The sequence below is a fragment of the Pseudomonas sp. No.21 genome, from assembly GCF_054558415.1.
In genome coordinates this window covers 110542-166742 of sequence record NZ_BAAJNO010000007.1, presented here as the reverse complement: position 1 = coordinate 166742, position 56201 = coordinate 110542, and the positions used below count along the sequence as shown (strand labels likewise).

General features: G+C 66.6%; 51 protein-coding genes and 1 pseudogene (2 of these 52 only partly in view). 29 read left to right on the top strand and 23 right to left on the bottom strand.

What is annotated here, in order from left to right:
* The 6 genes from ACYJSS_RS16040 to ACYJSS_RS16015 form a co-directional block, all read right to left on the bottom strand.
* Window positions 1-798 carry the 5' portion of a flagellinolysin gene (locus tag ACYJSS_RS16040; protein ID WP_111263288.1) on the bottom strand. 873 nt of this gene lie to the left of the window's left edge, so only the first 798 of its 1671 coding nucleotides appear in the window; the start codon lies at window positions 796-798; its stop codon lies off the left edge, out of view.
* 83 nt (window positions 799-881) lie between these two features.
* Window positions 882-2165 carry a mechanosensitive ion channel family protein gene (locus ACYJSS_RS16035; protein WP_111263289.1) on the bottom strand — a complete coding sequence of 428 codons (1284 nt, stop codon included), beginning with the start codon at window positions 2163-2165 and terminating at the stop codon, window positions 882-884.
* A 153-nt stretch (window positions 2166-2318) separates the two neighbouring features.
* Window positions 2319-3140 carry a peptidoglycan DD-metalloendopeptidase family protein gene (locus ACYJSS_RS16030; protein WP_111263290.1) on the bottom strand — a complete coding sequence of 274 codons (822 nt, stop codon included), beginning with the start codon at window positions 3138-3140 and terminating at the stop codon, window positions 2319-2321.
* A 3-nt stretch (window positions 3141-3143) separates the two neighbouring features.
* On the bottom strand, window positions 3144-4523 hold the full coding sequence (gene xseA, locus ACYJSS_RS16025) for an exodeoxyribonuclease VII large subunit (protein WP_236205456.1): 1380 nt from the start codon (window positions 4521-4523) through the stop codon (window positions 3144-3146).
* A gap of 47 nt (window positions 4524-4570) precedes the next feature.
* Complete coding sequence (locus ACYJSS_RS16020; protein ID WP_111263292.1) at window positions 4571-5122, bottom strand: sugar ABC transporter ATPase; 552 nt, start codon at window positions 5120-5122, stop codon at window positions 4571-4573.
* A 571-nt stretch (window positions 5123-5693) separates the two neighbouring features.
* On the bottom strand, window positions 5694-6593 hold the full coding sequence (locus tag ACYJSS_RS16015; protein ID WP_111263293.1) for a LysR family transcriptional regulator: 900 nt from the start codon (window positions 6591-6593) through the stop codon (window positions 5694-5696).
* A 109-nt stretch (window positions 6594-6702) separates the two neighbouring features.
* On the opposite strand from ACYJSS_RS16015, the gene ACYJSS_RS16010 reads away from it, so the two are divergent.
* Window positions 6703-7482, top strand: coding sequence for a sulfite exporter TauE/SafE family protein (locus tag ACYJSS_RS16010; protein ID WP_111263294.1), 780 nt, complete (start codon window positions 6703-6705; stop codon window positions 7480-7482).
* Between the two features lie 43 nt (window positions 7483-7525).
* Here the strand turns inward: ACYJSS_RS16010 and ACYJSS_RS16005 are convergent, their stop codons facing one another.
* Window positions 7526-8881: an OprD family outer membrane porin gene (locus ACYJSS_RS16005; RefSeq protein ID WP_236205457.1), complete on the bottom strand. Its 1356-nt coding sequence runs from the start codon at window positions 8879-8881 to the stop codon at window positions 7526-7528.
* A 95-nt stretch (window positions 8882-8976) separates the two neighbouring features.
* Window positions 8977-9690: an acid phosphatase gene (locus ACYJSS_RS16000; RefSeq protein WP_111263296.1), complete on the bottom strand. Its 714-nt coding sequence runs from the start codon at window positions 9688-9690 to the stop codon at window positions 8977-8979.
* A 521-nt stretch (window positions 9691-10211) separates the two neighbouring features.
* Between ACYJSS_RS16000 and guaB the strand changes: the two genes are divergently transcribed.
* The 6 genes from guaB (at window position 10212) to tadA (ending at window position 18174) form a co-directional block, all read left to right on the top strand.
* Entirely contained in the window at window positions 10212-11681 is a 1470-nt protein-coding gene (guaB, locus tag ACYJSS_RS15995; RefSeq protein WP_111263549.1) for an IMP dehydrogenase, read from the top strand.
* Window positions 11682-11793: 112 nt separating this feature from the next.
* Window positions 11794-13374 (top strand): glutamine-hydrolyzing GMP synthase, encoded by a 1581-nt coding sequence (guaA, locus tag ACYJSS_RS15990; protein ID WP_236205458.1) that lies wholly within the window; start codon window positions 11794-11796, stop codon window positions 13372-13374.
* A gap of 180 nt (window positions 13375-13554) precedes the next feature.
* Window positions 13555-14574 (top strand): extracellular solute-binding protein, encoded by a 1020-nt coding sequence (locus ACYJSS_RS15985; protein WP_111263551.1) that lies wholly within the window; start codon window positions 13555-13557, stop codon window positions 14572-14574.
* Window positions 14574-16154, top strand: coding sequence for an ABC transporter permease (locus ACYJSS_RS15980; RefSeq protein ID WP_236205459.1), 1581 nt, complete (start codon window positions 14574-14576; stop codon window positions 16152-16154). The genes ACYJSS_RS15985 and ACYJSS_RS15980 overlap by 1 nt, the downstream gene beginning before the upstream one ends.
* Window positions 16155-16322: 168 nt before the next feature.
* Window positions 16323-17687 (top strand): multicopper oxidase family protein, encoded by a 1365-nt coding sequence (locus ACYJSS_RS15975; protein ID WP_111263553.1) that lies wholly within the window; start codon window positions 16323-16325, stop codon window positions 17685-17687.
* Window position 17688: 1 nt separating this feature from the next.
* Complete coding sequence (tadA, locus tag ACYJSS_RS15970; protein ID WP_111263554.1) at window positions 17689-18174, top strand: tRNA adenosine(34) deaminase TadA; 486 nt, start codon at window positions 17689-17691, stop codon at window positions 18172-18174.
* Between the two features lie 18 nt (window positions 18175-18192).
* Here the strand turns inward: tadA and mltF are convergent, their stop codons facing one another.
* Window positions 18193-19650 (bottom strand): membrane-bound lytic murein transglycosylase MltF, encoded by a 1458-nt coding sequence (gene mltF, locus ACYJSS_RS15965; protein WP_111263555.1) that lies wholly within the window; start codon window positions 19648-19650, stop codon window positions 18193-18195.
* Window positions 19651-19873: 223 nt separating this feature from the next.
* Between mltF and purL the strand changes: the two genes are divergently transcribed.
* The 3 genes from purL to ACYJSS_RS15950 all read left to right on the top strand — a co-directional run bounded on the left by purL (window position 19874) and on the right by ACYJSS_RS15950 (window position 24604).
* Window positions 19874-23770: a phosphoribosylformylglycinamidine synthase gene (purL, locus tag ACYJSS_RS15960; RefSeq protein ID WP_236205460.1), complete on the top strand. Its 3897-nt coding sequence runs from the start codon at window positions 19874-19876 to the stop codon at window positions 23768-23770.
* The gene (locus ACYJSS_RS15955; RefSeq protein ID WP_111263557.1) at window positions 23748-24062 is read left to right on the top strand and encodes a CDGSH iron-sulfur domain-containing protein; all 315 of its coding nucleotides are present in this window, start codon (window positions 23748-23750) and stop codon (window positions 24060-24062) included. Before purL ends, ACYJSS_RS15955 begins: the two co-directional genes overlap by 23 nt.
* A 224-nt stretch (window positions 24063-24286) precedes the next feature.
* The gene (locus ACYJSS_RS15950; protein ID WP_111263558.1) at window positions 24287-24604 is read left to right on the top strand and encodes a YqfO family protein; all 318 of its coding nucleotides are present in this window, start codon (window positions 24287-24289) and stop codon (window positions 24602-24604) included.
* An 83-nt stretch (window positions 24605-24687) separates the two neighbouring features.
* On the opposite strand, the gene ACYJSS_RS15945 is transcribed toward ACYJSS_RS15950, so the two are convergent.
* Together ACYJSS_RS15945 and ACYJSS_RS15940 are read right to left on the bottom strand one after the other, a co-directional pair.
* On the bottom strand, window positions 24688-25191 hold the full coding sequence (locus ACYJSS_RS15945) for a L,D-transpeptidase family protein (RefSeq protein WP_111263559.1): 504 nt from the start codon (window positions 25189-25191) through the stop codon (window positions 24688-24690).
* 40 nt (window positions 25192-25231) lie between these two features.
* Entirely contained in the window at window positions 25232-25786 is a 555-nt protein-coding gene (locus ACYJSS_RS15940; RefSeq protein WP_173172942.1) for an NUDIX hydrolase, read from the bottom strand.
* Between the two features lie 156 nt (window positions 25787-25942).
* On the opposite strand from ACYJSS_RS15940, the gene ACYJSS_RS15935 reads away from it, so the two are divergent.
* The 5 genes from ACYJSS_RS15935 to ACYJSS_RS15915 all read left to right on the top strand — a co-directional run bounded on the left by ACYJSS_RS15935 (window position 25943) and on the right by ACYJSS_RS15915 (window position 29309).
* Window positions 25943-26545, top strand: coding sequence for a CoA pyrophosphatase (locus ACYJSS_RS15935; RefSeq protein WP_236205461.1), 603 nt, complete (start codon window positions 25943-25945; stop codon window positions 26543-26545).
* 22 nt (window positions 26546-26567) lie between these two features.
* Window positions 26568-27092 (top strand): gamma carbonic anhydrase family protein, encoded by a 525-nt coding sequence (locus ACYJSS_RS15930; RefSeq protein WP_111263562.1) that lies wholly within the window; start codon window positions 26568-26570, stop codon window positions 27090-27092.
* Window positions 27092-27292, top strand: coding sequence for a DUF1289 domain-containing protein (locus ACYJSS_RS15925; RefSeq protein ID WP_178083005.1), 201 nt, complete (start codon window positions 27092-27094; stop codon window positions 27290-27292). Before ACYJSS_RS15930 ends, ACYJSS_RS15925 begins: the two co-directional genes overlap by 1 nt.
* Window positions 27293-27354: 62 nt before the next feature.
* Window positions 27355-28536 (top strand): formate-dependent phosphoribosylglycinamide formyltransferase, encoded by a 1182-nt coding sequence (purT, locus tag ACYJSS_RS15920; protein WP_111263564.1) that lies wholly within the window; start codon window positions 27355-27357, stop codon window positions 28534-28536.
* On the top strand, window positions 28533-29309 hold the full coding sequence (locus tag ACYJSS_RS15915) for an SGNH/GDSL hydrolase family protein (protein WP_236205462.1): 777 nt from the start codon (window positions 28533-28535) through the stop codon (window positions 29307-29309). The genes purT and ACYJSS_RS15915 overlap by 4 nt, the downstream gene beginning before the upstream one ends.
* A gap of 18 nt (window positions 29310-29327) precedes the next feature.
* Here ACYJSS_RS15915 and ACYJSS_RS15910 read toward each other — a convergent pair whose 3' ends face one another.
* The 3 genes and pseudogenes from ACYJSS_RS15910 to ACYJSS_RS15900 all read right to left on the bottom strand — a co-directional run bounded on the left by ACYJSS_RS15910 (window position 29328) and on the right by ACYJSS_RS15900 (window position 32552).
* A complete protein-coding gene (locus ACYJSS_RS15910; RefSeq protein WP_236205463.1) occupies window positions 29328-30641 on the bottom strand; it encodes an MFS transporter in 1314 nt (437 codons plus the stop codon).
* Window positions 30642-30928: 287 nt separating this feature from the next.
* Window positions 30929-31591 (bottom strand): annotated as a pseudogene (locus ACYJSS_RS15905) (transporter associated domain-containing protein); the annotation flags it as partial.
* Between the two features lie 160 nt (window positions 31592-31751).
* Entirely contained in the window at window positions 31752-32552 is an 801-nt protein-coding gene (locus ACYJSS_RS15900; RefSeq protein ID WP_111263567.1) for a cytochrome C assembly family protein, read from the bottom strand.
* Between the two features lie 157 nt (window positions 32553-32709).
* Here ACYJSS_RS15900 and ffh point away from each other — a divergent pair, with 157 nt between their 5' ends.
* The 5 genes from ffh to rplS all read left to right on the top strand — a co-directional run bounded on the left by ffh (window position 32710) and on the right by rplS (window position 36243).
* Entirely contained in the window at window positions 32710-34086 is a 1377-nt protein-coding gene (gene ffh, locus ACYJSS_RS15895; RefSeq protein ID WP_111263568.1) for a signal recognition particle protein, read from the top strand.
* A 204-nt stretch (window positions 34087-34290) separates the two neighbouring features.
* A complete protein-coding gene (rpsP, locus tag ACYJSS_RS15890; RefSeq protein WP_111263569.1) occupies window positions 34291-34542 on the top strand; it encodes a 30S ribosomal protein S16 in 252 nt (83 codons plus the stop codon).
* An 8-nt stretch (window positions 34543-34550) separates the two neighbouring features.
* The gene (rimM, locus tag ACYJSS_RS15885) at window positions 34551-35087 is read left to right on the top strand and encodes a ribosome maturation factor RimM (protein ID WP_111263570.1); all 537 of its coding nucleotides are present in this window, start codon (window positions 34551-34553) and stop codon (window positions 35085-35087) included.
* A 10-nt stretch (window positions 35088-35097) separates the two neighbouring features.
* The gene (trmD, locus tag ACYJSS_RS15880) at window positions 35098-35850 is read left to right on the top strand and encodes a tRNA (guanosine(37)-N1)-methyltransferase TrmD (protein WP_043240177.1); all 753 of its coding nucleotides are present in this window, start codon (window positions 35098-35100) and stop codon (window positions 35848-35850) included.
* Between the two features lie 42 nt (window positions 35851-35892).
* Entirely contained in the window at window positions 35893-36243 is a 351-nt protein-coding gene (gene rplS / locus ACYJSS_RS15875) for a 50S ribosomal protein L19 (RefSeq protein WP_111263571.1), read from the top strand.
* A gap of 169 nt (window positions 36244-36412) precedes the next feature.
* Here the strand turns inward: rplS and ACYJSS_RS15870 are convergent, their stop codons facing one another.
* Window positions 36413-40042, bottom strand: coding sequence for a transporter substrate-binding domain-containing protein (locus ACYJSS_RS15870; protein WP_236205465.1), 3630 nt, complete (start codon window positions 40040-40042; stop codon window positions 36413-36415).
* 459 nt (window positions 40043-40501) lie between these two features.
* Here ACYJSS_RS15870 and ACYJSS_RS15865 point away from each other — a divergent pair, with 459 nt between their 5' ends.
* Entirely contained in the window at window positions 40502-40924 is a 423-nt protein-coding gene (locus tag ACYJSS_RS15865; protein WP_236205466.1) for an acyl-CoA thioesterase, read from the top strand.
* A 51-nt stretch (window positions 40925-40975) separates the two neighbouring features.
* Here the strand turns inward: ACYJSS_RS15865 and ACYJSS_RS15860 are convergent, their stop codons facing one another.
* Window positions 40976-41650 (bottom strand): hypothetical protein, encoded by a 675-nt coding sequence (locus ACYJSS_RS15860; RefSeq protein WP_111263574.1) that lies wholly within the window; start codon window positions 41648-41650, stop codon window positions 40976-40978.
* A 101-nt stretch (window positions 41651-41751) separates the two neighbouring features.
* Window positions 41752-43584 (bottom strand): cation:proton antiporter, encoded by a 1833-nt coding sequence (locus tag ACYJSS_RS15855; RefSeq protein ID WP_236205467.1) that lies wholly within the window; start codon window positions 43582-43584, stop codon window positions 41752-41754.
* A gap of 76 nt (window positions 43585-43660) precedes the next feature.
* Between ACYJSS_RS15855 and xerD the strand changes: the two genes are divergently transcribed.
* From xerD to thrC, 4 genes are all read left to right on the top strand, one after another.
* Complete coding sequence (xerD, locus tag ACYJSS_RS15850) at window positions 43661-44557, top strand: site-specific tyrosine recombinase XerD (protein ID WP_111263576.1); 897 nt, start codon at window positions 43661-43663, stop codon at window positions 44555-44557.
* A gap of 141 nt (window positions 44558-44698) precedes the next feature.
* Window positions 44699-45427, top strand: a complete 729-nt coding sequence (locus ACYJSS_RS15845) for a thioredoxin fold domain-containing protein (protein WP_111263577.1) — start codon at window positions 44699-44701, stop codon at window positions 45425-45427.
* Between the two features lie 122 nt (window positions 45428-45549).
* Window positions 45550-46854 (top strand): homoserine dehydrogenase, encoded by a 1305-nt coding sequence (locus tag ACYJSS_RS15840; protein ID WP_111263578.1) that lies wholly within the window; start codon window positions 45550-45552, stop codon window positions 46852-46854.
* 96 nt (window positions 46855-46950) lie between these two features.
* On the top strand, window positions 46951-48360 hold the full coding sequence (gene thrC, locus ACYJSS_RS15835; protein ID WP_111263579.1) for a threonine synthase: 1410 nt from the start codon (window positions 46951-46953) through the stop codon (window positions 48358-48360).
* Between the two features lie 66 nt (window positions 48361-48426).
* On the opposite strand, the gene ACYJSS_RS15830 is transcribed toward thrC, so the two are convergent.
* From ACYJSS_RS15830 to ACYJSS_RS15820, 3 genes are all read right to left on the bottom strand, one after another.
* Window positions 48427-48729 carry a hypothetical protein gene (locus ACYJSS_RS15830; protein WP_111263580.1) on the bottom strand — a complete coding sequence of 101 codons (303 nt, stop codon included), beginning with the start codon at window positions 48727-48729 and terminating at the stop codon, window positions 48427-48429.
* Between the two features lie 125 nt (window positions 48730-48854).
* Complete coding sequence (locus ACYJSS_RS15825; protein ID WP_111263581.1) at window positions 48855-49481, bottom strand: hypothetical protein; 627 nt, start codon at window positions 49479-49481, stop codon at window positions 48855-48857.
* A gap of 224 nt (window positions 49482-49705) precedes the next feature.
* A complete protein-coding gene (locus tag ACYJSS_RS15820) occupies window positions 49706-50329 on the bottom strand; it encodes a hypothetical protein (RefSeq protein WP_111263582.1) in 624 nt (207 codons plus the stop codon).
* A 190-nt stretch (window positions 50330-50519) separates the two neighbouring features.
* Here ACYJSS_RS15820 and ACYJSS_RS15815 point away from each other — a divergent pair, with 190 nt between their 5' ends.
* Window positions 50520-51188 carry an EndoU domain-containing protein gene (locus tag ACYJSS_RS15815; protein WP_111263583.1) on the top strand — a complete coding sequence of 223 codons (669 nt, stop codon included), beginning with the start codon at window positions 50520-50522 and terminating at the stop codon, window positions 51186-51188.
* Between the two features lie 43 nt (window positions 51189-51231).
* On the opposite strand, the gene ACYJSS_RS15810 is transcribed toward ACYJSS_RS15815, so the two are convergent.
* The 3 genes from ACYJSS_RS15810 to ACYJSS_RS15800 form a co-directional block, all read right to left on the bottom strand.
* Window positions 51232-51819: an RNA polymerase sigma factor gene (locus tag ACYJSS_RS15810; protein WP_111263584.1), complete on the bottom strand. Its 588-nt coding sequence runs from the start codon at window positions 51817-51819 to the stop codon at window positions 51232-51234.
* Window positions 51820-52573: 754 nt separating this feature from the next.
* Window positions 52574-52735 carry a hypothetical protein gene (locus ACYJSS_RS15805; RefSeq protein ID WP_236205468.1) on the bottom strand — a complete coding sequence of 54 codons (162 nt, stop codon included), beginning with the start codon at window positions 52733-52735 and terminating at the stop codon, window positions 52574-52576.
* Window positions 52732-53199, bottom strand: a complete 468-nt coding sequence (locus ACYJSS_RS15800; protein WP_111264890.1) for a BRO-N domain-containing protein — start codon at window positions 53197-53199, stop codon at window positions 52732-52734. The genes ACYJSS_RS15805 and ACYJSS_RS15800 overlap by 4 nt, the downstream gene beginning before the upstream one ends.
* 665 nt (window positions 53200-53864) lie before the next feature.
* Here ACYJSS_RS15800 and ACYJSS_RS15795 point away from each other — a divergent pair.
* From ACYJSS_RS15795 to pbpG, 3 genes are all read left to right on the top strand, one after another.
* A complete protein-coding gene (locus ACYJSS_RS15795) occupies window positions 53865-54863 on the top strand; it encodes a hypothetical protein (RefSeq protein WP_111263707.1) in 999 nt (332 codons plus the stop codon).
* A 480-nt stretch (window positions 54864-55343) separates the two neighbouring features.
* Entirely contained in the window at window positions 55344-55688 is a 345-nt protein-coding gene (locus tag ACYJSS_RS15790) for a hypothetical protein (protein WP_236205469.1), read from the top strand.
* Between the two features lie 344 nt (window positions 55689-56032).
* Window positions 56033-56201, top strand: partial view of a D-alanyl-D-alanine endopeptidase gene (pbpG, locus tag ACYJSS_RS15785; protein WP_111263709.1) — the start only. It continues 764 nt past the right edge of the window; the window shows 169 of its 933 coding nt (coding positions 1-169); the start codon lies at window positions 56033-56035; the stop codon falls past the right edge of the window.

Sequence of the window (56201 nt, the reverse complement as noted above, 5' to 3'; positions counted from 1 at the left end):
CGTGCCTTCCTTGAACCAGCCGGGCAGGGCGTTGAAGTTCATCGCCCGGCCCATCACCGCGTGGGTCATCTCGTGGGCGAGGACGCGGTCGGTGTACTGGCCGGGGTTGCTGCCGCCGTTGGGCAGGCTCGACCCATCGAAGTAGGCCATGTTCACGTCGAGCACCTGGTTGTAGTACTTGCCACCGGCGCCGGGGGTACCGGCGACCGAGGCCAGTGTGGTGCTGGACGGGTCGTTGCTCAGGGTTATCTTCAGCGTGGCGCCGTCGGCCTTGATCCCGTAGGCGTCGAAGACGCGCTGCTCGCCCTCGCTGATCCAGAAGCCCTTGAGCGAATTGAGCACCGCGCGTTCGTCGAGCTTGCCCAGCTGCGAGCCGCTGTCCTGGCTGAAGATCTTGCGGCCGCCGAAGGTGGTGGTCTCGTTGACCCGGTTGATCTCCTCCAGGAGTTTCTGGGCCTCCTGGTTCAGTGCGGCGCGGTCGGTCTCGGAGTTGGAGCCGTTCATGGCCTGCAGGCCGAGCGTGCGGATGCGCTGCAGCGCGGAAGTCACGCTTTGCAGCGCACCTTCTCCCACCTGCAGCATCGACATGCCGTCATTCGCGTTCCGCGTGGCGACGTTGAGCCCGCGCACCTGGGATGTCAGGGCATTGGAGATCTGCAGGCCGGCGGCATCGTCCTTGGCGCTGTTGATGCGCTGGCCGGTCGACAGGCGCTGCAAGGTCTTGCCCAGTGCATTGTCCGTGGTGCTCAACTGTCTTCGCGTGAACGAGGAGGCGATGTTGGTGTTGACCGTCAGCATCCTGTCTCTCGCTCGCACTACCGGAAATTCCGGTATCGACACTGCATCGGCGGGCGTACTGGCTTCTTGATGCCGCTCCGGTTTCAGCCCGACGAGTGGTCCAGGGCTGCGGCGGGCGTGGCCTGTGGCGGTTGCGCGGGCAGCCGCAGCTCGCGCATGTCGGCTCCGCTGGGGTGCTGGAACACGCGCAGGCCGAACTCCGGGAGGATCGCCAGCAGGTGGTCGAAGATGTCCGACTGGATGGCCTCGTAGCGCGCCCAGGCGGTGGTGGCGGTGAAGCAGTAGAGCTCCAGCGGCAGGCCGTCGGCGGTGGGCGCCATCTGCCGCACCAGCAGGGTCATGTCCTGGCGGATGTCGCCGCTGTGGCGCAGGTAGTTCTCCACGTAGGCGCGGAAGGTGCCGATGTTGGTCAACTGACGGCTGTTGATCGGCAGACGGCTGGATTCGTCCAGTTGCGCGTTCCAGCTGAGCAGCTCGCTCTCCTTGGCCTTGAGGTAGCCGTCGAGCAGGCGGAAGCGGTGCAGCCGGGCCAGGTCGTCGGCATCGAGGAAATGCACGCTGTTCTGGTCCAGGAACAGGCTGCGCTTGATGCGTCGGCCGCCGGATTCCTGCATGCCGCGCCAGTTCTTGAACGAGTCGGTGATGAAGCGCTTGGTGGGGATGGTGGTGATGGTCTTGTCCCAGTTCTGCACCTTCACCGTGTGCAGGGCGATGTCGATCACGTCACCGTCGGCGTTGAGCTGGGGCATCTCCACCCAGTCGCCGACGCGGATGATGTCGTTGGAGGTGATCTGCACGCTGGCCACCAGCGACAGCAGGGTGTCCTGGAAGATCAGCATCAGCACCGCGGCCATGGCGCCGAGGCCGGAGAGCAGGATCAGCGGCGAGCGGTCGATCAGGCTGGCCACCATGAGGATGGCGGCGATGGCGAACACGGCGATCTTCAGCACCTGCAGGTAGCCCTTGATCGGCCGCAGGTGGGCGTCGGGGCGGCGCTGGTAGAGGCCGTTGACGATATCCAGCACCGCGCTCAGGGCCAGCGCGAGGGTGAGGATGATGAAGGCGGCGCAGACATTGGTGACCACCGTCACCAGGGACGTCGGCAGGCCCGGGATGACCTTGACCCCGCTGGCCAGCACCAGGGCCGGTACCACGTTGGCCAGGCGCTTGATCAGGCCGTGGTCCTGCAGCTTGGCACCGCCGTTGAGGCCGGTGGCGACCAGGCGATAGAGCCCGCGCACGAGGATGCGCTTGACCATCCAGTTGGCCAGCCAGGCACCGAGCACCAGCAGGGTGGATGCGCAGAGGGTGAGGAGTTCGGGGTGGCCCTTCAGCCAGTCCATCCAGGTTGCCAGCTCGTGGGGCATATGCGGCTCCATGTCAGCGGTGGGATCGGGCCGGCCGTTGCGGCGGGCCTCCGGAGCTGGCGGACCTTAGCAAAAATGCGCCGCACGGCCCAGGCGACGTCTGTAAGGGGAGTTGTACGGCGGCGCCGGACTCGGGCGACCCCGTGCCCGTCGTCAGGGCTTGAAGGCGCCGATGAAGATGGCCGGGTCGACGCGCGTGTCGTTGAGGCTGACGTTCCAGTGCATGTGCGGCCCGGTGGCCCGGCCGGTGGCGCCGACACGCCCGACCACGGCGCCGCGCGGCAGCTGCTGGCCGAGTTTCACGTCCACCTTCGACATGTGGCAGAACATGCTGATCAGCCCCTGGCCATGGTCGACGAACACCGTCTTGCCGTTGAAGAAATAGTCGCCGATGAGCACCACCTTGCCCGCCGCCGGGGCCTTGATCGGCGTGCCGGCACCCACGGCGAAGTCCAGGCCCGAATGCGGGTTGCGCTCCTCGCCGTTGAAGAACCGGCGCAGGCCGAAGGGGCTGGATAACGGCCCGTTCACCGGCTTGTCGAACAGCAGGTTGCTCGGCGTGCCCGGGGTGAAGCTGCGGTAGGCGCGGGTCTGCTCGGCCAGTTCGCGATCGATGCGCTTGAGGTCCTCGGGCAGCGGGTTCACCTGGCGGGTGTTCTTCAGGGTGATGCGCTGTTCCTTGTAATGCTTCTTGCCGACGCTGAAGGCCAGGCTGCGGCCATCGCTCACCTGCACCTGCTGGGTGCCGGCGGGGGTACCGAGGGGGATGCCGACGATGGCGATCCAGTCGCGGCCTTCCTCCTTGACCACCAGCACCGGCTTGTCCTGGAAGCGCACCGTCGGTGCCTGGGCGCCCTGGCCCAGCTGCACCACGGCGACGCCGCCGGGCACCGGTTTGTGCAGCAGGCGGCTGATGAAGCCTTCGGCCTGGGCGGGGAGGGTGACGGCGAGGAGCAGGGCGAGCAGCAGGCGCATCTGTCAATCCAGCAGGGAAAGGGTGACCGGGGTGAGGTGGTTGTCTTCGACCCGCACGTCGAGCTCGCCCTCGCCCAGGCGGGCCTTGAGGCGCTGGCCGGGGCGGGTCTGGGCGGCGTTGCGGATGGCCTGGCCGCGCTCGTCGAGGAGGATGCTGTAGCCCCGGCCGAGCGTCGCCAGCGGGCTGACGACATTGAGCGTCTGCACCTGGCTCTGCAATTGCAGGCGGCGCTCCTTGAGGCCTTCCTGCATGGCCCGGGGCAGCCGCGCGGCGAGGCTGTCCAGGCGCTGGCGCAGCAGGCTCAGGGCCCGGCCCGGATGTTGCGCGGCCAGGCGGGTTTCCAGGCGCGCGAAGCGTTCCCGGCGGGTGCTCAGCTGGCGATCGAGGGCGCGTTGCAGGCGCATCTCCAGGTCGTCGAGGCGCTGGGCCTGCTGGCGCAGCCGTTCACCGGGGTGGCGCAGGCGGCGGGTCAGGCCCTCGACGCGCAGGTGGTGATGGGCGATCTGCTGCTGCATGCGCAGCACCAGGCGCCGCTGCAGGCTGTCCAGGCGCTGGCGCAGGCTGCTGGAATCCGGGGCCAGGAGTTCGGCGGCGGCGGAGGGCGTGGGCGCGCGGACGTCGGCGACGAAGTCGGCGATGGACACGTCCGTCTCATGGCCCACGGCGCTGACGATGGGCGTCTGGCAGGCCGCCACGGCGCGGGCCACGGCTTCCTCGTTGAAGCACCAGAGGTCTTCCAGCGAGCCGCCGCCCCGGGCCAGGATCAGCGCGTCGAAGCCCTGGGCATCGGCCCGCTCGATGGCACGGACGATCTGCGCGGTGGCCTCGCGGCCCTGCACGGCGGTGGGCACCAGGGTCAGTTCCACCTGCGGGGCGCGGCGGCGGAACACGCTGATGATGTCGCGGATCACCGCGCCCGTGGGCGAGCTGACGATGCCGATGCGCTGCGGGTGGGCCGGCAGTGGGCGCTTGGATTCGGCGTCGAACAGGCCTTCGGCGGCGAGCTTTTCCTTCAATGCCTCGAAGGCCAGGCGCAGGGCGCCGTCGCCGGCGGGCTCCACGGCGTCGGCGATCAACTGGTAGTCGCCACGGCCCTCGAACAGCGAGACCTTGCCGCGCACCTTCACCGCGAGGCCGTCACGCAGCGCCTGGCGCACCTTGGCGGCGTTCTGCCGGAACAGCGCGCAGCGCACCTGGGCCTGGCTGTCCTTGAGGGTGAAGTAGAGGTGGCCGGAAGCGGGCTTGGCCAGGTTGGAGATCTCGCCCTCCACCCAGACCTGGGGGAACACGTCCTCCAGCAGATGGCGGGCACGCTGGTTGAGCTGGCTGACGGTCAGCACCTCGCGGTCGAGGCCGAGCCGTTGGAAGGGGTCTTTGAACATGGACGGCATGATACGGGCGGCGAAGGTCCGCGCTCAATGCGCGCGGTTCAGTCTTCCACCCGCACCACGCGCACGGGGTAGCCGAGGCGATCGGCAAAGGCGGCGAGGAAGGCGCGATCGAAGCCGGCCTCGGTGCAGCCGTTGAAGATGAACGCCAGGTTGGAGAAGCCACAGGGCTGGAGGAAGAGGAAGCCGTTGATGTCGTCCTCGAAGCCGCATTCTGGGCAGGTGAAGTTGTCGGTCTCGCCCGGCCACCAGTTCTCCAGGCTCTCGAACAGCGGCTCGCCGATCTCGCGGCGGCAGTCCGGGCAGCCGGCCTCGCCGAGAAAGCCGCGTGCGGGGGTATAGATGCAGCGCTTGTCGACGATCTCCAGGCCGGTGCGCGGCTGGCCCAGCGGCACATGCGCGGGGTGTTCGGCGACCTTGCGGGCCCCCGGCGCGAGGGCGTGGACCATGCGGTTGCCGCCGCGGGCGAAGGCACTGGGCAGGGCCTCGACCACGTCCTGGCGGACCAGCCAGCGCAGCATGCGGCCTGCCAGGGCGTGATGGCCGGGCACGCTGGAGATCTGCGGGACGAGGATCAGTTGACGGGTTTCCACACGGGGCTCCGGGGGATCAGGGGCGCGCAGCTTAACCGCCAGTCGGCGGGCGTCAACCGCGAGGCGACGGAGTCGGTACTGTTTGCGTTAAGTGTTGCTAGAGGATTTGAGCCCAGTTGATTGCTGAGCTTTGCTGGTACTTCTGGTTTCGCCCACCCGGGCGAGTCCCTTTTCCAATCGTTGAAAAGGAACCAAAAAACTTGCCCCTCCATACGGGTCTGGCTGAAGCCAGACTTCCCTCGCTCCATCATCGTTCCAGGGGCACGCCGCGAAGGGCCATCCCTGGCCCATCGCGGCTCTCGCGACATCCATGTCGCTCAACCCCCTCCACGACGATTCGCTTGGCCTCCTGGGAAGGGGCGTTTGGCGGCTGCTTCAACGTTCTTCGCTCGAACCTCACATTGATGTGCCCACCAACCCAGCGCGCACGTGGTGGCGGCTTTTGTAGGATGGCGTAGAGCGAAGCGAAACTTATGCGGTGGAGGTGGCACAGGTCCATAAATGCCCGGAAACCACCGTACTTAAGCGTTTGCTTTAGAACCCCAACAGCGACGCAGATAAAGCCGCGGAGTCAGCCTGCGCCCAGTTGCTGGCAGAAGTGCTCCACCAGGCCCTGGCTCAGGGGCGTGCCATCGTGGCGCCAGGCCAGGGCGACCTGGCTGTCGCAGTCGGCATCGGCCAGCGCCAGGAAGCGCACCCCGGCAGGCGCGATGGCGCGCATCGAGGCCGGCACCAGGGCGACGCCGATACCGGCTTCGATCAGCTGCAGCTGGCTGGTCTTGCGCGACACGGCGCGGGCCGCACGGGGAAAGAAGCCCTGGCGAAGGCACAGCTCGGCGGCGCGGTAGCTCAGGCCGCCGCGCTGCATGTGCGGCACCGAGACGAAGGGTTCGTCCGCCAGGCGGGCGAGGGCGACCGGTCGTTCCTCGGCGGCCAGCGGGTGGTCGGCGGCGACGGCGAGCAGCAGGGCTTCACGGTATAGCGGCTGCAGGGCGAGCCCGGGGTACTGGCGCAGCACCGGCAGGCGCAGCAGGCACACATCCAGGCGGCCTTCCTGCAGGTCGGCCAGCTGTTGCTCGGAGGATTGCTGGACGATGTCCAGGTTCACCCCCGGGTGCAGGTCCAGGTAGCTGCGCAGGGGCGCCTGCAGCGGCGCGGCCAGGGGCACCGAGCTGGAATGGCTTAGGCGCAGGGTGCCGTGCTGGCCCTGGCCGACCTGGCGGGCCAGGTCGGCGGCGGCTTCCAGGTCCTGCAGCAGCCGTTGCGCCATTGGGTGGAAGGCGCGCCCTGCCGGTGTCAGCTCGACCTGGCGGGGGCCGCGCTCCAGCAGGGGGGTGGCCAGGTGGGTCTCCAGCTCGCGCATCTGCCGGCTGAGGGCCGACTGGGCGATGAACAGGCGTTCTGCGGCACGGCTGAAGCTGCCGCTCTCGACGATCGCGATGAAGGTGCGCAGTTGTCGTAATGAGATCACGGGGGCTCCTGCCATGCTTTTTGGAGATGGGATGAGGGCGTGGATTGTATTGGTCCCGTGCCCGCCGCGCTCGCTAGATTGGAGGCCTTCCCCTGCCGAGCGCCGTTCCATGAGTGTCGAAAGCCTGTTCGCCCTGCTGTCGTTTTCGCCCACCGACTGGTTGCTCATCGCCGGCGCCATCGCCCTGGCCTATGTGGTGTTCGGCATCGCCGGCTTCGGCACGGCACTGGTGGCCGGGCCGTTGCTGGTGAGCAGCCTGCCCATGGCGCGGATCATTGCGCTGCTGGTGCTGCTGGATTTCGTCGCATCCGCCGGCAGCTGGTTTACGGCGCGCCAGGCGGTGGCTGGGAGCGAGCTGCGCCGGCTGTTGCCCTGCATGGCGCTGGGCTGCGCCGTCGGTGCCTACGGGCTGGTGAACCTGGATGCCGAACTGCTGATGCTGCTGTTCGGCCTGTTCGTCTGCGCCTATGCCATCTGGTCGCTGTTCCTGCAGCCGGTGCGCCAGGCACCGATGAAGCCCCTCTGGGGGGTGCCCTTCGGTGTCTTCGGCGGCACCCTCGGGGCGCTGTTCGGTAGCGGCGGCTTCCTCTATGCGCTGTACCTCAGCGGCCGTCTGCCCGAGAAGGAGCAGATCCGCGCCACCCAGAGCGCGTTGATCGGCTGCAGCACCCTGGTGCGCCTGGGGCTGTTCGTCCTGGCCGGGCTCTACGCCGACTGGCAGATCCTGCTGCTCGCCCTGAGCCTGCTGCCGGCCATGGCGCTGGGGCTGTGGACAGGCCGGCGCCTGACCTTGCGCCTCTCCCGCGAGGCCTTCGTGCGGCTGGTCACCTGGCTGGTGCTGTGCAGCGGCGTGGCGCTGGTGGCGCGCTACCTGGCGCTGCAGCCTTGAGGGGCGCACCGCCCGCTGCGCCACTGAAGCGGGCGGCGCGGGACTAGAACAGCTCCAGCGGGTATTGGATGCGCAGGCGCGTCTGGTCGATGGAGGCGTCCGCGTAGGCGCGGTTGCTGCGGTGCCAGATCTGCGTGGCGCGCAGGTGCAGGTTCTTCAGCGGGCCACGGGAGAAGGTGTAGCCGAGGTCCAGGTCCAGCTCGTGGTGCTTGCCGTCGCGACCGTAGAGCCCGTGGTAGATGCTGTGGCCGGGGGCATGGCTGCCGTCTGCGCCCCAACCCCGCTGGTAGCGCAGGGCCAGGTTCAGCTCGGGCAGGCCCAGCCAGTTCAGGCGCTGGTCATAGCGAAGCTGCCAGGAGCGCTCGCGAGGGCCGTTGAAGTCCGAATACGCAGCGGCGTTGGCCAGGACGATCGACTGGCTGCTCTGCCCATCACCGAAGCCGATGTAGTCGAAGGGCGTGTCCGAGACGTTGCGCTGGTAGGCCAGGGTCAGGCGGTGCGGGCCCTGGCGGTAGGCGATGGCGTGGGAGCCGATCAGGTTGTCGATGGGGCCGAACAGCGAGTCGCCACTGTCGCGGGTGCGGTAGAGGTCGAAGCTGTTGCTCAGGGTGCCTGCGCCCAGCGCCCGTTCATGGCCCAGGTGCAGGTAGTGCTGGGTCCAGACGTCCTCCAGCTGCGCCAGGTAGTAGGAGAGGCTCCAGGGCCCGCCTCGATGACTGGCGCCCAGGTAGCTGGCGCCGTGGATATCGATGCCGTGCCGCTCCGGCCGCCCGTACACCGTTGAGATGGCACCACGGCTCTTGCTCTCGGTGGGGCCGGACAGCGCGGTGAAGCGCGCCGCCTCCAGTTTCAGCCCGGCCCAGTCACCCTGCAGGTGCAGGCCGTGGGCCATGCCGGGAATGATCCGGCTGTTGTCCGCCGCCAGCACGGGCGCCTGGGTGCTGAAGTTGCCGTACTTGAGCTGCGCATCGGCGATTTTCAGCTTGAAGGCGCCGCCGGCCTTGCCGTGGCTGTCTCGCGGGTGGCCCTGGCCGTCCACTGCCAGGGTGCCCGTGCCGGTGCGCCCGCCGCCGCTGTCGAGCTTGAACGCGGCCATGGCGAAGGCATCGACACCCAGGCCGATGAGACCGGGCGTGAAGCCCGAGTGGTAATGCAGTTGTACGGATTGCCCCCATTCCTGGCGGTAGCCGTTGCGTTCGTCGCGGGGTTTGTAGCGGTTGCGCCCGGCGTTGTTCGGGCCGTCGCGAAAGTCGCGGGCAAAGTACTGGTTGTCGAAGAACAGGCGGGCGTCGCCCTGGGCGAGGACGTCGCTCCAGGAGGTCTCCTGCGCCTGGCTGTGGCAGGCGAGGGCAGTCAACAGTGGCAGGCAGAGGGGGAGGGCGAGGCGATTCACGAACATGGTGTCGCTCCTTCTTACCGAGGCTACGGCTCCCTGCGTCGGGGGGTACCTTCCATGGCGGGCCGCGGCGTCACCCACCGCGGCCCGGGTGGGCGTCACTCCAGGGCGAGGTTGCTTCTCACCTCGCGCCGGGCGTGCTCGAAGTCACGCAGGGCGCCGGGGTTCTTCAGCAGTTCGTTGGCGAGTACCGCCGCGGATATGCGCCCGCCTTCCAGGTCGGTGGGGTAGTGCACGCCCGCCACCACGCGGCTTTGCGCGGCTGCTGCGGCCCGGGCGAAGAGTTCGGCGCGGTGCTCCGGCACCATCTTGGCCAGCAGGATGGCGGTGAGGTAGGCGTCCATGGTGTGGCCGCTGGGGTAGGACTCGCCCATGGGGGGCGGCAGTATCGGCTTCACCTCCTGGCTGAGTTCGTAGGGGCGGGGGCGGGCGAAGTGGTGCTTGGCGGGCATCAGCGTCTGCTCCAGGTCCACCAGCACGCGGCGGAAGAAGTGCGCGGTCTGCGGGTGCCGCTCGACGGTGAACGCCGCCCCGAGGATGCCCTGGGCGAAGGGGAAGGCCGCGTCGTCGAGGTGGTCGTCGCGTTTGGCCTGCTCCACCTGCTGCGGGGTGCGCTCGCGCTGGACGAGCAGCACGGTATCGAGGTCGAGCCGGTCGTCGGCGGTGCCGGCGGGTGGCGGCGGTGGCAGATACTCCGCGAGCTCCAGTGTCCGTTGCGGCAGGTAGGGCATGAGTTCCGGCTGCGTGGCCTGGGTGGTCGGACTCAGGATCAGCAGCAGGGTGGCGAAAAGGGGCAAGGGGGAACGGGTCATGGCGATGTCCTTTCCTCGGGGCGAACGGGGGTCGCCGCTTGATGGGCGGTGGTGGTGAGCGGGCGGGAGGTCTGGGGGCGCCTGGGGGCGGTGCGCGCGGGGCGCTCGGTGCTGCGGGGGAGTGGTGCGGGGATGGAGCCTGGCAGGGTGGGGCGGTCGCGGATCGCCGGTGCTGCGCTTGCGGCGGAACCAGGCACGGCCGTTGCGTTGCCCAGGGGGATCGGCCAGCGTCGAGTCGGCGGGTGACGGATGGAGGGCAAGGGGCTGGCGCATGGTTCCCACTCTTTATTCTTGTCGTTATCGGCGTCGGCGAATGCGCCCCGCCTGGGGCGCAGCGTCACGACGGAGTATCGGAAGGCCCGGCGCGGCGCCGCTATCCTGCAGATGCGGGATGGCACTCCATCGGAAAGGGTGGTACGGCAGTGAAGAAGGTGAGGCCGAGGGTAACGGTTTCATTGAGCGCGCCATCACAGCTGAGATATAATGCCGCGCTTCCAATTTTCCCGCCTGGGAGCCCCGCCATGCTGCGCATCAGCCAAGAAGCCCTCACCTTCGACGACGTACTCCTGATCCCGGGGTATTCCGAGGTCCTGCCGAAGGACGTCAGCCTCAAGACCCGCCTGACGCGCGGCATCGAACTGAACATCCCCCTGCTGTCCGCCGCGATGGATACCGTGACCGAAGCCCGCCTGGCCATCGCTATGGCGCAGGAAGGCGGCATCGGCATCATCCACAAGAACATGACCATCGAGCAGCAGGCTGCCGAGGTCCGCAAGGTGAAGAAGTTCGAGGCCGGCGTGGTCAAGGACCCGATCACCATCGAGGCCGACGCCACCGTGCGCGACCTGTTCGAGCTGACCCGCCAGCACAACATCTCCGGTGTACCGGTGCTGTCCAACGGTGATCTGGTGGGCATCGTCACCTCCCGTGACGTGCGCTTCGAGAACCGCCTGGACGCCCGCGTCCGCGAGGTGATGACGCCCAAGGAGCGGCTCGTCACCGTCAAGGAAGGCGCCGACAAGAACACTGTCCGCGAGCTGCTGCACAAGCACCGCATCGAGAAGGTCCTGATCGTCGACGACGCCTTCAGCCTGAAGGGCATGATGACCGTCAAGGACATCGAGAAGGCCAAGGCCTACCCGCTGGCCAGCAAGGACGACCAGGGTCGCCTGCGCGTCGGCGCCGCCGTCGGCACCGGTGCCGATACCGGTGATCGCGTCACCGCGCTGGTCAACGCCGGTGTCGACGTGATCATCGTCGACACCGCCCACGGCCACTCCAAGGGCGTGATCGACCGCGTCCGCTGGGTCAAGCAGACCTTCCCCGAGGTGCAGGTGATCGGCGGCAACATCGCCACCGGCGAGGCGGCCAAGGCCCTGGCCGAAGCCGGCGCCGATGCGGTCAAGGTCGGTATCGGCCCGGGCTCCATCTGCACCACCCGTATCGTCGCGGGCGTCGGCGTGCCGCAGATCTCCGCGGTCGCCAACGTCGCCGCCGCCCTGGCCGGTACCGGCGTCCCGCTGATCGCCGATGGCGGCATCCGCTTCTCCGGTGACCTGTCCAAGGCCATCGTCGCCGGCGCCTCCGCGGTGATGATCGGCTCCATGCTGGCCGGTACCGAAGAGGCGCCGGGCGAGGTCGAGCTGTTCCAGGGCCGTTCCTACAAGGCCTACCGCGGCATGGGTTCGCTGGGTGCGATGGCCCAGGCCCAGGGTTCTTCCGACCGCTACTTCCAGGACTCCTCCGCCGGTGCCGAGAAGCTCGTCCCGGAAGGCATCGAAGGCCGCGTGCCCTACAAGGGCGCCATGTCCGCGATCGTCCACCAGCTGATGGGCGGCCTGCGCGCCTCCATGGGCTACACCGGCTGCGCCACCATCGAGGAGATGCGCACCAAGCCGGAATTCGTGCGCATCACCGGGGCCGGCATGGCCGAGTCCCATGTGCATGACGTGCAGATCACCAAGGAAGCGCCCAACTACCGCGTAGGTTAAGGGGCCGCGTAACAGGTGCCGGAAGCTGGAAGCTGGAGGACGGAAGCATGACTTTCGCCCTGCACTTCCAGCTTCCGGCTTTCCGCTTCAAGCTCTTTCCGAAGGAAAGCTCATGGCTCATCAAGATATCCACGCCCACCGCATCCTGATCCTCGACTTCGGCTCCCAGTACACCCAGCTGATCGCCCGTCGCGTGCGCGAGATCGGCGTGTACTGCGAGATCCACCCGTTCGACATGGAAAACGATGCCATCCGCGCCTTCGCGCCCAAGGGCATCATCCTGGCCGGCGGCCCGGAGTCGGTGCACGAGGCCAACAGCCCGCGCGCCCCGCAGGCGGTGTTCGATCTCGACGTTCCGCTGTTCGGCATCTGCTATGGCATGCAGACCATGGCCGAGCAGCTCGGCGGCAAGGTGCAGGGTTCCGACCTGCGTGAGTTCGGCTATGCCCGTGTCGACGTGGTCGGCAAGGCCCGCCTGCTCGACGGCATCGAGGACCATGTCGACGCGGACGGCTTGCTGGGCCTGGACGTGTGGATGAGCCACGGCGACAAGGTCACCGCCATGCCCGAGGGCTTCCACATCCTCGCCAGCACCCCGAGCTGCCCGATCGCCGCCATGGCCGATGACGCGCGTGCCTACTACGGCGTGCAGTTCCACCCGGAAGTGACCCACACCAAGCAGGGCGGTCGCATCCTCTCCCGTTTCGTGCTGGACATCTGCGGCTGCGAAGCCCTGTGGACCCCTTCCAACATCGTCAACGACGCCATCGCCACCGTGCGCGCCCAGGTGGGCAGCAACAAGGTGCTGCTGGGCCTGTCCGGCGGTGTCGACTCCTCCGTGGTCGCAGCCCTGCTGCACAAGGCCATCGGCGACCAGCTGACCTGTGTCTTCGTCGACAACGGCCTGCTGCGCCTGCACGAGGGTGACCAGGTGATGGCCATGTTCGCCGAGAACATGGGCGTCAAGGTGATCCGCGCCAACGCCGAGGAACTGTTCCTGGGCCGCCTGGCCGGTGTCTCCGACCCGGAAGAGAAGCGCAAGATCATCGGTCGCACCTTCATCCAGGTGTTCGACGAGGAAGCCACCAAGCTCAAGGACGTGAAGTTCCTCGCCCAGGGCACCATCTACCCGGACGTGATCGAGTCGGCCGGCGCGAAGACCGGCAAGGCCCACGTGATCAAGTCCCACCACAACGTCGGTGGCCTGCCGGAAGACATGCAGTTCGAGCTGGTCGAGCCGCTGCGCGAGCTGTTCAAGGACGAGGTGCGCAAGATCGGCCTCGAACTGGGCCTGCCCTACGACATGGTCTACCGCCACCCGTTCCCGGGCCCGGGCCTGGGCGTGCGCATCCTCGGCGAGGTGAAGAAGGAGTACGCCGACCTGCTACGCCGCGCGGACCACATCTTCATCGAGGAGCTGCGTGCCTTCGACTGGTACCACAAGACCAGCCAGGCCTTCGTGGTGTTCCAGCCGGTGAAATCGGTCGGCGTGGTCGGTGACGGCCGTCGCTACGCCTGGGTCGTCGCCCTGCGTGCCGTGGAAACCATCGACTTCATGACCGCGCGCTGGGCGCACCTGCCCTACGAGCTGCTGGAGAAGGTCTCCAACCGCATCATCAACGAGATCGAAGGCATCTCCCGCGTCACCTACGACGTGTCGAGCAAGCCGCCGGCGACCATCGAGTGGGAATGACGGCGCGCGCCTGAAGGCCAGCGTCGGAGGCGCGGACCGCATGCGGTCCGCGCCTTTTTCATATCTGCCCCGGCTTCCTCTCATCTGCCGCAGCAACCTGTCGCAGCCTTTTCTTGAGAATGAAGCGCAGTTGGTCCGTATAATCGTTTCCGATTATTGCTGAGTTGATAGGAGTGGCTTATGTCGGCACGTCTCGTAACTGCGTTGGCCCGCGCCTGCGGCGCGGGTGTTCTGTCCCTCGGCCTGCTGCTGCCCCTGGCGGCTCGGGCCGACGACGCAGTGACCCTGACTCTGTACAACGGGCAGCACGAAGCGACCGGCAAGGCCGTCGCCGAGGCCTTCACCAAAGCCACCGGCATCCAGGTGCGCATCCGCAAGGGCGGTGGTGGCCAGTTGGCCAACCAGATCGCCGAGGAGGGCGAGCGCTCGCCCGCCGACATCATCTACACCGAAGAGGCACCACCGCTGATCAAGCTGGCCGGCCAGGGCCTGCTGGCCAAGGTGGACGACAGTGCCCTGAAGCAGGTCGAGCCGCAGTTCGCCGACCCCGCCGGCAACTGGATCGGCGTCACCTCGCGCGTGCGCGTGCTGGCCTACAACCCCGAGGAGCTGGGCGACCAGCCCCTGCCGCAGAGCGTGCTCGAGGTGGCCGACCCGGAGTGGAGCGGCAAGATCGCCTTCGTGCCCAGCAGCGGTGAGTTCCTCGGCCAGGTGGCCGCCATCATCAAGCTCCAGGGCCGCGAGAAGGCCGAGGAGTGGTTGACCGGCCTCAAGGCCTTCGGCTCCACCTACACCAACAACGTCATCGCCATGAAGGCGGTGGAGAACGGCGAAGTCGCCGCCGCACTGATCAACAGCTACTACTGGATGGCCCTGAAGAAGGAGAAGGGCGAGCTCAAGAGCAAGCTGCACTACTTCGCCGACGGCGATGCCGGCGGCCTGGCCAGCGTGTCCGGCGTGGCGGTGGTGAAGGCCAGCAAGCACCCGAAGGAGGCCCAGCAGTTCGTCGCCTTCATGCTCAGCGAAGAGGGCCAGAAGGCCATCCTCAGCCAGTCCGCCGAGTACCCGGTGAACCAGAAGGTGCCGGCCGACCCGCTGCTCAAGCCCTATGACCAGCTGCGCCCGCCCAAGCTCACCGCCGCCGACATCGGCCTGGCGGAAGACGCCCTTGAGCTGGAGCGCGAGGTCGGGCTGAACTGATGCAATCCGAAGTCCTGGACCCGGCCCTGGCGGCCTCGGCGTCGAAACCCCTCGGCCGCCGTCGCCGCACCCCGCCCATCTGGCTGCAGGTGCCGGTCCTGGCATTGCTGCTGGTCGCCGCGCTGCCCCTGTTCTACGTCGCCGTGCGCAGCTGGGAGTCCGGCTGGCACACCGCCTGGCAACTGCTGTGGCGCCCTTTCGTGTTCCACCTGCTGGCCAACACCATGAAGCTGATGGTGCTGGTGACCGCCGGTTGCGTGCTGCTCGGCCTGGCGCTGGCCTGGTTGGTGGAACGCAGCGACCTGCGCTGGCGCCGCCAGTGGAACGTGCTGCTGTGCCTGCCGTTCGCGATCCCGGCCTTCGTCGCCGGCTTCTCGTGGATTTCCATCAGCCCGGTGTTCGAAGGCCTCGGCGGCACGGCGCTGGTGATGATCCTGTCCAAGTACCCGCTGATCTACCTGCCGGTGGTGGCGACCCTGCGCAACCTCGACCCGGCGCTGGAAGAGTCCGCGCGCATGCTCGGCTACACCCGGCGCCAGGTGTTCTGGCGGGTGACCCTGCCGCTGCTGCGGCCGACCCTGATGGGCACCGGGCTGCTGGTGGCGCTGCACATGCTGGTGGAGTTCGGCGCGCCGTCGATCATGCGCTACCAGACCTTCACCACCGCCATCTACCAGCAGTTCGAGCTGGAATTCAGCAACGCCAACGCGGCGATGCTCTCGGCGCTGCTGCTGGCCCTGTGCATGCTGATGATGGGCATGGAGCTGCGCCTGCGCGGGCGCGGCTTCGCCCGTACCGGGCAAGGCGTGGCGCGGCGTACCGCGCCGGTGCGCCTGGGGCTGTGGGACTGGCCGATCCAGGCGCTGCTGGTGGCACTGGTGGTGGTCGGCTCGGGCACGCCGTTGGCCATGCTCGGCTTCTGGATCCACGAGGGCAGCTCGGCCGCCTTCCCGCTGATGGACATCCTGCGCACCCTGGGGGCGTCGCTGTACCTGTCCTTCGGCGGCGCGCTGATCAGTTGCCTGCTGGCATTGCCGGTGGGGCTGGTGGTGGTGCGCTACCACGGGCGCCTGGCGCGCCTGGCCGAGCGCCTGCCTTTCCTGCTGCACGCGTTGCCGGGGCTGGTGATCGCGCTGTCCCTGGTGTTCTTCGCCCTGGGGTATGCGCCGGCGCTCTACCAGACCACGCTGCTGCTGCTGGTGGCCTATGCCTTGCTGTTCATGCCGATGGCCCAGTCGCCCATCCGCGTGGCGCTGGAAAAGGCCTCGCCGCAGCTGGAGGAGGCCGCGCGCACCCTCGGCCAGACGCCGTTCCGGGCCTTCCTGCGGGTGACCCTGCCGATCATCTTCCCGGCCATAGGCGCCGGCTTCGTGCTGGTGTTCCTCGATTGCATGAAGGAGCTGACGGCCACGCTGATCCTCGGCCCGACCGGCCTGGACACCCTGGCCACCGCCGTCTGGTCGCACACTGCCAACCTGGAGTACGCCGCCGCCGCGCCCTATGCCGCGCTGATCGTGCTGGTGTCCGGGCTGCCGGTGTACCTGCTGACCACCCGTGCCTACCTGGGGCGCAACCGCTAGGCGGCTGTGGCATCTGGCCACGGCCCGGCGCTGCCCTGATGCAAGGGGGCTGTGCCAGAATGTGCCACCCGTGAGCCGGCCCATGCAGGCCGGCCTTCCTGTCGCCGCAGAGCGACAACGCACCGCCTGATGGCCCCGCGAAGCATTACTCACAGGAGCCTGGATTCCGTGTCATTCACCCGCAGACAGATTCTCGGCGGCCTGGTCGGCCTCGGCGTGGTCGGCCTGGGCGCCGGCGGCACCCGCTATTGGCTGGGCCGCAACCTCGATGCCAAGACCCACGACTACGAGCTGATCGCAGCGCCCCTGGACCTGGAACTGGTGTCCGGCCACGTCACCCCGGCCTGGGCCTATGGCGGCCAGGCGCCGGGCGTGGAGCTGCGTTCACGCCAGGGCGACTGGCTGCGCGTGCGCTTCATCAACAAGCTCGACGAGCCCACCACCGTCCACTGGCACGGCATCCGCCTGCCTCTGGAGATGGACGGCGTGCCCTACGTCTCGCAGCTGCCGGTGCTGCCGGGCGAATACTTCGACTACCGCTTCCGCACCGATGACGCCGGCAGCTTCTGGTACCACCCGCACCTGTCCAGCGCCGAGCAGCTGGGGCGCGGCCTGGTCGGCCCGCTGATAGTCGAGGAGCGCGAGCCCAGCGGCTTTCGTCACGAGCGCGTGCTCAGCCTGAAGACCTGGCACGTGGACGAGGAGGGCGCCTTCACCCAGTTCAGCGTGCCCCGCGAGGCGGCCCGCGAAGGCACCCGTGGGCGCCTGACCACCATCAACGGCACGCCGGCACCGACCCTGGAGCTGCCCGCCGGGCAGGTGGTGCGCCTGCGCCTGCTGAACCTCGACAGCACCATCACCTACCGCCTCAACATGCCGGGCGCGGAGGTGCGCATCTATTCGCTGGACGGCCACCCCATCGCACCGCGCGAGCTGGGCAAGGAGTATTGGCTTGGCCCGGGCATGCGCATCGAGCTGGCGCTCAAGGTGCCCGCCGCCGGCCAGGAACTGCCGCTGCGCAACGGGCCGCTGCGCCTGGCGACGCTGAAAAGCATCGCCACCGAGGAGGCCGCCGGCGACTGGCCGCCCGCGCTGCCGGCCAACCCGGTGCCGGAGCCGGACCTGGAAAAGGCCGAGACCCTCAGCTTCAAGTTCGAATGGGCCGCGACCCTGACCAGCGCCGCCGGCCGGCCGAGCAACTACTGGCAGATCAACGGCAAGGCCTGGGACATCCAGGACAAGACCTGCGCCGACCGCCCCATCGCCACATTGAAGAAGGGCGGCCACTACATCTTCGAGCTGCGCAACATGGCCCAGTACCTGCACCCGATCCACCTGCACGGCATGGCTTTCAAGGTGATCGGCTCGGACCGCAAGGACATCATTCCCTACTTCACCGACACCTACCTGCTGGGCAAGAACGAGACCGCGCGCATCGCCCTGGTGGCCGATAACCCCGGCGTGTGGATGTTCCATTGCCACGTCATCGACCACATGGAGACCGGCCTGATGGCCGCGATCGAGGTGGCCTGAGATGCGCCAGCCGATGATCGTCGACCGCAGCCGTGACGAGGACTTCATGCGTGAGGCCCTGGCCCTCGCCGCACAAGGCGCGGCCCTAGGCGAGGTGCCGGTCGGCGCCGTGCTGGTGCAGGACGGCCAGGTGATCGGGCGCGGCTTCAATTGCCCGATTTCCCGGCACGATCCCAGTGCCCACGCCGAGATGGTCGCCATCCGCGATGCGGCGCTGGCGCTGGAAAACTATCGCCTGGTGGGCAGTACGCTGTACGTGACCCTGGAGCCCTGCAGCATGTGCGCCGGGCTCATCGTCCATTCACGCGTGGCGCGCGTGGTCTATGGCGCCACCGAGCCCAAGGCGGGGGTGGCGATCAGCCGTGGCCAGTTCTTCACCCAGGACTTCCTCAACCACCGGGTGCTGGTGGAGGGCGGGGTACTGGCGGGGGAGTGCGGCGCGATCCTCAGCGAGTTCTTCAAGGCGCGGCGTTCGCCGAAGGGCTGAACGCCGCGCCGTACGCTGTCAGAGCGGCGGGGTGTCTTCGCTGGGCTTGCGCTTGTCGATGCCGGGGACGTGCAGGTTGCTTTCGGCCACCTGCGAGCCTTCCATCTGCGGCTGGGTCACCCAGGTGAGGATGTCGTAGTAGCGGCGGATGTTCTGCACGAAGTGCACGGTTTCGCCGCCACGGGCATAGCCGTAGCGGGTCTTGCGGTACCACTGCTTCTGCGACAGGCGCGGCAGCATCTGCTTCACGTCCAGCCACTTGTTCGGGTTCAGGCCCTCGGCCTCGGCCAGCTTGCGCGCGTCCCCCAGGTGGGCGATGCCGATGTTGTAGGCGGCCAGGGCGAACCAGGTGCGGTCCGGCTCCAGCAGCTCATCGGCCAGGCCCTGCTTGATCATGCCGAAGTACTTGCTGCCGCCGACGATGCTCTGCTTGGGGTCCAGGCGGTTGGCCACGCCCATGGCCTTGGCGGTGTCCTGGGTCAGCATCATCAGGCCGCGCACACCGGTCTTGGAGGTGGCGGTCGGTTGCCAGAGGGATTCCTGGTAGCCGATGGCGGCCAGCAGGCGCCAGTCCACCTGGTTGTCCTGGGAGGCCTGGCGGAAGTGCTGCTCGTACTTGGGCAGGCGCTGCTGCAGGTGCTTGGCGAAGGTGTAGGCGCCGACGTAGCCGAGTACGTCGACATGGCCGTAGTAGCGATCCTTGAGGCGCTGCAGGGTGCCGTTTTCCTTGGCCTTGTCGAGGAAGCCGTTGACCTCGCCGAGCAGGCTGTCGTCCTCGCCGGGCGCGACGGCCCAGGCCAGGTTGCTGGCGTCGCCCAGGTCGAAGGCGACGCGCACGTTGGGGAAGTAGACCTGGTTCATCGCCAGTTCGTTGGAGTCCACCAGGGTCAGGTCGATCTGCCCTTCGTCGACCATGCGCAGCAGGTCGACGATCTCGACTTCGTCGGACTCCTCGTACTTCAGCTCCGGGTACTGCACCTTGAGCGCGGCCAGTTGCTCGGCATGGCTGCTGCCCTTGAGCACCAGGATGCGCTGGCCGACGAGGTCTTCCGGGCGGGTAGGGCGGCGCTCGCCATTGCGGTAGATGACCTGCGGCGTGACTTCCAGGTATGGGTGGGAGAAGCGCGACTCGTGCTGGCGCGCATCGCTGGCGACGAGGCCGGCGGCGGCGAGCACCGGGCCGTTGGCCTGGCCGAGGCGGGCGAAGAGGTCGTCGAGGTTGTCGGCTGTCTCGATCTGCAGCTCGACGCCCAGGTCATCGGCGAAGCGTTTCACCAGTTCGTACTCGAAGCCGGTTTCGCCGTTGCGGTCCTGGAAATAGGTGGCCGGGCTGTTGCGGGTGACCACGCGTAGCACACCCTCCTCCTGAATGCGCTCGAGGGTGGACGGCTGTTTGCAGCCTCCGAGCAGCAGGAGGATTCCGGTCGCCAATAGCCAGAAGGCACGACGCTTGCGGAACACGGGTGGGGTGAACATCGGCGCAGTATACGCAAACCCCGATCCTTGCCATATCTCGACAGTGGAAATCTTCTCTGCTAGCCGCAGGCCCCCGGGGGTGGGCGTTTGCGGCCGATGCGCGCTCGCCCTGCCGCTCCTCGGAAGGCCGCTTCGAGCGGTACGGCACGGGTGCCGGAATCAGGTGCTTTGCGCTAGAATGCACGGCCTCTAAGCACACCCCTTCCCAGAGGCTGTCCAGAAGATGTTGATCCTGCGCGGTGCCCCCGCCCTTTCCGCCTTTCGCCACGGCAAACTGCTCGAGCAACTGACCCAGAAGGTTCCCGCCGTCACCGGTCTCTACGCCGAGTTCGCCCACTTTGCCGAAGTCACCGGCGTTCTTACCGCCGACGAGGAAAAGGTCCTGGCGCGCCTGCTCAAGTACGGGCCCAGCGTCCCGGTGCAGGAGCCGTCCGGCCGCCTGTTCCTGGTCCTGCCGCGCTTGGGCACCATCTCGCCCTGGTCGAGCAAGGCAACCGACATCGCCCGCAACTGCGGCCTGGCCAAGATCGAGCGCATCGAGCGCGGCATCGCCTACTACGTCGCCGGCCAGTTCTCCGACACCGAGGCGCAACTGATCGCCAGCGCGCTGCACGACCGCATGACCCAGCTGGTGCTGGGCGCCCTGGAAGAGGCCTCCGGCCTGTTCAGCCACGCGCAGCCCAAGGCGCTGACCGTGGTCGACATCCTCGGCGGTGGCCGCGATGCCCTGGCCCGCGCCAACGTCGAGCTGGGCCTGGCCCTGGCCGATGACGAGATCGACTACCTGGTGAAGAGCTTCAACGAGATGGGGCGCAACCCCCATGACGTCGAGCTGATGATGTTCGCCCAGGCCAACTCCGAGCACTGCCGCCACAAGATCTTCAACGCCAGCTGGGACATCGACGGCCAGGCGCAGGAGAAGAGCCTGTTCGGCATGATCAAGAACACCTACGAGATGAACCGCGAAGGCGTGCTGTCCGCCTACAAGGACAACGCGTCGGTCATCGAGGGCTTCACCGCCGGGCGCTTCTTCCCCAACCCGGAGACCCGCCAGTACGGGGCGACCGAGGAGCCGGTGCACATCCTGATGAAGGTGGAGACCCACAACCACCCGACCGCCATCGCTCCCTTCCCCGGTGCTTCCACCGGCTCCGGCGGCGAGATCCGCGACGAAGGTGCCACCGGTCGTGGCGCCAAGCCCAAGGCGGGCCTGACCGGGTTCACCGTCTCCAACCTGCAGATCCCCGGTTTCGAGCAGCCCTGGGAGAAGCCCTACGGCAAGCCCGAGCGCATCGTCACCGCGCTGGACATCATGATCGAGGGCCCGCTGGGCGGCGCCGCGTTCAACAACGAGTTCGGACGTCCCGCGCTGAACGGCTACTTCCGTACCTTCGAGCAGGCCATCGACACCCCCCACGGTGAAGAAGTGCGCGGCTACCACAAGCCGATCATGCTCGCCGGCGGCATGGGCAACATCCGCGCCGAGCACGTGCAGAAAGGCGAGATCTCGGTCGGCGCCAAGCTGATCGTCCTCGGTGGCCCGGCCATGCTCATCGGCCTGGGCGGTGGCGCCGCTTCCTCCATGGCCACCGGTGCCAGCTCCGCCGACCTGGACTTCGCCTCCGTCCAGCGCGACAACCCGGAAATGGAGCGCCGTTGCCAGGAAGTGATCGACCGTTGCTGGCAGCTGGGTGCCGAGAACCCCATCAAGTTCATCCATGACGTGGGTGCCGGCGGCATCTCCAACGCCCTGCCGGAACTGATCAACGACGGTGGCCGTGGCGGCCGTTTCGAACTGCGCGCCGTGCCCAACGACGAGCCGGGCATGAGCCCGCTGGAAATCTGGTGCAACGAGTCCCAGGAACGCTACGTGATGTCGGTGGACGCCGCCGACTTCGAGCGCTTCAAGGCCATCTGCGAACGTGAGCGCTGCCCCTTCGCGGTGGTCGGCGAGGCCATCGAGGAGCCGCACCTGACCGTCGCCGACAGCCACTTCGGCAACAAGCCGGTGGACATGCCGCTCAACGTCCTGCTGGGCAAGCCGCCGCGCATGCACCGCAGCGTGACCCGCGAAGCCGAGCAGGGCGATGACTTCGATGCCGCCAGCGTCGACATCGCCGACGCGGTCAGCCGTGTGCTGCACCACCCGGCCGTGGCCAGCAAGAGCTTCCTGATCACCATCGGCGACCGCACCATCACCGGCCTCGTGGCTCGCGACCAGATGGTCGGCCCGTGGCAGGTGCCGGTGGCCGACTGCGCCGTCACCGCCACCAGCTTCGACGTCTACACCGGCGAGGCGATGGCCATGGGCGAGCGCACCCCGCTGGCCCTGCTGGACGCCCCGGCCTCGGGCCGCATGGCGGTGGGCGAGACCATCACCAACCTGGCGGCGGCACGCATCGAGAAGATTTCCGACATCCGCCTGTCCGCCAACTGGATGGCCGCCGCTGGCCACCCGGGCGAGGACGCGCGCCTGTATGACACGGTCAAGGCCGTGGGCATGGAGCTGTGCCCGGCGCTGGGCATCACCATCCCGGTGGGCAAGGACTCCATGTCGATGAAGACCCGCTGGCAGGACGAGGGCGTGGACAAGTCCGTGACCTCGCCGCTGTCCCTGGTGATCTCCGGCTTCGCCCCGGTGCAGGACGTACGCCGCACCCTCAACCCGCAACTGCGCCTGGACAAGGGCGAGACCGACCTGATCCTGGTCGACCTCGGCCGCGGCCAGAACCGCATGGGCGGCTCGATCCTCGCGCAGACCTACGCCAAGCTCGGCCAGGCCGTGCCGGACGTCGACGATGCCGAAGACCTCAAGGCCTTCTTTGCCGTGATCCAGGGCCTGAACCAGGACGGCCTGCTGCTGGCCTACCATGACCGTTCCGACGGCGGCCTGCTGACCACCGTGCTGGAAATGGCCTTCGCCGGTCATTGCGGCCTCGACCTGCAGCTCGATGCCCTGGCCGATTCCGCCGACGAGCTGGCGGCCGTGCTGTTCAACGAAGAGCTGGGTGCGGTCATCCAGGTCCAGCAGGGTGCCACCGCTGAAGTGCTGGCCCAGTTCAGCGCCGCCGGCCTGGGCGACTGCGTGGCCGTCATCGGCCAGCCGGTCAACGGTGCCGACGTCGCCATCGCCTTCAACGGCGAGCCGGTGTTCGCCGGCGAGCGCCGCATGCTGCAGCGCCAGTGGACCGAGACCAGCTACCAGATCCAGCGCCTGCGCGACAACGCCGCCTGCGCCTACCAGGAGTTCGATGTCCTGCTGGACGAGGACAACCCCGGCCTGTCGGTGAAGCTCAGCTTCGACGTCAACCAGGACATCGCCGCTCCCTATATAAAGAAGGGCGCGCGTCCCAAGGTCGCCGTGCTGCGTGAGCAGGGCGTCAACGGCCAGGTCGAGATGGCGGCCGCCTTCGACCGTGCCGGCTTCGCCGCCATCGATGTGCACATGAGCGACATCCTCGCCGGCCGCGTCAGCCTGGAAGAGTTCAAGGGCCTGGTGGCCTGCGGCGGCTTCTCCTACGGTGACGTGCTCGGCGCCGGTGAGGGCTGGGCCAAGTCGGTGCTGTTCAACGCCCGTGCCCGTGACGGCTTCCAGGCCTTCTTCGAGCGCAAGGACAGCTTCGCCCTCGGCGTGTGCAACGGCTGCCAGATGATGTCCAACCTGCACGAGCTGATCCCGGGCAGCGAGTTCTGGCCGCACTTCGTGCGCAACCGCTCCGAGCAGTTCGAGGCCCGCGTGGCCATGGTCCAGGTGCAGGAGTCGGCGTCGATCTTCCTGCGTGGCATGGCCGGCTCGCGCATGCCCATCGCCATCGCCCACGGCGAAGGCCATGCCGAGTTCGAGAGCGAGGAAGCCCTGCTGGAAGCCGACCTGTCCGGTTGCGTGGCCATGCGTTTCGTCGACAACCACGGCAAGGTCACCGAGAGCTATCCGGCCAACCCGAACGGCTCGCCCCGTGGCATCACCGGCCTCACCAGCCGCGATGGTCGCGTGACCATCATGATGCCGCACCCGGAGCGCGTGTTCCGTGCCGTGCAGAACTCCTGGCGCCCCGACGAGTGGCAGGAAGACGGCGGCTGGCTGCGCATGTTCCGCAATGCCCGCGTCTGGGTCGACTGACGACGCCGGCGAGCGCCCGCTTCCGGACACGGGGGAGGGCGCTTCGCTACCGGAGGTGCGCCGGGTCGAACCCGGCGCCACCCTCCTGCTTTGCCGCTGCGGGCGCTCGCCCCGGCTTCCCGATTGCCCTTCCGACTGCCGACAGGGCCTCTCGCTTCACATCGAACGTCAGCAACTGCTCATTCTTTGCCGCTGCGGCCTATCGCGACGCTTGCCGTATTGCGATGGCAGCCACGCGCCCGCCACGCCCTCGCTGAGGGACAAGTGGCGTCGGTTCTGGCAGGGCGGCTGAGCCTGCCGTGCGAGTGTCCCGGCAACCCAGTGCTCCAGGGAGGGCGCTCGGGCTGGCCCCGCTTATGGCCAACTGCTCTATGGCGGCGCTGAACACTTTGACCGGTAGCCAGTCGAATGCCGGTATCGTGACGCTGGTCGCGACAAAGTATTGGCGAAGTGCCATCTTCCAGTGGCATCATCTGGCCACTAGCGTCCAGCCTGTAATTGCCTGTGGAGTGATTGATGTACAAGCTGTGCTTCTACGTTCCGGAGTCCCATCTCGAGCCCGTCAAGAAAGCGGTCTTCGCGGCGGGTGGTGGCCGAATCGGTGCCTATGACAGTTGCTGCTGGCAGAGCCTGGGCCAGGGCCAGTTCCGCCCGCTCGCCGAAGCCGACCCCTTCATCGGCGAGGTGGGCCGGGTGGAGCATGTGTCCGAGTGGAAGGTGGAGATGGTCGTTGCCGACGAGCTGATCCACGATGCCGTGCGCGCCCTCAAGCAGGCTCATCCCTACGAGACGCCGGCCTATGAGGTCTGGCGCCTGTCCGACCTGGTGTTCTGAGTCGCCCATCTCCGCTTTCGCAGGAACCACTGAACGCAAAAAAGGCGCCCTGGGCGCCTTTTCCTGTTTGTCGCTCCGCTCCCTCAGGGGCGAATTTCGATCAGCGTGCCGTCCTTCACCAGGCTCCAGATCTCGCGCATGTCGGCGTTCTTCATGGCGATGCAGCCCTCGGTCCAGTCCAGGGTGTGGAAGTACCACTCGGGGTACTCCTCGTCCAGCGGGGTGCCATGGATCATGATCATGCCCCCGGCGGGCACGCCCTTCTGGCGCGCCTGCAGGGAGTCGCGGGCATTGGGGTAGGAGATGTGCATCGCCAGGTTGTACTTGTCGCTGGTCTTGCGCCAGTCGATCCAGTAGAAGCCCTCGGGCGTGCGCTGGTCGCCTTCGCGCAGTTTCGGCCCCTTGGGCTGCTTGCCCAGGGAGATGCGGTAGCTCTTGAGGATGTTGCCGCGGTTCATCAGCAACAGCTTGCGCTCGGATTTGACCACCAGCACCTTGTCGATGCCCTTGCCTTCGAGGCTGGGGGCGGCGCTGGCGTGGGACAGGGAGGTAAAGCAAAAGATGAAGGCAAGGAGCAACCAGCGCATTTCTACAGCATCCCCAGAGTGTTCGAATTCGGCAGTGCGTTCAGGCTTTCTTGTAGTAGGCCAGCAAGGGTGCCAACGGCTCGTTGCGGACCGGATAGACCTGCTCGATACGGTCGGCGAAGTAGCATTCTAAGGTACGCCCGACGGTCGGAAAAGCCAGCTCGGACCAAGGGATGTCACGTTCGTGGAACAGCTTCACTTCGAGGCTTTCCTCGCCAGCGGCGAAGTCCAGGTCGACCAGCTGGGCGAGGAAGAAGGTGTAGACCTGGCTGATGTGCGGCAGGTCGAACAGGGTATAGAGCTGCAGGTCGCGTACCCGTGCGCAGGCTTCCTCGGCGGTTTCGCGGGCGGCAGCCTGCTCCATGGTTTCGCCGTTCTCCATGAAGCCGGCGGGCAGGGTCCAGTAGCCCTTGCGCGGCTCGATGGCGCGGCGGCACAGCAGCACCTGCTCGCCCCAGACCGGCACGCAGCCGGCGACGATGCGCGGGTTCAGGTAATGAATGGTGTGGCATAGCTCGCAGACATGGCGCAGGCGGTTGTCGCCTTCGGGGATGCGCTGGATCACGGGGCCGCCGCACTGGCTGCAGAACTTCATCGGGAATCCTCGGGTCGAGGGCGCAATCTTGGCGCGGCCGGGGGCCCCACGGCAAGCGGGACGGGGGCTGCGAGGAGCCTCGAACCTCGGCTCGGGGGTTGGGCGGCCTGCGGGTTCGTGCCATGATGCCCGGCAGAATAAAAGCCGAGAATATCCATGTTGGATGACCTGCACCGCCGCGTGCGGAGCTATTGCCCGAAGACGCTGGTGACCGACCGCTCCTTCCCCGAGGCGGCGGTGCTGGTGCCCATCACCCGCAGCGCCGAACCCGAGCTGGTGCTCACCCTGCGCGCCAGCGGCCTGTCCACCCACGGTGGCGAGGTGGCCTTCCCGGGCGGCCGTCGCGACCCCGAGGACCGCGACCTGATCCACACCGCCCTGCGCGAGGCGGAGGAGGAGATCGGCCTGCCGCCCGGTCTGGTCGAGGTCATCGGCCCGCTCAGTACCCTGGTCTCACGCCATGGCATCCAGGTCACGCCCTATGTCGGCTTCGTGCCCGACTACGTGGAGTACAAGGCCAACGACGGCGAGATCGATTCGGTCTTCAGCGTGCCCCTGGAGTTCTTCCGCAGCGACCCGCGCGAGATGACCCACCGCATCGACTACCTCGGCCAGAGCTGGTATGTGCCGAGCTACCAGTTCGGCCGGTACAAGATCTGGGGCCTTACCGCGATCATGGTGGTGGAGCTGGTCAACCTGGTCTTCGATGCCGGCATCGAGATGCGCGAGCCGCCGGCCACCTTCGTCAAACTCAACTGAGCCCCGTTTCGAGGAGCGCCTGATGAAATACCGCTTGGGCAACGCCCGTGTCGAAACCCATCCCGACAGCTGGATCGCTCCCGACGCGACGGTGATCGGCAAGGTCCGCCTGGATGCCGGAGCCAGCGTCTGGTTCGGCGCCGTGCTGCGCGGCGACAACGAGCTGATCCACATCGGCGAGAACAGCAATGTGCAGGACGGCACCGTCATGCACACCGACATGGGGTTCGCGCTGAACATCGGCAAGGGCGTGACCATCGGCCACAACGCCATGCTCCACGGCTGCACCGTCGGCGATTACAGCCTCATCGGCATCAACGCCGTGGTTCTCAACGGCGCCAAGATCGGCAAGTACTGCATCATCGGCGCCAACGCGCTGATCCCCGAAGGCAAGGAAATCCCCGACGGCTCGCTGGTGATGGGCTCGCCCGGTAAAATAGTCCGCGAGCTGACCGAGCAGCAGAAGAAGATGCTCGAGGGCAGCGCCGCGCACTACGTGCACAACGCCCAGCGCTATGCACGGGAACTGGCCGAACAGGAAGACTGATGGAACGTGAACGCCCCGTCGCCTCGCCTTGCGTGCATGTCTGCGCGCTGGACGATGACGACATCTGCACCGGCTGCCAGCGCAGCGTCGACGAGATCACCCGCTGGGGCCGCATGGACAACACCGAGCGCCGCGAGGTGCTGGTGCGCTGCGTGGAGCGCGCGCGGGCCGCTGGCCAGTTCCTGATCCAGCCCCATTGAAGAAGTCGGCGGCCATGGGTCGCCGGCCGCGTGAATACCTTTCATCTTTCGAGGAAACACCGATGCCCCGTATTGGAACCCCGCTGTCGCCGAGCGCGACCCGTGTACTGCTTTGCGGCTCTGGCGAGCTGGGCAAGGAAGTGGTGATCGAGCTGCAGCGCCTGGGCGTCGAGGTGATCGCCGTCGACCGCTACGAGAACGCGCCGGCCATGCAGGTCGCCCATCGCAGCCACGTCATCAGCATGCTCGACGGCGAGGCCCTGCGCCGCGTCATCGAACTGGAGAAGCCGCACTACATCGTGCCGGAGATCGAGGCCATCGCCACTGCCACCCTGGTGGAGCTGGAGGCCGAAGGCTACACCGTGATCCCCACCGCGCGCGCCGCGCAGCTGACCATGAACCGCGAGGGCATCCGCCGCCTGGCGGCCGAGGAGCTGGGCCTGCCCACCTCGCCCTACCACTTCGCCGACACCTTCGAGGACTACCGCGCCGCCGTCGCCAGCGTCGGCTACCCCTGCGTGGTCAAGCCGATCATGAGCTCCTCCGGCAAGGGCCAGTCGGTACTGAAAAGCGACGACGACCTGCAATACGCCTGGGATTACGCCCAGGAAGGCGGCCGCGCCGGCAAGGGTCGGGTGATCGTCGAGGGCTTCATCGACTTCGAATACGAAATCACCCTGCTCACCGTGCGCCATGTCGGCGGCACCACCTTCTGCGCGCCCATCGGTCATCGCCAGGTGAAGGGCGACTACCACGAGTCCTGGCAGCCCCAGGCGATGAGCCCCAAGGCCCTGGCCGAGTCCGAGCGCGTGGCCAAGGCCGTGACCGAGGCACTCGGTGGTCGCGGCCTGTTCGGCGTGGAACTGTTCGTGAAAGGCGACCAGGTGTGGTTCAGCGAGGTGTCGCCGCGCCCCCATGACACCGGCCTGGTCACCCTGATTTCCCAGGAGCTCTCCGAGTTCGCCCTGCACGCCCGCGCCATCCTCGGCCTGCCGATCCCGGTGATCCGCCAGTCCGGCCCGTCCGCCTCGGCGGTGATTCTGGTGGAAGGCAAGTCCACCGAGATGAGCTTCGGCAATCTTTCGGCCGCCCTGGCCGAGCCTGACACCGCGCTGCGCCTGTTCGGCAAGCCGGCGGTGGATGGCCAGCGCCGCCTCGGCGTGGCCCTGGCCCGCGATGAGTCCACCGACCTGGCCCGCGCCAAGGCGACCCGCGCGGCCCAGGCCGTCGACGTCAAGCTGTGAGCCGAGGGGCCGCGCTGCTGTGGTGGGCATCGGCGCTGGCGCTGATGCCCCTGGTGCTGCCCCAGGCCCTGTATACCAGGCGCACCGCCCTGCGCCTGGCCCCTGCCGCCGGCCCTGATCAGGGGCTGGTGGGCGCGGAATTCGCGGGCGAACCCCTGCGCATCCTCCTGATCGGCGAATCCACCGTTGCCGGTGTCGGTGTCTCCTGCCTGCAACTGGCCTTGCCGGGGCAGCTGGCCGCGGCGCTTTCCCGGCAGTTGCGACGGCCCGTTGCCTGGCGCGCCTGTGGCGAGAACGGCATCACCGCGAGCGAGGCCTGTGAGCGCCTGTTGCCGCAGGTTCAGGACGAACCGGTGGACCTGGTGCTGCTGGTCTTCGGTGTCAACGACACCACCCATTTCAGTTCCACCGTTGCCTGGCGTGAATCCCTGCGGCGGCTGGCCGCCCCCTTCATGGCGCGGGGCGTCGAGGTGGTGTTCGCCGCCGTTCCCCCCTTGCAGCACTTCAGCGCCCTGCCCTGGCTGCTGCGCCGCCTGCTGGGCTGGCGTGCGCGCTTGCTCGACATGCAGGTGCGGGCATTGGCTGACGAGTTGGGGGCCGAGCACTGCGCGGCGAGCATCGCCATGCAGGCCGACTACCTGGCGCTGGACGGCTATCACCCGTCACAGCTGGGGTGTTCGGTCTGGGGCGGCTTGCTGGCGGAGTGGATCGTGCGGGCGGGGAGGGTGGCGCCGGCTGCCAGCCGCCTCGTCGAGGAGACGGCTGGAGCCTGACGCCCAAGGGGCGAGGCCTTAGCGCACCGCGCCCAGGTCGTCGTCGCGGGTTTCCTTGAGGCAGAGCACCGCCAGCAGGCTGAGCGCTGCCGCGACCGACACGTAGCCGCCGACCCAGGACAGCCCGCCCACGGCCACCAGCTTCTGGGCGAAGAAGGGTGCGACCGATGCCCCGACGATGCCGCCGAGGTTATAGGCCGCCGAGGCGCCGGTGTAGCGCACGTGGGTGGGGAACAGCTCTGGCAGCAGCGCGCCCATGGGGGCGAAGGTCACGCCCATGAGGAACAGTTCGATGCTGAGGAACAGGGTGACCGAGAGGGTCGAGCCCTGGGTCAGCAGCGGCTGCATGGCGAAGCCGGAGAGGATCGCCAGCGTACAGCCCACGATCAGCACCGGTTTGCGCCCGTAGCGGTCGCTGAGCCAGGCCGACAGCGGGGTCGCTGCCGCCATGAACAGCACGGCGAAGCACAGCATGCCGAGGAAGCTTTCACGGCTGTAGCCGAGGCTGCCCACGCCGTGGCTGAGGGAGAACACAGTGGAGATGTAGAACAGCGCGTAGCACACCACCATCGCCAGGGCGCCGAGTACGATCGGGCGCCAGTGGCTGCCGAAGGCTTCGATCACCGGCATCTTCACCCGCTCGTGCTGGGCCATGGCCTTGGCGAAGACCGGCGTTTCCGCAAGCTTCAGGCGCACATAGAGGCCGACCAGCACCAGCACCGCGCTGAGCAGGAAGGGGATGCGCCAGCCCCAGGCGCGGAACTGCTCGTCGCTCAGGCACAGGGCCAGGGTGAGGAACAGGCCGTTGGCGGCGAGGAAACCGATGGACGGGCCGAGCTGCGGAAACATGCCGAACCAGGCGCGCTTGCCGGGCGGGGCGTTCTCGGTGGCCAGCAGTGCCGCGCCACCCCACTCGCCGCCCAGCCCCAGGCCCTGGCCGAAGCGCAGCAGGCACAGCAGGATCGGTGCCCAGGCGCCGATGCTTTCATAGCCCGGCAGCACGCCGATCAGCGTGGTGGAGGCGCCCATCAGCAGCAGTGAGGCGACCAGGGTCGACTTGCGCCCGATGCGGTCGCCGAAGTGGCCGAACAGTGCCGAGCCCAGTGGCCGGGCGAGGAAGGCGATGCCGAAGGTGAGGAAGGCCGAGAGCATCTGCGCGGTGCCGGATGTCTGCGGGAAGAACACCGGGCCGATCACCAGGGCCGCAGCCGTGGCGTAGATGTAGAAGTCGTAGAACTCGATGGCGGTGCCGATGAAGCTGGCGGTGGCGACGCGGGCCGGCGAGTTGGCCGGTGGCGCGCCTGCGCTGTCGCTCAAGGTGGCGGTGGTCATCTGTGGTCCCCTGTCAGTCGTCGTGGCCGTCACGGCCCGACCTAGTCTCGTGGCTGTCGTGTTGTGCTGAGGGAAGGGGATGATACGGCGGGTCGCCGGATCAGGGGCCTTGCGGGCTGCGGACGGGCCTGTGGGGCCGTGGCAGGTGGTTCTCAGGCGGCCAGGCAGGCTGGCCAGTGGCGCGTGGGCGGGTAGCTGCGACGGCCGGATGGGCAGGGTGGGCCCGGCCGGATTATAGAAAGCGCTGGAAAACCACGGCAAGGGGCCTTGGCGGGGCTGCGGGAGGCTCAGGCGCGCCAGGCAAGCACGCGCTGTACGCGGTTCTCGCCGGACTGCAGGATCTCCAGGCGGTAGGGGCCTATCTTCAGGCACACGCTGGTGTCGGGGATCTGCTCCAGGGCCTCGGTGATCAGGCCGTTGAGGGTCTTGGGGCCTTCGCAGGGCAGGTGCCAGCCGAGCACGCGGTTGAGCTCGCGCAGGTGCAGGGAGCCATCCAGCTCGAAGCGGCCGTCCTCCTGGGGCTGGATCGCCGGGTTGGGTGCGAGGTCATCGAGGCTGCCGAATTCGCCGATCAGCTCCTGGAAGATGTCCTCCAGGCTGACCAGGCCGATCACGTCGCCGTATTCGTCGACCACGATGCCGACGCGGCGTTGTTCCTTCTGGAAGTTCACCAGCTGGGTGAGCAGCGGGGTGCTTTCCGGCACGAAATAGGTCTCGCGGCAAGCTGCCAGCAGGTCTTCGGCGCTGACCCCGTCCTGGGGCAACAGGCGGGCGACCTGGCGGATATGCAGGATGCCCTCGATCTGGTTGATGTCCTCGCGGTACACCGGCAGGCGTGTGTGGGTGGCGGTGCGCAACTGTTCGAGGATGCGCTCCGGCGGCTGGCTGATGTCGATACCCTGGATCTCGCTGCGCGGGACCATGATCGCGGCGATGGTGACGCGTTGCAGGGCTTCGGTCAGCGTGGCGGGCAGGCGTGGCGTCGCTTCGGGTTCGACCTGCACCGGCTGGCGGCGCCGACGCGACAGGCTCCAGGCCAGCACCGAGCCGGCGAGGCAGGCGAGCAGAAGCCCGAACAGCAGGCCGGCGAAGAATCCGTCGATGGGCATCTCAGATGTGCAGGATGAATTCGCGGACCAGCTTGCTGCCGAAGTAGGCGAGCATCAGCAGGCAGAAGCCCGCCAGGGTCCAGCGGATGGCCTTGTGTCCGCGCCAGCCCAGCTGGTGGCGGCCCCACAGCAGCACGGCGAATACCACCCAGGCGATGCACGACAGGATGGTCTTGTGGGCCAGGTGCTGGGCGAACAGGTTCTCGACGAACAGCCAGCCGGAGACCAGCGACAGCGACAGCAGGGCCCAGCCGGCCCAGAGGAAGCCGAACAGCAGGCTCTCCATGGTCTGCAGCGCCGGGAAGTTGCGGATCAGCCCGGAGGGGTGCTTGTGCTTGAGCTGGTGGTCCTGGAGCAGCAGCAGCAGCGACTGGAACACGGCGATGGTGAGCATGCCGTAGGCCAGGATCGACAAGAGGATGTGCGCCAGGATGCCCGGTTCCTCGTCGATCGCCTGCACCGTCCCGGAGGGGGCGAAGGCGGCCAGGAGCACCGTCAGCAGCCCCAGTGGCAGGAGCAGCAGGAGCAGGTTCTCCACCGGAATCCGCGAGATCGCCAGCAACGTGAGGAGGATCACGGCGGCGGCGATCAGGCTGGCGGCGTTGAAGAAGTCGAGGGTCAGGCCCACCGGGGTGATCAGCTGGATATAAAGGCTGAACGCATGGGCGACGAGTGCCAGGGCACCGAGCGACACGAGCAGGCGTTTGTCCGGCGCGGTGCGCTGGCGAAGGCGCAGGCCCTGGTAGGTGGTGGCGCCCGCGTAAAGGAAGGCAGCCAGGAGGCTGGGCAGCAGAGGGTGCATAAGTCCTTGTAAGGCAAGCCCGAAAGGCGCTGAGTGTGGCACAGATGGGGGCGCTCACGAAAGACCGCAGGCGGTGTCGGCGCCGCCCGCACTTCGCTATAATCCGCCGCTTGCCGCAAGCTCACCCTCGGTTCGGACGAACCCGAAAGGAACGTGCATGTTCGAAAATCTTACAGACCGCCTCTCACAGACGCTGCGCCATGTCACCGGCAAGGCCAAGCTGACCGAGGACAACATCAAGGACACCCTGCGCGAAGTCCGCATGGCCCTGCTCGAGGCCGACGTCGCCCTGCCGGTGGTCAAGGACTTCGTCAACAAGGTCAAGGAGCGCGCCGTCGGCACCGAGGTGTCGAAGAGCCTGACGCCGGGCCAGGCTTTCGTGAAGATCGTCCAGGCCGAGCTGATCGAGCTGATGGGCGCGGCCAACGAGGACCTGTCCCTGGCCGCCGCGCCGCCTGCCGTCGTGCTCATGGCCGGCCTGCAGGGCGCGGGCAAGACCACCACCGTCGGCAAGCTGGCGCGCTTCCTCAAGGAGCGCAAGAAGAAATCCGTGCTGGTGGTCTCGGCCGACGTCTACCGTCCCGCGGCGATCAAGCAGCTGGAAACCCTGGCCGCCGATATCGGCGTCACCTTCTTCCCCTCCGACATCAGCCAGAAGCCGGTGGACATCGCCGAGGCGGCGATCCGCGAGGCGAAGCTGAAGTTCATCGACGTGGTGCTGGTGGACACCGCCGGTCGCCTGCACATCGACGGCGAGATGATGGCCGAGATCCAGGCACTGCATGCCGCGATCAAGCCCGTCGAGACGCTGTTCGTGGTCGACGCCATGACCGGCCAGGATGCCGCCAACACCGCCAAGGCCTTCGGCGAGGCACTGCCGCTGACCGGCGTCGTGCTGACCAAGGTCGACGGTGACGCCCGTGGCGGTGCCGCGCTGTCGGTGCGCGCCATCACCGGCAAGCCGATCAAGTTCCTCGGCATGGGCGAGAAGAGCGAAGCGCTCGATCCCTTCCATCCGGACCGCATCGCCTCGCGCATCCTCGGCATGGGTGACGTGCTCAGCCTGATCGAGCAGGCCGAGCAGAACATGGATCGCGACAAGGCCGAGAAGCTCGCGAAGAAGATCAAGAAGGGCAAGGGCTTCGACCTCGAGGACTTCCGCGACCAGCTGCAGCAGATGAAGAACATGGGCGGCCTGGGCGGCCTCATGGACAAGCTGCCGATGCTCGGTGGCGTCAACCTGGCGCAGATGGGCAACGCCCAGGGCGCAGCGGAGAAGCAGTTCAAGCAGATGGAGGCCATCATCAACTCGATGACCCCCGCCGAGCGCCGCGACCCGGAAGTCATCAGTGGCTCGCGCAAGCGCCGCATCGCGCTCGGCTCCGGCACCCAGGTGCAGGATGTCGGCCGCCTGATCAAGCAGCACAAGCAGATGCAGAAGATGATGAAGAAGGTCACCGCCAAGGGCGGCATGGCCAAGATGATGCGCGGCATGGGTGGCATGTTCCCCGGCGGCGGCATGCCGAAGATGTGATGGAGAGGAGCTTCGGGCGATGGCCGGCGGGTGGCTCTTGAGCGCCTGATGGCCTGAAACCCGTGGCTTGCAGCGGCCACCGACAGGTGGCTCGCAAAAGAGATTTGCAATCGGCCGGATAATCCTTAGAATATGCGGCCTTTCGGGCCCATGGCCCATGTGTGTGCACAGCTTGAAAAGCACCGACTATAGGAACGAAGTTCAATGGTAACCATCCGTCTTGCTCGTGGCGGCTCCAAGAAGCGCCCCTTCTACCACCTGACCGTGACCAACAGCCGCAATGCGCGCGACGGTCGCTTCGTAGAGCGTATCGGCTTCTTCAACCCGATCGCCACGGGTGCTGAAGTGAAGCTCTCCGTGAACCAGGAGCGCGCCACCTACTGGCTGAGCCAGGGCGCCCAGCCGTCTGAGCGCGTTGCTCAGCTGCTGAAGGAAGCTGCCAAGGCTGCTGCCTAAGCAACTTTATGAGCACGACGCCGGCACAGGCCGAGGATCTTATCGTTCTCGGCAAGATTTTCTCGGTGCATGGCGTACGTGGCGAGGTGAAGGTGTATTCCTTTACCGACCCGCTGGATAACGTGCTCGATTACCGTCGTTGGACGCTCAGGCGTGACAACGAGGTAAAGCAGGTCGAATTGGCCAGTGGACGCTTGCATGGCAAGGTCCTGGTGGCAAAGCTGAAGGGTCTCGATGATCGCGAAGTCGCTCGTACTTACGCGGGCTTCGACATTTGCGTGCCCCGCAGCGAGCTGCCGGAACTCAGCGATGACGAGTACTACTGGCATCAGTTGGAAGGTCTCAAGGTCATCGACCAGCAAGGGCAACTGCTCGGCAAGGTCGATCATCTGCTGGAGACCGGCGCCAACGACGTGATGGTGGTCAAGCCCTGCACCGGCAGCCTCGATGACCGTGAGCGCCTGTTGCCCTATACGGAGCAATGCGTGCTGGCGATCGACCTGGAAACAGGCGAGATGCGGGTGGACTGGGACGCTGACTTCTGAGCTGCATGACATGAAAAGCATGCAGGTCGAGGTCATCAGCATCTTTCCGGAGATGTTCGCCGCCATCAGCGAATACGGCATCACCAGCCGAGCGGTAAAGCAGGGTCTGCTCAAGCTGACCTGCTGGAACCCGCGGACCTTCACCGAGGACCGCCACCAGACGGTGGACGACCGGCCCTTCGGCGGTGGCCCGGGGATGGTGATGAAGATACAGCCCCTCGAGCGGGCCCTGGCAGCTGCCAAGGCATCGGCTGGGGAGCAGGCGAAGGTGATCTACCTTTCGCCGCAGGGTCGCCAGCTCAAGCAGGAGGCCGTGCGCGAACTGGTCCAGTCGGAATCCATGATTCTGATTGCCGGTCGCTACGAAGGTATCGACGAGCGCTTCATCGAAGAGCACGTCGACGAGGAATGGTCGATCGGCGACTACGTATTGTCCGGCGGTGAGCTGCCGGCAATGGTGCTGATCGACGCGGTGACGCGGTTGTTGCCCGGCGCGCTGGGCCATGCGGATTCCGCAGAGGAAGACTCCTTCACGGACGGTCTCCTCGATTGCCCGCACTACACCCGACCTGAGGTGTATGCGGACAAACGTGTTCCCGATGTGTTGCTTAGCGGCAACCACGAACACATCCGGCGTTGGCGTTTGCAGCAGTCCCTTGGTCGGACCTGGGAACGTCGAGCCGATCTTCTGGATAGCCGCTCGCTTTCTGGAGAAGAGAAGAAGCTGTTGGCGGAATACATCCGTCAGCGGGACGATAGTTAACGTATCGATGGCAGGCCGGCGGCTTGTCTTAGGAGCGCAGCGATGACCAACAAGATCATTCAGCAACTCGAAGCTGAACAAATGAACAAAGAGATCCCGGCTTTCGCCCCCGGCGACACCGTGATCGTGCAAGTGAAAGTGAAGGAAGGCGACCGTCAGCGTCTGCAGGCCTTCGAAGGTGTTGTCATCGCCAAGCGCAACCGCGGCCTGAACAGTGCTTTCACCGTGCGCAAGATCTCCAACGGCGTAGGCGTAGAGCGTACTTTCCAGACCTACTCCCCGCTGGTCGACAGCCTGAGCGTCAAGCGCCGCGGTGACGTGCGCAAGGCCAAGCTGTACTACCTCCGCGACCTGTCCGGCAAGGCAGCTCGCATCAAGGAGAAGCTGGTCTAAGTACCGCTTCCCTCAGAAGCCCGCCCCGGGAAACCGCGGCGGGTTTTTTATTGGGCGCGGGAAAGTCGGCTCGCCCGTCGAGCCCTCTGGTGTGGCCAGGGCGGATGGCACGCCACTCGCGCCCGCGCCCAGTCACGCACGCGACGTGCCCAGGGTTGTGGTTCGGGGCTCAAGCGTTGTCCATGATTTCCGCCAGGCAGCATTCCAGGCGTTCCAGTTCGAATTGCAGCTCGGTGAACTGCGCTGCCAGCGCGTCATCGCTCGCATGGTTTTCGCACAAGGCTTCCAGCGCCTCGCAATGGCTAATAAGGGGGCGTGCCTGGACGATCTTCGCGGCGCCCTTGATCTTGTGCGCCACCTCCGCGATCGCCGGCCTGTCGCCTTGATCGATGAAGTCCCGCATCAACGCCAGGTCGCTCTGGTTGCTGCGCAGCAGCGTGTCCAGCAGGCGCGTGCGCAGGGCCGGGTCGCGGCCGGCCAGGTACTCGAATTCCCGCAGGTCGCAGGAAATGGGCATGGGTTCGGGGCCCTTGGCCTGCGGCGCTATGCCGGCCAGCAGGGCGGCCAGCTCCGCCAGGCTGATGGGCTTGAACAGGCAGGCATCCATGCCTGCCTGGCGGCATCGCTCGTGTTCCTCGTTCTGTGCGTTGGCGGTGTAGCCGATGAAGCGGCAGGGTGGCAGTGCGTCGCGTCGCTCCTGCTGGCGCACCGCACGGGCCAGGTCGTAGCCGTTCATGACCGGCATGTTGCAATCGCTGATCACCAGGTCGAAGCGCTGTCGTTGCCAGAGCTCCAGCCCGCCGGCGCCGTTCTGGGCATCGCAGACCCGGTGGCCGAGGAAGAGCAGTTGCTGCTTGAGCAACTCGCGGTTGGCCGGGTGATCGTCCACCACCAGGATGTCGAGGCGCCGTTCGGGCGCGGTGATCGGTGCAACCGATGGCGTTTCGGTGCGGGGCAGGGGGTCGAGCACTTGCAGGGTCAGTCGCACCGTCACGCAGGTGCCCCTGCCGGGTTGGCTGGACATGTCGATGCTGCCACCCATCATTTCGCAGAGGGTCCGGCTGATGACCAGCCCCAGACCGGTTCCACCCAGGGTATTGGTGCCCTGGTGGCGCCCCTGGCTGAAGGGCTGGAACAGCTGGGCCAGGTCTTCCGGCTCGATGCCCGGGCCGCTGTCTTCCACCTGCACGATCAGCTCCAGGCGTTTGTCCTGGCAGGGCTGCCCGGATATCCGCAGGCTCACCCGGCCGCGCTCGGTGAACTTGATGGCATTGCTGACCAGGTTGGAGAGCACCTGCTTGAAGCGCACCGGGTCCAGCAGCACCTCGACGCCGGCCCTCGGGTCGAACTCCAGCTCCAGGGAGAGGCTCTTCTGCCGAGCCAGGCCGTCGAATACGCGCACCACGCTCTCCACCTGTTCGCGCAGGTTGCAGCGAACCGGGCTGAGGGTCAGGCGACCGGACTCGATGCGGGCGATGTCGAGGATGTTGCCGATCAGCTCCAGCAGGCCATTGGCCGAGTCATGGGCGATCTCGATGGCCGGGCGGTCCAGCTGCCCCTGGTCGGCGCGCTGAAGGGTCAGTTCGAGCATGCCGATCACTGCGTTCATCGGCGTGCGGATCTCATGGCTCATGGTTGCCAGGAACGTGCTCTTGGCGCGGCTGGCCTCATCGGCTCGTTCCTTCGCCTCCTGCAGGTCGGCCACCAGGCGCAGGCGCTCGGTGATGTCGATCCAGCCGGCGACAACGCCGCGGATGATGCCGCGGGAGTCGCGGAAGGGTTCGATCCAGTGAAAGATGCTGAAAGGCCCGTCCGGATGATTCAGCCGGCGGTCGGCTTGCAGGCTTTCTCCGCTCTCCATCACGCGGCGGTAGTCCTCCAGCAGATTCGGGGTGCAACCGTCGTCGTCGAAGATGCCCTCCAGCGGCAGCGCCCCGATCGCCTGTTCGCGGTCGATGGAGAGCGCTGCCAGGTAGTTGTCGTTGCACAGCAGCAGGCGGTTGTCGCGATCGCGCACATAGATGGGGTGCGGGGTGCCGTTGATCAGCGTCTCCATCAGCTGCAGCTGATCATTCAGCGCATGCTCGGCGGCCGCCCTCAGCTGCATCTGACGGCGCAGGTAGATGTTCCAGACCAGCGACACACTGAGCAGCAGCCCGACCACGCCCCCCACCTGATAGATGAGCCGCTCGTAGTCGCGCCAGGTCGGCCTGGCCACCTCCACCGTGGAGCGCCAGCGTTGGTTGACCAGTACCCCCAGTTCGTCCGGCGGGATGTTGATCAGGGTCTTGTCCAGTACCGACAGCAGTTCCAGGTCGCCGCGCCTGAGTGCGAAGGCTGTGGCTTCGAGCAACTGCGGCACCACGTCGGATATCCACAGCTGCTCGTCGAAGAAGCGCTGCACCAGGTGCTCGGCCACGGTGCCGGGGATGATGCTGGCATCGACGTTGCCATCGGCCGTGAGCGTCAGCGCCTCATGCATCGAGTCCAGCTCCACGGGTACGGCGCGGGGGTAGTTTTGGTGCAGCCATTGGTGCAGTCGCGGGTCGCGGGGCGTTGCGATGCGCTTGCCGTCCAGTGATTCCAGTTCCGCCGAATCGGCGTTGTCGCGGCGGCTAACGATGACCAGCCCTGCGTTCATGTACGGACGGGTGAAGGCCAGCCCCTGCACGTTCTCGATCGCCGGGTTCAGCGCGCCAATCAGGTCGGCCTCGCCGGACTTCAGCTTCTCGATCATCTCCTTCTGGCTGCTGGTGCGGATGATCTCGAAGCGCAGCCCGGTGCGCATGCGCACCTGGTCCAGCACGTCGGCGGTGATGCCGTGGTAGTTGCCATCGCTGTCGAAGAAGCTCACGGGCGACAGGTTGCCGTAGGTGGCGATGCGCAGCACCGGATGCTGCAGCAGCCAGCGCTGCTCCTGCTGGGTGAACACCAGGCTGGCGTCCGACAGCAGCGGGCCGTTGCCGCCGCTCCAGCGCTTGAGCAGCTCGCTCTGGCGTTCCGGTGGAATGCTGGCCAGTGCGGCATTCACCACCTTGCGCAGTTCCGGCTGGTCATTGCGCATGGCGAAGCCGAACCCGCCGCTGGGCATCTTGCTGTAGCCGGCGAGCCGCAGGGGCCCGGCCTGGCTCTGGTTGAGCAGGTAGTTGGCCACCACCAGGTCGCCCAGGTAGAGGTCGGCGCGGCCCAGGGCCACCGCGCGCAGGGCGGAGCGGGGATCGACCGCGGTGCTGACCCGCGCCAGCGGATAGTGAGTGCGAATCCGCTCCACCGGCTGGTAGTCGGCAGACATCACCAGGTGCATGCCTGCCAGCCCCGGTGATAGCGGCCGGCGCTCGTCGTCACGGCTGACCAGCACCGGCTGGTCGGGCGCGTAGGTGTCGCTGAGCAGCAACTGGCGGTTGTTCGTCTCGAACGAGTTGGAGGCACTGAGCAGGTCGACATGGCCCTCTTCCAGGGCCCGTAACGCCTCTTCCCGGCTGGGGTAGCGCAATACCTTGATGCCGATGCCGAGCTTGTCGGCGATGACTCCGGCGACATCGGCGGTGAGGCCCTCGAAATCACGCCCGCTGGTGGTGATGTCGAAGGGCGGCAGATCGTTGCCGATGCCCAGGCGCAGCTCGCGCTTGTCCCGCAACCAGCGCCAGTCTTCGAGATCCAGTTCCGCCTGGGTGTCAGTGGGCAAGGGTCGGCCGAGCAAGGGGAGCTGTTCCTCGGCCGGGAGGTTCGCTGTCAGCCCGGCGAGGAGCACGCCGACAAGGACGCCTGGCAGCGTGCGGGCGAGTCGCGTTCTGTGCATGGGGCTTCCTTCATGGGCGGGGTTGCGGGAACCGCCGGATCGAACTGCGGTGGCAGCGGAAAATAGCCCATTCCGCTCACGCCGGAGCCACCGCAAATGCTGCTTGGGAAATGTCCCCAGGTGGTTGCGCATGGTTCCTACAAGAGATGCTCTGAAGGCCGATGGGCAGGGCTCTGGGGTCACCGGCATCCAGAGGCGTTGCCTTGCCGGGAAAAGAGAGGTGCGCGAGGCGCGAAAGGCGCTTTCGCCCTGGCGTGGAGTGCGAGAGGTGAGGCTGCGGGGTGGGGCGGGCTGTGGAATAATCGCGCCGCCGCGGGGGCACGCCCCACGGCGTTTCCCGCGAAATGGCCGTCAACCGCGGCCATCGGGAGCCGATCTGCCCGTCCGAACGCGCACAACAACGACAACAGACACCGCACGGGTGGCAGCCACATTGGGTTTCATTCAGGTAGTAGTGGCATGACCCCGAGAGAGCAAGAAATCACCCGGCGCACAGCCTTGTCCGAAAGCCGCGTGACCAAGGCGGTGTTCCCGCCGACCACCAACCACCACAACACCCTGTTCGGCGGCACGGCGCTGGCGTGGATGGACGAGGTGTCCTTCATCTGCGCGACGCGCTTCTGCCGCCTGCCGCTGGTGACGGTTTCCACTGATCGCATCGATTTCAAGCACCCCATTCCCGCCGGCTCCATCGTCGAACTGGTCGGGCGCGTGGTGAAGGTGGGCAACACCAGCCTCAAGGTGGAGGTCGAGGTGTTCGTCGAGAGCATGTACGAGAACGGCCGCGAGAAAGCCATCACCGGCGTGTTCAGCTTCGTCGCCATCGACGACCAGAAGCGCCCGGTACCGGTATTGCCGGACGTGGCGTCAGCCGCCGCCTGACCCCGGTGCAGGCCCGGCCCGTGCTTGCGAGCCGGGTCGCGGGCCCGGCCATCAGTGCCGCAGGGCGATCTTCAGCGAGGCCTGGGAGAGGTCGATGTTGCTCAGGGTCAGGCTGCCGAAGCTCTGGCCCTGCGGCGCGCCGGCGACCCGCACATTGTCGAAGCGCAGCTCGCCGATGGAGCTGGGCAGGCGCACGTTGATCGAGCCGTCGGGGTTGACGGTCGAGCGCATGTGGCGGGTGTCGTAGACCACGTCCTTCATAGAGGTTTCGGCTTCCAGGCTGTCGAGCACCGGCATCACCAGGCGGCTCAAGGCCTTCACCGTGGCGATGCCATCCCCGCCTTCGGCCTGCACGAACAGGCCCTGCAGCACCTCGTCCAGGCCCTGGGCGCTGACGTCGCTCATCTCGGCGTCGCTCAGCGGGCGCAGGCCCTTGGGCGTGTGCTGCTGGCTGATGGCGCTGGGCGTCTGCTGGATGTCGGCGCTGGCCATCTGGAAGGGGCTCATCAGCGCCGCCACAAGGGTCGCGGCCAGGCGCAGATTGCTCTGTTTCTTCAAGGCCCGGTCGAGTTGCCGGCGGCTCAGCAGGCCCTGTTCGATCAGCACCTCGCCAAGACGCTTGTCGCTGGTCAGCTGGAGTTTGATGGCAGCGTCCAGCTGCTGGCTGGTGATCAGTCCCTTGTTGACCAGGATCTGGCCAAGGCGTGATTTCTGCTGATTCGACATGGGGGTGACCGGTGGAGTGGTGGCAAGGTGAAATCATCCTCCCGTAGGAAGAGGCTGTCACCAAACAAAGGATAGGCTTACATGACCGCCTGTCCATGTGCCTAGGACGTAGCCTCCTCGCCGTGCCTCGCAGGCGTCTGGGCGTCTTCCTCGACCAGCGCCACCAGGCTCCAGCCGGCCTCCGGTTTCAGGGGCGCCTCCGTGCTGGCCAGGTGCACCCAGCCGCGCGGGTCACGGGCCAACAGCAGCACCGCCTGGTCACCGTTCAGGGCCCGGTAGGCGTCCCAGTCGAAGTTCGTGGTCAGGGTGGTCGTGCGGATCTCCGCGCCCCGGCTGAGCTTGCTGGCGAACTGCGGGTAGCTCAGGGCCGGCGAGCCCAGCGCCCGCCCGCGCACCTGTTTGCTGGCCCGGTGCTTGTCGGTGCGTCGGCTCTCCGCGCCACTGGGCAAGGTGAAGCGGCGCAGGGCGGGGAAGTCGTGACGGAAGTGCATGCAGGCCAGGGCGTTCATCTCGCTGGAAGGGGAGAGCGCCAGCAGGTGGCCAAGCCCGACCAGGTCGAGGTGTGCCTCGGCGTGCTGCGAGGTGGGGTTGCCGAAATAGGTGGGCAGGTTGTCCATGCGCGCGGCGCGGATGTTTTCCCAGCTGGAATCGGTGAGCAGCACGCGGCTGCCCAGTTGCTGCAGCGCCTTGCCGATCGCCCGCGCCACCGGGTTGGCACCGATGATGAGGAAGCCCGCCGGGGCCGGGTCCGCGACCTTCAGCAGGCGCGCCAGCGGGCGGGCCGTGGCGCTCTGCAGCACCACGGTGCCGATGATCACCAGGAAGGTCAGCGGCACCAGCAGGTGCGCCTGGTCATTGCCATGCTGCTGCAGGCGCAGGGCGAAGATCGCCGACACCGCTGCGGCGACGATGCCCCGTGGTGCGATCCAGGCCAGCAACGCACGCTCGCGCCAGCCCAGGGGCGAGCCGAGGGTGCAGAGCGCCACGTTCAGTGGCCGCGCGATGAACTGGATCACCGCCAGCAGCACCAGCGTCGCCGGCCCCAGGGCGATCAGCGCCGCCAGGTCGAGGCGCGCGGCGAGGAGGATGAACAGCCCGGAGATCAGCAGCACGCTGAGGTTCTCCTTGAAGTGCAGGATCGGCTTGATATCCACCCCGCGCATGTTGGCCAGGCCCATGCCCATCACCGTCACCGCCAGCAGGCCGGATTCGTGCACCAGCAGGTTGGCGCCGATGAACACGCCCAGCACCGCGGCCAGGGCCGCCAGGTTCTGCAGGTACTCGGGCAGCCAGTGGCGCCGCAGCACCGTACCGAAGGCCCAGCCACCGAATGCACCGAGCAGGCTGCCGCAGGCGATCACGCTGGCGAAGGTCGCCAGGCTCTGGCTCCAGCCGCCCTGGTCGCGGCTGACGATGAAGCTGAACACCACCACCGCCAGCAGTGCACCGATGGGGTCGATGACGATGCCTTCCCAGCGCAGGATGTTGGCGATGGAGCTGCGCGGGCGCACCACGCGGAGCATCGGCACGATCACCGTCGGCCCGGTGACCAGCGTCAGCGAGCCGAACAGCAGCGCCAGGTCCCAGGCGAAGCCCAGCAGCAGGTGCGTTGCCAGCGCGATCACCGCCCAGGTCACCAGCGCACCCAGGGTGACCATGCGGCGTACCACGGTGCCGATTTCCTTCCACTCGGAGTGGTGCAGCGTCAGGCTGCCCTCGAAGAGGATCAGCGCCACCGCCAGGGAGGTGAGGGGGAACAGCAGCGGGCCGAACAGTGCCTGCGGGTCCAGCACCCCCAGCACCGGCCCGGCGAGAATGCCCGAGAGCAGCAGGAAGAGGATGGCCGGCAGGCGCAGGCGCCACGCCAGCCACTGGCTGCCGAGGGCGGCCAGGCCCATGCCGCCGAGGGCGAGGAGAATCGCGGTTTCGTCCATCAGGACTCCTTGTCGCTGGTGAAGGGCGGGACGCTTGTGGAAGACTAGACGCCGTTCATCCCGTCAGCGTTCCGCCATGCCTGCCCTCGACCACCCCCTGATCGACCGTTTTCTCGATGCCCTGTGGCTGGAAAAAGGCCTCTCGCCCCACACCCGATCCGCCTACCGAAGCGACCTGGCGCACTTCAACGCCTGGGCGGTGGAGCGCGGAGCGAGCCTGCAGCACGCCGGTCGCGACCTGATCCTCGACCACCTGGCCTGGCGCCTCGAACAGGGCTACAAGGCGCGCTCCACTGCGCGCTTCCTCTCCGGTGCGCGTGGCTTCTACCGTTTTCTCCTGGCCGAGGGCCTGATCGCCGAGGACCCGACCCTGCAGGTGGACCTGCCGCTGCTCGGGCGGCCGCTGCCCAAGTCGCTGTCCGAGGCCGATGTCGAAGCGCTGCTGGAGGCCCCGGAGCTGGACGACCCCATCGGCCTGCGCGACCGCGCCATGCTCGAAGTCCTCTACGCGTGCGGGCTGCGGGTCAGCGAACTGGTGGGGCTGACCCTGGAACAGGTCAACCTGCGCCAGGGCGTGGTCAGGGTCTTCGGCAAGGGCAGCAAGGAACGCCTGGTGCCGCTGGGCGAGGAAGCCATCGCCTGGATCGAGCGCTACGTCCGCGAGTCGCGGCCCTTCCTGCTCGACGGCAAGCCCAGCGACGTGCTCTTCCCCAGCCAGCGCGGCGAGCAGATGACCCGGCAGACCTTCTGGTACCGCATCAAGCACCAGGCCAAGGTCGCCGGCATCGCCAAGTCGCTGTCGCCCCACACCCTGCGCCACGCCTTCGCCACCCACCTGCTCAATCACGGCGCCGACCTGCGCGTGGTGCAGATGCTGCTGGGGCACACCGACCTGTCCACCACGCAGATCTACACCCACATCGCCCAGGCGCGGCTCAAGGACCTGCACGCCCGGCACCATCCTCGAGGCTGAGCCGCGCATGCCGCTCGATTGGCCCCTGCGCGCACCGGATATCCCCGCCGTACCTCCGTTCGGCTCTCTGGCGCGGTGGCGCGGGGCTTGTGTGATAATCTTCGGCATCCGCCCGAATGTCGCCGCTCCACAGGAGTAACCATGCGCGTGACCCGACTTTTCGCAGCCATGGCCCTTGGCCTGGTCAGCACCTTCAGCCTTGCCGACGATCCGGACCAGGCCATCCGCAAGACCCTCGACGGCCTCGAACTGGGCCTGCCCATCGAATCCATCGGTGAAAGCCCCATGAGCGGCATCTACCAGGTGCAACTCAAGGGCGGTCGCATGCTCTACACCAGCGCCGACGGCCAGTACCTGATGCAGGGCTACCTCTACCACGTGAAGGACGGCAAGCCGGTGAACCTCACCGAGCAGTCCGAAAGCCGCTCCATCGCCAAGGAGATCAACGCCATCCCCGAGAGCGAGATGGTGGTCTTCGCGCCCAAGGAGCCGGCCAAGGCGCACATCACCGTGTTCACCGACACCGATTGCGGCTACTGCCAGAAACTGCACAGCGAAGTGCCCGAGCTCAACCGCCGCGGCATCGAGGTGCGCTATGTCGCCTTCCCGCGCCAGGGCATCGGCAGCCACGGCTACAACAGCCTGGTCAGCGTCTGGTGCAGCAAGGACCGCCAGGCCGCGATGAACAAGGCCAAGTCCCGCGAGGAACTCCCTGCCGCCACCTGCAACAACCCGGTGGCCAAGCAGTTCGAGCTGGGCCAGATGATCGGCGTCAACGGCACGCCGGCCATCGTCCTCGGCAACGGCCAGATGATCCCGGGCTACCAACCGGCTCCGCAGCTGGCCAAGATCGCCCTGGAAGCCAAGTAACACGGGCTCCCGGCGCGCATCACATCGATTGACCAAAAATCAGCCGCTTCGTAAAGTGCGGCTCTTTTCCACGGCCGGGACCATGCCCGGCCGTTTTTCGCAGTGAAGATGGGGAGTTCAGCGTGAAGCCGGTAAAAGTAGGCATCTGTGGCCTGGGGACCGTCGGTGGCGGCACCTTCAACGTACTCAAACGCAACGCCGAGGAGATCGCCCGCCGTGCCGGGCGTGGAATCGAGGTTGCCCAGATTGCCGCCCGTCGCCCCAATCCGAAGTGTGAAACCGGTACCACCCCCATCACCGCAGACATCTTCGAGCTGGTCGACAACCCGGAAATCGACATCGTCATCGAACTGATCGGTGGCTACACCCTGGCCCGCGACCTCGTGCTCAAGGCCATCGAGAATGGCAAGCACGTGGTCACCGCCAACAAGGCGCTGATCGCCGTGCATGGCAACGAGATCTTCGCCAAGGCGCGCGAGAAGGGCGTCATCGTCGCCTTCGAGGCCGCCGTCGCCGGTGGCATCCCGGTGATCAAGGCGATCCGCGAAGGGCTCTCGGCCAACCGCATCAACTGGCTGGCCGGCATCATCAACGGCACCGGCAACTTCATCCTCACCGAGATGCGCGAGAAAGGCCGCGCCTTCGACGACGTGCTCAAGGAAGCGCAAGCGCTGGGCTACGCCGAAGCCGACCCGACCTTCGACGTCGAAGGCATCGATGCCGCCCACAAGCTGACCATCCTCGCCTCCATCGCCTTCGGCATCCCGCTGCAGTTCGACAAGGCCTACACCGAAGGCATCTCCAAACTCACCAGCGCCGACGTCAACTACGCCGAGGCCCTGGGCTACCGCATCAAGCACCTGGGCGTGGCCCGCCGTACCGACAAGGGCATCGAGCTGCGCGTGCACCCGACCCTGATCCCGGCCGACCGCCTGATCGCCAACGTCAACGGCGTGATGAACGCCGTGATGGTCAACGGCGACGCTGCCGGCAGCACCCTCTACTACGGCCCCGGCGCCGGCATGGAGCCCACCGCCTCCGCCGTGGTCGCCGACGTGGTGGACGTGGTCCGCGCGCTGACCGCCGACCCGGAGAACCACGTACCGCACCTGGCCTTCCAGCCGGATTCGCTGTCCGACCACCCGATCCTCCCGATCGACGCCTGCGAGAGCGCCTACTACCTGCGCATCCAGGCCAAGGACCACCCGGGCGTACTGGCCCAGGTGGCCACCATCCTGTCCGAGCGCGGCATCAACATCGAATCCATCATGCAGAAGGAAGTCGAAGAGCAGGACGGACTGGTGCCGATGATCCTGGTTACCCACCGGGTCGTCGAAGCGCGCGTTAACGACGCCATCGCCGCACTGGAAGCCCTCGACGACGTGGCCGGCAGCGTGGTCCGCATCCGCGTCGAACAGCTCAATTAATTTGGAGCGGCAAGCTCCAAGCCATAAGCCGCAAGCGGGCGTACCGCTTGCAGCTTGAAACTTGCAGCTTGCAGCTCAAACCGAAGGTTTGTACCCATGCGCTATATCAGTACCCGCGGCCAGGCCCCGGCCCTGAACTTCGAAGACGTGCTGCTGGCTGGCCTCGCCACCGACGGCGGCCTCTACGTACCGGAAAACCTGCCGCGCTTCACCGTCGAGGAGATCGCCTCCTGGGCCGGCCTGCCGTACCACGAGCTGGCCTTCCGCGTGATGCGCCCGTTCGTTGCCGGCAGCATCAATGACGCCGACTTCAAGAAGATCCTCGAGGAGACCTACGGCGTCTTCGCCCACAACGCCGTGGCGCCGCTGCGCCAGTTGAATGGCAACGAGTGGGTGCTGGAGCTGTTCCACGGCCCGACCCTGGCCTTCAAGGACTTCGCCCTGCAGCTGCTCGGCCGCCTGCTCGACCACGTGCTGTCCAAGCGCGGCGAGCGCGTCGTGATCATGGGCGCCACCTCCGGCGATACCGGTTCGGCCGCCATCGAAGGCTGCAAGGCCTGCGAGCACGTCGACATCTTCATCATGCACCCGCACAACCGTGTATCCGAGGTGCAGCGCCGGCAGATGACCACCATCCTCGGCGAGAACATCCACAACATCGCCGTGGAAGGCAACTTCGACGACTGCCAGGAGATGGTCAAGGCCAGCTTCGCCGACCAGGGCTTCCTCAAGGGCACCCGCCTGGTCGCGGTCAACTCGATCAACTGGGCGCGGATCATGGCCCAGATCGTCTACTACTTCCACGCCGCCCTGCAGCTCGGTGGCCCGGCCCGTTCCGTGGCCTTCTCCGTGCCCACCGGCAACTTCGGCGACATCTTCGCCGGCTACCTGGCGCGCAACATGGGCCTGCCGATCAGCCAGCTGATCGTCGCCACCAACCGCAACGACATCCTGCACCGCTTCATGAGCGGCAACCAGTACGTCAAGGACACCCTGCACCCGACCCTGTCGCCGTCCATGGACATCATGGTCTCGTCCAACTTCGAGCGCCTGCTGTTCGACCTGCACGGCCGCAACGGTGCCGCCATCGCCGGCCTGATGGACACCTTCCGCCAGGGCGGCGGCTTCAGCGTCGAGGACGACCGCTGGACCGAAGCGCGCAAGCTGTTCGACTCCCTCGCCGTCACCGACGAGCAGACCTGCGAAACCATCGCCGAGGTCTACGCGGAATGCGGCGAACTGCTGGACCCGCACACCGCCATCGGCGTGCGTGCCGCGCGTGAATGCCGCCGCAGCCCATCCATCCCCATGGTCACCCTCGGCACCGCGCACCCGGTCAAGTTCCCGGAAGCGGTGGAGAAGGCCGGCATCGAAGCGGTTCCGGCCCTGCCGCCGCACCTCGCCGACCTGTTCCAGCGCGAGGAACGCTGCACCGTCCTGGCCAACGACCTGAAGACCATCCAGGCCTTCGTCGCCGCCCACGGCAACCGCGGCAAGCCGCTCTGACCTGAACGGCAATGAAAAGCCCCTGGTGAGTGATCGCCAGGGGCTTTTTCGTTTCGGGGACCAGGATCAGTCCGCCTTGTCTTTTCCCAGGCCGTCTCGCTCCGACAGGGGCAGTGCCTCGTGGGGCGAAGACCCCAGCTCCGATGCATCCACCTGGACAGGCACGAAGCCCTCACCGGTCTTGTAGCCCTTGTAGAGGTTGTAACCGGCGTCGAAGTCGATCCACGTGTGCGGCGCCGGGGGTGTCAGTACGCACCAGGCCGGGTTGTGGGTGCTGCCCGGCTTCTGGAATGTGACGATCTTGTATTCCTGCTTTTCAAGGAGCTGGAGCTCGCTGGCATCGATGCCGAAATTGATCTTGTATTCCATGTCCCTTCTCCATCGGGCCCGCTAACGGGGCGGGCACTGATCATGAGCCAGTCCCCGCCCCGTTGCCGATTGATGGCCGTTCACAGATGCAACCGGGAAGCCCCGCGATCGCTCGCCAGGCCGCTTCAGCGGGCGCTGAATTCGAAGGTCCACAAGCCGCCAGGGCGGGTGAGGTTCACGTCCACTTCGGTGGCGGTGATGGGCGCCACGTACTGGGTCATGTCCGAGAAGTTCTGCACGATGTAGGTCTGCCCCGCCAGCGGTGGAGAGGCCACCATGAAGTAGAACCGGCCCGGCACCATCTCGAAGCTCACCGTCATGTTCAGGTCCACCTTGGGCATGCTCACCACCGGATGGCCGCCCACATACCAGTTGCACGTGAACTGGATGAAGGGGTTGGTCTGGTTGATCACGCCGCACTGCTGCGGGGTGAGCTTTTCCTGCGCCAGCGATGTGGGTGCCGGTTGCAGGCGCGGCGACAGCCCTGCCGGGCTGACCGCCTGCAGCAACTGGCCGGGCTGCACGGCCACGCGTGTGGAGATGATCTGCTCATCCGGGGTATCGCCCGAACTGGAGAGATCGGTCTCGATCTGGTCCTCGTAGTCGAACCGCTCCGTAGCGCCCGCCGAACCGGTCAGCACCCGCCAGGCGTGGATGTCGTAGTCGCGCTGCGGATTCTGTGGCTTGAGGAAGACCAGAACGGTTTTCCCCTCCATGTCCTCCACATCGAAATGCACGTTGAAAACCATCATGGGTCCCTGTCTCCTTGGTTCCGTCATAGCCCCGGCACATGCCGGAGCAGGCGTTGATGATGGATCAGAAAACGGGTTTCTGCCGGATGATGGCAACCGCCATGGCGCCGGCCGCTCCTCGACGGGGAGCATCGTGGCCCGGGCTTCAGCCCGGGAGCCTGCCCGACGCAAAAGCCCCCGGCGATCGCTCGCCGGGGGCTCCTGTCCTGCGGGTTGCGCGTGCCTCAGCGGGCGAGGAAATCGAAGGTCCACAGGCCGTTCGGGCGGGTCAGGGTCACGTCCACTTCGGTGGCGGTGATGGGCGCCACGTAGCGGGTCATGTCCGAGAAGTTCTGCACGATGTAGGTCTGCCCGATCATGGGCGGGGTGGCGACCATGAAGTAGAAGTTGGGCTCGTACTCGAAGCTCACGGTCATGCGCGAGTCCACCTTGGGCATGGTCACCACCGGGCGGCCGTTGACGTACCAGTTGCTGTCGAACTGGGTGTACGGGTTGGTCTTGTTGATCACGCCGCACTGCTGGGGCGTCAGCTTCTCCAGCGCCAGCGACGTGGACGCCGGTTCCAGCTGCGGCGACAGGCCGTTGGGGCTGATGGCCTGCAGCAACTGGCCGGGCAGGATGGCGCGGCGCCCGGAGATGATCTGGTTGCCGGCCTTCTCGCCGAGGCTGCTCACGTCCGTCTCGATCTCCGCCTCGTAGTCGAAGGACTCCGTGGCGCCGGCCGACCCGGTGAGCACCTGCCAGGCGTGGACGCGGTAGTCGCGCTGCGGGTTCTGCGGCTTGAGGAAGACCAGCACGGTCTTGCCCTCCATGTCGTCCACGGCGAAGTTCACGTTGAAAGTGGTCATGGTTCCTTTCTCCTTGGTTCCGTTACGGCCCCGACACCTGTCCGGGCCTGTTTCCATGACGGCCCATCCACACGGCCTGTGAACGCTGCATGGCACTGGCCGCCGTGCGGCGGTCCGGCGTCACGGATGCGGCGGCCTCCCGTCATTGCTGCTGGGCACCTACCGCCCAGACAGATGAAGGAGATACGCCATGGAATGCTTCAAGAAAACCCTGCCCCTGGGTTTGCTGGCCGCCTGCTGCAGCGTGCCGGCGCTCGCCCAGATCAACTGCGCGCCCGGTGCACCCGGGGTCAACCCGCTGCCGGTGCAGATGGGCGCGGGGCTCGCCAACAGCCGGATGAACCCGCAGATCAACCAGCGCCACATCTTCTGCGGCGAGATCAACGGCGCGGGGAACGCGGTGGGCTTCCACTCGCGGCCCAACAGCCACGACCCGCGCGTGGGCGTGGGGCCGATGGCACCCTTCGCCGCGCAGATCACCGCCGGGCAGCAGTTCTTCGTGCAGCCGGGCGCGGCGCATCCCGGGCCCTATCGCTATCGCGGGCTGGGGGTGCAGATCGTCAACGGCGCCGGGGCCATGGTATTGAAGGTGCCCCCGCCCGGTGCCTCGACCTTCTACCCCGACAGCTGCACCCAGCAGCAGGTGATCGAATCGGTCCGCTACGCCTACACCCACCCGTTCCAGGCCATCGGCCCGGGTGCCGGCGCCAACTTCTTCACCGGCCCTTCGGCCCCCTCCGTGGCGGCAGCGGGCTACTGCGTCGGTGAAGCGGGTACCCCCTTCACCATCGGCGGCTACGTCAACCAGATCGGCGGCCTCTGGTTCCTCAACACCGCCTACCCGATCGGCAACTTCTGATCGTTCGGCCCGCCCCCTGGGGGCGGGCCTCCCGTCCAGCGGCTCAGCCTTCGTTACCCGCCTCGCACAGGGCACCCAGCCAGTCGCGCAACTGCCGGCGTGCCAGTTGCACGCGCTTGCGCAGGTTGGGTTCGCTGACGTGCAGCAGGCCCGCCAGCTCCACGTACTCCACCCCGCAGATACAGTGCTGTTCCAGCGCCTGGCCGAGGTTGGGCGGCAGCCGGTTCAGCGCCTTGTCCAGCACCTCCACCGCCTCCTGCAGGCAGGCCTGGCGCTCCGGACCCAACTGGTGCGGCTGCCAGGCCGCGTTGTCGTGCAGTTGCTGGTCCAGCCAGTCCAGGTTGCAGGTGAGCGGCGTGCTGCGCAGCCGGTCGATGCAATGGTTGCTGGCCACCCGGCGCAGCCAGGCCGGCACATTGTCGATGCCGTCCAGCCGCCCCGGTTCGCGCAAGAGCAGGGTGAACAGGCGCAGGCGCAACTCGCTGAGCGCGTCCTCCGCGTCCTGCGGGTTGCGCGTCAATTGCTGGCAGCGCTTGCGCATCAGCGGTTCGTGGTCGATGAGAAATTTCCATAGCAGTGTCCTCTGCGTGCCTTGCTCCAGGCTCGCGTCCAGGTTGCTCGCCATAATCATTCCGTGATCCTTCTAAACGCCGGGGGCGGAGGTGCTGCACTGGCAGTCCTTGCCAGACCGGTCGAAGCAAGCAGGACGAAGGCGTGCCCGGGTTTGTGAAGCGGTTTCTAGCCGGCGGGCTGATCGGGCCGGGCGACAGGGGAGGGCATTTCAGGAGCGGGTGCAAGAAGGCCGTGGCGGGTGGCGCGAGCGGCGGGGCGAGGGTGGTGGTCGGGGCCGGCGGGTCGCCTGGCCGGGCGGGCCGGCTGGCGCTTCGGCAGACCCGCAACGCTGGCTGCGGTGCCGGGCATGATGGGGGAGGCCAGGCTGGCAGCGCCTTGAGCGCGCCTACCGCATCCTGGTGGAGCGTGCGGATTGCGACGGCTTTGCTGCCTGCGACTGGAACGTGGCCGGCAAGGCGCAGTTCGAGCCGGGCATCGCCATGAGCTGACAGGGGGCCCGCTGCAGGGCTTCGCGGTCCTCGCCGCTCAAGCGGCTCGACGACGTTGTCCGTACCCAGGCCCAGGCGTTCAATCCATGCATCGCCAAGGCGCTCCTCGCCAGAGGTCTACGTGGCCCGGGGCGGCCTATCGCCAGAGCGAGTTCATCCGTGAAAGACCTTCCATCCTCACGACCCACCCGTTGCCCCAAGGCCCCTCCCGATGCCGAGAGGGGCCGGGCTCGGGTCAGCTCTTCCGCAACGCCAGCTGCTCCAGCTTCATCAACTGCCAGAACTCCTGCTGGTTGCTGCGGCACAGGTCCGCCATCGCATCCATCAAGGCGCCTTCGCCGACCTCATCCAGGTAGGGCCGGGGAAGCCCTCGCGCAGGCCCGCGTTGTCCCGGATGATCTCGGCGATCACATGCACGGTGTTCAACCGCGACTCCAGCCGATCCACCCACTGCCGCAGCCGGCGTTCCGCAACCTCCTGGCTCATACCGACACCTCCTGGCCGCTGGCCATGAACAGCGGCAAATCCCGCCAGGCCACCCACAGCTCACCCTGCCAGCGCACCACGCCCAGCTGCCGGCCCTCGTAGACCAGCGTTTCACGCGTGGGTGCCGCATCGGGCGTGCGGTGATAGTCATGCAGCGTCGGCACCAGCACCTCGTTCACCCAGCGGCCCACAGTGCCGTGCCTGGGCGTGCCGAACTGGAACAGCGCCCGGTAGGCGCCGATATCGCTGATCACCACCCCCTCTTCATGGAAGCCGTCGGTGTAGATGAGGGCGAGGGTTTGCTGCTGGTGAGGCTCCAGGGCCGGGAGCAAGGGGAGGGCATCGGCCAGGCCGATCAACTGCGCGAAATCATGGGCGACGAACCAGGGCTGGTTGTCGATCATCACGGCGCGCAGGCGTTGGTGGTGGTGATAGAAAACGAGGGGGGTGAAAGCGTTTTTCATGGCTTAGCTCCTGATGAATGAAGAAGCTGCCACCGTTCGCTGTCAGTCAAAGGGTGGCAGACCGCGCAGGGTTGACAGACCGGCATCAGGAACCGGCAGACCCGAGGGTCTCCCCGCGCGATCTGCCATAGAGCAGTGCAGTTGAAAACTGCATGCGAGCAAAGGCCTGCAAGAAACATTCGCCGTTTCCCGCATGCACCTTGCGGCGCAATCGCGCCTGATGACGGGCTGTCAAACCCGGCCACGGGATTTGCCGTGGCTGGGGGAGGATAGGGAGGAGGGAGTGGGAGGGCAAGGGTGTGGTCGCCGGATGGATCGCGGGGGGTGAATCAAACCAATGGCTATCTAACGACTCTGCTGCTCGTGACTGGCATCTTTCGACCAAGAGCGGACGTTGAGACTAGGAAAATAAAACGGTGGCCTTTTTCGCGCACAAACTTGTGCCAGCCGTTGCATTTGGCTACCGCCAAACTGAAGATAAGCGCCTGTCGTAAGCCCACTGCTTGGGCTATCTCTCGCTTCGGACGAAGCGCCGTTTTGACCAGGAGCTGTATTGTGATGGATCACATACTGGCCGGACCTTCTTGTTCAGGTCTTTCCCTCTCGGCAGGGCGCCCCTCTTTTTTCACAACATATCCTCAACCCAGCCAGCTCTAGGAATTCCCATGTCCGAGTCATCGCTCAATATCGTCTTGAAGTCCGATAACAATCAGCTCGCGGTGTTGCTTAAAGGGTTGAACGGGACGTTTACCGCCGCGTTTTTACAAGGGTTAGAAGCAACGTTCGCCGGCGACCGGGGCCATCCACAACCCGCCGTTTTCACCGACCTCAACGTGCAACAGGTGAGGGTCGGCAAAGGATTGTATGGGCTGCATATCCAAGGCGACGAAGCGGAAGCCTTCATGGACTGGCTAGGCGGCTTGCCGGGATTGGCGTTCTGGGCGTTGGCAACCAGTGAAACGATGATCGACATATATGCCTCCAGCGATGGCTGTAGTTACTGGAGCACCTATGTGGCGTGGGAGGGCGGCTCAGACCCGGAAGAAGATGCTCGTGAAGCCAAGCTCCAATGGTGGGTCGGCATGACCAAACCGGTGTTGCGCCATTTCGATGAAGACGCCGACAGCGCGCTTGCACTGCTCAAAGCCCATCAGAAAACCAAGGACGAAGCCGACCACTGGGGCTACTTCTTCGCCAACCACATCACCAGCGAAGGCATGCTTCTGAAAGTCCGGATCAAAGACAAACTGGTACGTACCGCCTGGCTGCGAGAACTGCAGCGCTACGTAAAAGCGGAAGAAAAAGACTTCCAGCGCCTGGCCACCTTTTTCACCAGCGAGCGCCTCAAATGGCAAGGCGGTGACGAGACGGCACAGTTCCCCGATTGGTCGGAACAACGGAAAGCTCCGCTGGAGCTGGCGAAGGGTTTAATGTTCGCCGAGGAGGCCGGCAACTGCCTATACGTTGGCTTTCATATGGACGGTATCGCGCCATATATTCACGGCGACTGCAACTCCTCGTCACGAGGCAATTACGCAATCAATTTGGTGCAGTACTTCACCGCACTTTATTCGTTAGTCGGGGGCCGAGTTTTTTATAAAAACGAAACCCACTACCTTGCTCGCAGTGTTATTGACCATGATGGTTATCTGTACATCATGTAAATCAATGCGTGCGGCGCTAGATCGTGAAGAAAAACAGCGCCGCTGGGATAGCGCGCCTGAAAGATGTCACCACATTTGGTTTTTGATTTTCGTACGTGCAGCATCGTCCCGGGATTTCGGGCCTAAGACTGCCCATCACGGCCGTCCGCTCCTGGCCGATTTCAGCCCCTGGTGAACGGCTCCAATCATCACTTTTCGCCAACCTACAGTTGGTCGACAGCCATCCGACCAGAGCATCCAGTTCGGCCTGCCGCGCCGGTGCGATCCCCCGCTCGCCGGCGCTGAGAATCTCGTACAGGTGCGCCACCGATGAGGTGACTGGAGTCAGGGCCTAGCTCGGGCTTCAGCCTTGGCCGAGGATGCCGGCCAACGTGCCTTTCCCGCCATTGATCCGAAACCCGCCATGGCCCCGAACCCGGGCCATGGAGCGGTTGCCCAACGGACGTATCATCGGCATCCATCCCTCAGCGAGGTACGGCCATGAAGCTCTTCCGTTGTGCGCTGCTGGCCCTGGTGGCGAGCGGTGCGATCCCCGCCCAGGCCGCCGAACCGAATGGGCAGCAGACCATCCGCGTCATCCCCAAGGCCTACGTCAGCCCCGGCGCCAGCGGCAGCGTCGACACCTACGAAAGCAGCCAGCGCTACGACGTGTACGGCGGGCAGCGCGTGCCCAGCGACATCAACTCCACCCGCAGCAGCTCCGGCTACAGCAGCCAGGACATCCAGCAGCGCGGCGGCATCCGCCAGACCACCGAATACCCCAACGGCCTGATCATCGAGCGGGTTCCGGGGCGGGGCACCACGCAGTATTACCGCCGCGAGTGATCGTGCCGCCCGGCGCGAGTTCCGTAGGATGGGGCGGGCGGCGTTCCGCGAGCTCCGCGAAACCCATCGATTCGGCGTCTCGGGCACAAGAGCGTGCCTGGGCCGGCTCCGCTTGGTGGAGGTAAAAAGCGACCTCCACCCTACGTATCGGTCATGCCCGCGTGTTGGGGCTGCCTTCTGCCCCGATCTCCCGCTTCGCTTGGCCCTCCCGCTGCGAACATGCTGCGAAAAAAATGCCTGCCGGCGAGCGCTGGGGGCTGAATTGGCGGGCTTTTTGTTCTCTATAATGTCGACCAGTTCGCAACGGCGATCTTCATCCCAATCTTCATCCGGTAGCCCGTCACGTGAAAATCCGAACCTCGCTTTTCAAGGCCCTGTTCCTCTGCACCAGCCTGGCCCTCGCCAGCCCCGCCAACGCCCAGACCCCCTCGCCCCTGCGCGACCCGGCGCAGCTGCAACTCGCTTCCGGCAGCGCCATGCTGCTGGACCTGAAGACCAACAAGGTCATCTATT

Coding starts and splice junctions, on each gene's coding strand:
- ACYJSS_RS16035 (WP_111263289.1), bottom strand. CDS start 2,165: ATGCCCCACGAGCTGGCAACCTGGATGGACTGGCTGAAGGGCCACCCC.
- ACYJSS_RS16030 (WP_111263290.1), bottom strand. CDS start 3,140: ATGCGCCTGCTGCTCGCCCTGCTCCTCGCCGTCACCCTCCCCGCCCAG.
- xseA (WP_236205456.1), bottom strand. CDS start 4,523: ATGTTCAAAGACCCCTTCCAACGGCTCGGCCTCGACCGCGAGGTGCTG.
- ACYJSS_RS16010 (WP_111263294.1), top strand. CDS start 6,703: ATGAGTGTCGAAAGCCTGTTCGCCCTGCTGTCGTTTTCGCCCACCGAC.
- ACYJSS_RS16005 (WP_236205457.1), bottom strand. CDS start 8,881: ATGTTCGTGAATCGCCTCGCCCTCCCCCTCTGCCTGCCACTGTTGACT.
- ACYJSS_RS16000 (WP_111263296.1), bottom strand. CDS start 9,690: ATGACCCGTTCCCCCTTGCCCCTTTTCGCCACCCTGCTGCTGATCCTG.
- guaB (WP_111263549.1), top strand. CDS start 10,212: ATGCTGCGCATCAGCCAAGAAGCCCTCACCTTCGACGACGTACTCCTG.
- guaA (WP_236205458.1), top strand. CDS start 11,794: ATGGCTCATCAAGATATCCACGCCCACCGCATCCTGATCCTCGACTTC.
- ACYJSS_RS15985 (WP_111263551.1), top strand. CDS start 13,555: ATGTCGGCACGTCTCGTAACTGCGTTGGCCCGCGCCTGCGGCGCGGGT.
- ACYJSS_RS15980 (WP_236205459.1), top strand. CDS start 14,574: ATGCAATCCGAAGTCCTGGACCCGGCCCTGGCGGCCTCGGCGTCGAAA.
- tadA (WP_111263554.1), top strand. CDS start 17,689: ATGCGCCAGCCGATGATCGTCGACCGCAGCCGTGACGAGGACTTCATG.
- mltF (WP_111263555.1), bottom strand. CDS start 19,650: ATGTTCACCCCACCCGTGTTCCGCAAGCGTCGTGCCTTCTGGCTATTG.
- purL (WP_236205460.1), top strand. CDS start 19,874: ATGTTGATCCTGCGCGGTGCCCCCGCCCTTTCCGCCTTTCGCCACGGC.
- ACYJSS_RS15955 (WP_111263557.1), top strand. CDS start 23,748: ATGCCCGCGTCTGGGTCGACTGACGACGCCGGCGAGCGCCCGCTTCCG.
- ACYJSS_RS15950 (WP_111263558.1), top strand. CDS start 24,287: ATGTACAAGCTGTGCTTCTACGTTCCGGAGTCCCATCTCGAGCCCGTC.
- ACYJSS_RS15945 (WP_111263559.1), bottom strand. CDS start 25,191: ATGCGCTGGTTGCTCCTTGCCTTCATCTTTTGCTTTACCTCCCTGTCC.
- ACYJSS_RS15940 (WP_173172942.1), bottom strand. CDS start 25,786: ATGAAGTTCTGCAGCCAGTGCGGCGGCCCCGTGATCCAGCGCATCCCC.
- ACYJSS_RS15935 (WP_236205461.1), top strand. CDS start 25,943: ATGTTGGATGACCTGCACCGCCGCGTGCGGAGCTATTGCCCGAAGACG.
- ACYJSS_RS15930 (WP_111263562.1), top strand. CDS start 26,568: ATGAAATACCGCTTGGGCAACGCCCGTGTCGAAACCCATCCCGACAGC.
- ACYJSS_RS15925 (WP_178083005.1), top strand. CDS start 27,092: ATGGAACGTGAACGCCCCGTCGCCTCGCCTTGCGTGCATGTCTGCGCG.
- purT (WP_111263564.1), top strand. CDS start 27,355: ATGCCCCGTATTGGAACCCCGCTGTCGCCGAGCGCGACCCGTGTACTG.
- ACYJSS_RS15910 (WP_236205463.1), bottom strand. CDS start 30,641: ATGACCACCGCCACCTTGAGCGACAGCGCAGGCGCGCCACCGGCCAAC.
- ACYJSS_RS15900 (WP_111263567.1), bottom strand. CDS start 32,552: ATGCACCCTCTGCTGCCCAGCCTCCTGGCTGCCTTCCTTTACGCGGGC.
- ffh (WP_111263568.1), top strand. CDS start 32,710: ATGTTCGAAAATCTTACAGACCGCCTCTCACAGACGCTGCGCCATGTC.
- rpsP (WP_111263569.1), top strand. CDS start 34,291: ATGGTAACCATCCGTCTTGCTCGTGGCGGCTCCAAGAAGCGCCCCTTC.
- rimM (WP_111263570.1), top strand. CDS start 34,551: ATGAGCACGACGCCGGCACAGGCCGAGGATCTTATCGTTCTCGGCAAG.
- trmD (WP_043240177.1), top strand. CDS start 35,098: ATGAAAAGCATGCAGGTCGAGGTCATCAGCATCTTTCCGGAGATGTTC.
- rplS (WP_111263571.1), top strand. CDS start 35,893: ATGACCAACAAGATCATTCAGCAACTCGAAGCTGAACAAATGAACAAA.
- ACYJSS_RS15870 (WP_236205465.1), bottom strand. CDS start 40,042: ATGCACAGAACGCGACTCGCCCGCACGCTGCCAGGCGTCCTTGTCGGC.
- ACYJSS_RS15865 (WP_236205466.1), top strand. CDS start 40,502: ATGACCCCGAGAGAGCAAGAAATCACCCGGCGCACAGCCTTGTCCGAA.
- ACYJSS_RS15860 (WP_111263574.1), bottom strand. CDS start 41,650: ATGTCGAATCAGCAGAAATCACGCCTTGGCCAGATCCTGGTCAACAAG.
- ACYJSS_RS15855 (WP_236205467.1), bottom strand. CDS start 43,584: ATGGACGAAACCGCGATTCTCCTCGCCCTCGGCGGCATGGGCCTGGCC.
- xerD (WP_111263576.1), top strand. CDS start 43,661: ATGCCTGCCCTCGACCACCCCCTGATCGACCGTTTTCTCGATGCCCTG.
- ACYJSS_RS15845 (WP_111263577.1), top strand. CDS start 44,699: ATGCGCGTGACCCGACTTTTCGCAGCCATGGCCCTTGGCCTGGTCAGC.
- thrC (WP_111263579.1), top strand. CDS start 46,951: ATGCGCTATATCAGTACCCGCGGCCAGGCCCCGGCCCTGAACTTCGAA.
- ACYJSS_RS15830 (WP_111263580.1), bottom strand. CDS start 48,729: ATGGAATACAAGATCAATTTCGGCATCGATGCCAGCGAGCTCCAGCTC.
- ACYJSS_RS15825 (WP_111263581.1), bottom strand. CDS start 49,481: ATGATGGTTTTCAACGTGCATTTCGATGTGGAGGACATGGAGGGGAAA.
- ACYJSS_RS15820 (WP_111263582.1), bottom strand. CDS start 50,329: ATGACCACTTTCAACGTGAACTTCGCCGTGGACGACATGGAGGGCAAG.
- ACYJSS_RS15815 (WP_111263583.1), top strand. CDS start 50,520: ATGGAATGCTTCAAGAAAACCCTGCCCCTGGGTTTGCTGGCCGCCTGC.
- ACYJSS_RS15810 (WP_111263584.1), bottom strand. CDS start 51,819: ATGATTATGGCGAGCAACCTGGACGCGAGCCTGGAGCAAGGCACGCAG.
- ACYJSS_RS15805 (WP_236205468.1), bottom strand. CDS start 52,735: ATGAGCCAGGAGGTTGCGGAACGCCGGCTGCGGCAGTGGGTGGATCGG.
- ACYJSS_RS15800 (WP_111264890.1), bottom strand. CDS start 53,199: ATGAAAAACGCTTTCACCCCCCTCGTTTTCTATCACCACCACCAACGC.
- ACYJSS_RS15795 (WP_111263707.1), top strand. CDS start 53,865: ATGTCCGAGTCATCGCTCAATATCGTCTTGAAGTCCGATAACAATCAG.
- ACYJSS_RS15790 (WP_236205469.1), top strand. CDS start 55,344: ATGAAGCTCTTCCGTTGTGCGCTGCTGGCCCTGGTGGCGAGCGGTGCG.